The 57,671-nt window shown below is 51.4% G+C and carries 44 protein-coding genes and 2 pseudogenes (1 of these 46 only partly in view); 40 read left to right on the plus strand and 6 right to left on the minus strand.

Annotated elements, in window-relative coordinates; genetic code table 11:
* The first annotated feature begins 196 nt into the window (after positions 1-196).
* Positions 197-2,476, plus strand: a complete 2,280-nt coding sequence (ftsH, locus tag ABVS15_RS09575; protein WP_369283507.1) for an ATP-dependent zinc metalloprotease FtsH — start codon at positions 197-199, stop codon at positions 2,474-2,476.
* A 95-nt stretch (positions 2,477-2,571) separates the two neighbouring features.
* Here the strand turns inward: ftsH and ABVS15_RS09580 are convergent, their stop codons facing one another.
* From ABVS15_RS09580 to ABVS15_RS09595, 4 genes are all read right to left on the minus strand, one after another.
* Positions 2,572-4,359: a Na/Pi cotransporter family protein gene (locus ABVS15_RS09580; RefSeq protein ID WP_369283508.1), complete on the minus strand. Its 1,788-nt coding sequence runs from the start codon at positions 4,357-4,359 to the stop codon at positions 2,572-2,574.
* Between the two features lie 163 nt (positions 4,360-4,522).
* Positions 4,523-5,377: a patatin family protein gene (locus ABVS15_RS09585; RefSeq protein WP_369283509.1), complete on the minus strand. Its 855-nt coding sequence runs from the start codon at positions 5,375-5,377 to the stop codon at positions 4,523-4,525.
* A 259-nt stretch (positions 5,378-5,636) separates the two neighbouring features.
* The gene (locus ABVS15_RS09590) at positions 5,637-7,718 is read right to left on the minus strand and encodes a sodium-translocating pyrophosphatase (protein WP_369283510.1); all 2,082 of its coding nucleotides are present in this window, start codon (positions 7,716-7,718) and stop codon (positions 5,637-5,639) included.
* A 237-nt stretch (positions 7,719-7,955) separates the two neighbouring features.
* Positions 7,956-8,624 carry a hypothetical protein gene (locus ABVS15_RS09595; RefSeq protein WP_369283511.1) on the minus strand — a complete coding sequence of 223 codons (669 nt, stop codon included), beginning with the start codon at positions 8,622-8,624 and terminating at the stop codon, positions 7,956-7,958.
* 846 nt (positions 8,625-9,470) lie between these two features.
* Here ABVS15_RS09595 and ABVS15_RS09600 point away from each other — a divergent pair.
* The 37 genes and pseudogenes from ABVS15_RS09600 (at position 9,471) to ABVS15_RS09780 (ending at position 52,173) form a co-directional block, all read left to right on the plus strand.
* Complete coding sequence (locus tag ABVS15_RS09600) at positions 9,471-10,322, plus strand: metallophosphoesterase (protein ID WP_369283512.1); 852 nt, start codon at positions 9,471-9,473, stop codon at positions 10,320-10,322.
* A gap of 36 nt (positions 10,323-10,358) precedes the next feature.
* Positions 10,359-12,224, plus strand: coding sequence for a tRNA uridine-5-carboxymethylaminomethyl(34) synthesis enzyme MnmG (gene mnmG / locus ABVS15_RS09605; protein WP_369283513.1), 1,866 nt, complete (start codon positions 10,359-10,361; stop codon positions 12,222-12,224).
* A 92-nt stretch (positions 12,225-12,316) separates the two neighbouring features.
* Positions 12,317-12,991, plus strand: coding sequence for a cyclase family protein (locus ABVS15_RS09610; RefSeq protein ID WP_369283514.1), 675 nt, complete (start codon positions 12,317-12,319; stop codon positions 12,989-12,991).
* Positions 12,988-14,322 carry a MurT ligase domain-containing protein gene (locus tag ABVS15_RS09615; protein WP_369283515.1) on the plus strand — a complete coding sequence of 445 codons (1,335 nt, stop codon included), beginning with the start codon at positions 12,988-12,990 and terminating at the stop codon, positions 14,320-14,322. The genes ABVS15_RS09610 and ABVS15_RS09615 overlap by 4 nt, the downstream gene beginning before the upstream one ends.
* The gene (locus ABVS15_RS09620; protein ID WP_369283516.1) at positions 14,322-15,065 is read left to right on the plus strand and encodes a type 1 glutamine amidotransferase; all 744 of its coding nucleotides are present in this window, start codon (positions 14,322-14,324) and stop codon (positions 15,063-15,065) included. The genes ABVS15_RS09615 and ABVS15_RS09620 overlap by 1 nt, the downstream gene beginning before the upstream one ends.
* A gap of 169 nt (positions 15,066-15,234) precedes the next feature.
* The gene (locus ABVS15_RS09625; protein WP_369283517.1) at positions 15,235-17,226 is read left to right on the plus strand and encodes a 5'-nucleotidase C-terminal domain-containing protein; all 1,992 of its coding nucleotides are present in this window, start codon (positions 15,235-15,237) and stop codon (positions 17,224-17,226) included.
* Between the two features lie 437 nt (positions 17,227-17,663).
* A complete protein-coding gene (locus ABVS15_RS09630) occupies positions 17,664-18,914 on the plus strand; it encodes a sodium/glutamate symporter (RefSeq protein ID WP_369283518.1) in 1,251 nt (416 codons plus the stop codon).
* 338 nt (positions 18,915-19,252) lie between these two features.
* A complete protein-coding gene (locus ABVS15_RS09635) occupies positions 19,253-19,945 on the plus strand; it encodes an iron-sulfur cluster assembly scaffold protein (RefSeq protein ID WP_312158941.1) in 693 nt (230 codons plus the stop codon).
* 17 nt (positions 19,946-19,962) lie between these two features.
* Positions 19,963-20,961 carry a GGGtGRT protein gene (locus ABVS15_RS09640; RefSeq protein ID WP_369283519.1) on the plus strand — a complete coding sequence of 333 codons (999 nt, stop codon included), beginning with the start codon at positions 19,963-19,965 and terminating at the stop codon, positions 20,959-20,961.
* A 393-nt stretch (positions 20,962-21,354) separates the two neighbouring features.
* Positions 21,355-21,520: pseudogene (locus ABVS15_RS09645) on the plus strand (transposase); the annotation flags it as partial.
* Between the two features lie 176 nt (positions 21,521-21,696).
* Entirely contained in the window at positions 21,697-22,725 is a 1,029-nt protein-coding gene (locus tag ABVS15_RS09650; RefSeq protein WP_369283521.1) for a glycosyltransferase family 2 protein, read from the plus strand.
* A gap of 5 nt (positions 22,726-22,730) precedes the next feature.
* Positions 22,731-23,717 carry a GHMP kinase gene (locus tag ABVS15_RS09655; protein WP_369283522.1) on the plus strand — a complete coding sequence of 329 codons (987 nt, stop codon included), beginning with the start codon at positions 22,731-22,733 and terminating at the stop codon, positions 23,715-23,717.
* A 14-nt stretch (positions 23,718-23,731) separates the two neighbouring features.
* Positions 23,732-24,667 carry an NAD-dependent epimerase/dehydratase family protein gene (locus ABVS15_RS09660; RefSeq protein WP_369283523.1) on the plus strand — a complete coding sequence of 312 codons (936 nt, stop codon included), beginning with the start codon at positions 23,732-23,734 and terminating at the stop codon, positions 24,665-24,667.
* A gap of 14 nt (positions 24,668-24,681) precedes the next feature.
* Complete coding sequence (locus ABVS15_RS09665) at positions 24,682-25,974, plus strand: HAD-IIIA family hydrolase (protein WP_369283524.1); 1,293 nt, start codon at positions 24,682-24,684, stop codon at positions 25,972-25,974.
* A 2-nt stretch (positions 25,975-25,976) separates the two neighbouring features.
* Entirely contained in the window at positions 25,977-26,564 is a 588-nt protein-coding gene (locus tag ABVS15_RS09670; protein ID WP_369283525.1) for an SIS domain-containing protein, read from the plus strand.
* Positions 26,565-26,568: 4 nt separating this feature from the next.
* The gene (locus ABVS15_RS09675) at positions 26,569-27,576 is read left to right on the plus strand and encodes a glycosyltransferase family 2 protein (protein WP_369283527.1); all 1,008 of its coding nucleotides are present in this window, start codon (positions 26,569-26,571) and stop codon (positions 27,574-27,576) included.
* 39 nt (positions 27,577-27,615) lie between these two features.
* Positions 27,616-30,903, plus strand: coding sequence for a polysaccharide pyruvyl transferase family protein (locus ABVS15_RS09680; protein WP_369283528.1), 3,288 nt, complete (start codon positions 27,616-27,618; stop codon positions 30,901-30,903).
* A gap of 55 nt (positions 30,904-30,958) precedes the next feature.
* On the plus strand, positions 30,959-31,600 hold the full coding sequence (locus ABVS15_RS09685; protein WP_369283529.1) for a hypothetical protein: 642 nt from the start codon (positions 30,959-30,961) through the stop codon (positions 31,598-31,600).
* A 122-nt stretch (positions 31,601-31,722) separates the two neighbouring features.
* On the plus strand, positions 31,723-33,186 hold the full coding sequence (locus tag ABVS15_RS09690; RefSeq protein WP_369283530.1) for a radical SAM protein: 1,464 nt from the start codon (positions 31,723-31,725) through the stop codon (positions 33,184-33,186).
* Between the two features lie 28 nt (positions 33,187-33,214).
* On the plus strand, positions 33,215-33,988 hold the full coding sequence (locus ABVS15_RS09695) for an ABC transporter permease (RefSeq protein ID WP_369283531.1): 774 nt from the start codon (positions 33,215-33,217) through the stop codon (positions 33,986-33,988).
* Positions 33,989-34,006: 18 nt separating this feature from the next.
* Positions 34,007-34,729 (plus strand): annotated as a pseudogene (locus tag ABVS15_RS09700) (ABC transporter ATP-binding protein); the annotation flags it as partial.
* A 637-nt stretch (positions 34,730-35,366) separates the two neighbouring features.
* Entirely contained in the window at positions 35,367-36,401 is a 1,035-nt protein-coding gene (locus ABVS15_RS09705) for an acyltransferase family protein (protein WP_369283532.1), read from the plus strand.
* 19 nt (positions 36,402-36,420) lie between these two features.
* Positions 36,421-37,953 (plus strand): glucosyltransferase domain-containing protein, encoded by a 1,533-nt coding sequence (locus ABVS15_RS09710; protein ID WP_369283533.1) that lies wholly within the window; start codon positions 36,421-36,423, stop codon positions 37,951-37,953.
* Positions 37,954-38,148: 195 nt separating this feature from the next.
* Positions 38,149-40,296: a glycosyltransferase family 39 protein gene (locus tag ABVS15_RS09715; RefSeq protein WP_369283534.1), complete on the plus strand. Its 2,148-nt coding sequence runs from the start codon at positions 38,149-38,151 to the stop codon at positions 40,294-40,296.
* Between the two features lie 71 nt (positions 40,297-40,367).
* On the plus strand, positions 40,368-41,228 hold the full coding sequence (locus ABVS15_RS09720; protein WP_369283535.1) for a UbiA prenyltransferase family protein: 861 nt from the start codon (positions 40,368-40,370) through the stop codon (positions 41,226-41,228).
* 23 nt (positions 41,229-41,251) lie between these two features.
* A complete protein-coding gene (locus ABVS15_RS09725; RefSeq protein WP_369283536.1) occupies positions 41,252-41,839 on the plus strand; it encodes an HAD-IB family phosphatase in 588 nt (195 codons plus the stop codon).
* Positions 41,840-41,858: 19 nt separating this feature from the next.
* Complete coding sequence (locus ABVS15_RS09730; protein WP_369283537.1) at positions 41,859-43,490, plus strand: glucosyltransferase domain-containing protein; 1,632 nt, start codon at positions 41,859-41,861, stop codon at positions 43,488-43,490.
* Positions 43,491-43,524: 34 nt separating this feature from the next.
* The gene (locus tag ABVS15_RS09735; RefSeq protein ID WP_369283538.1) at positions 43,525-44,919 is read left to right on the plus strand and encodes an NDP-hexose 2,3-dehydratase family protein; all 1,395 of its coding nucleotides are present in this window, start codon (positions 43,525-43,527) and stop codon (positions 44,917-44,919) included.
* A 4-nt stretch (positions 44,920-44,923) separates the two neighbouring features.
* The gene (locus tag ABVS15_RS09740; RefSeq protein ID WP_369283539.1) at positions 44,924-45,892 is read left to right on the plus strand and encodes a Gfo/Idh/MocA family protein; all 969 of its coding nucleotides are present in this window, start codon (positions 44,924-44,926) and stop codon (positions 45,890-45,892) included.
* Positions 45,893-45,917: 25 nt separating this feature from the next.
* The gene (locus ABVS15_RS09745; RefSeq protein WP_369283540.1) at positions 45,918-46,859 is read left to right on the plus strand and encodes a glycosyltransferase family 2 protein; all 942 of its coding nucleotides are present in this window, start codon (positions 45,918-45,920) and stop codon (positions 46,857-46,859) included.
* Positions 46,860-46,912: 53 nt separating this feature from the next.
* A complete protein-coding gene (gene rfbC, locus ABVS15_RS09750) occupies positions 46,913-47,473 on the plus strand; it encodes a dTDP-4-dehydrorhamnose 3,5-epimerase (RefSeq protein WP_369283541.1) in 561 nt (186 codons plus the stop codon).
* Positions 47,473-48,402: an NAD-dependent epimerase/dehydratase family protein gene (locus ABVS15_RS09755; protein WP_369283542.1), complete on the plus strand. Its 930-nt coding sequence runs from the start codon at positions 47,473-47,475 to the stop codon at positions 48,400-48,402. The genes rfbC and ABVS15_RS09755 overlap by 1 nt, the downstream gene beginning before the upstream one ends.
* Before the next feature lie 4 nt (positions 48,403-48,406).
* Positions 48,407-49,588 (plus strand): UDP-galactopyranose mutase, encoded by a 1,182-nt coding sequence (gene glf / locus ABVS15_RS09760; protein WP_369283543.1) that lies wholly within the window; start codon positions 48,407-48,409, stop codon positions 49,586-49,588.
* Positions 49,589-49,599: 11 nt separating this feature from the next.
* Complete coding sequence (locus ABVS15_RS09765) at positions 49,600-49,986, plus strand: GtrA family protein (protein ID WP_369283544.1); 387 nt, start codon at positions 49,600-49,602, stop codon at positions 49,984-49,986.
* On the plus strand, positions 49,983-50,861 hold the full coding sequence (gene rfbA / locus ABVS15_RS09770) for a glucose-1-phosphate thymidylyltransferase RfbA (protein ID WP_369283545.1): 879 nt from the start codon (positions 49,983-49,985) through the stop codon (positions 50,859-50,861). Before ABVS15_RS09765 ends, rfbA begins: the two co-directional genes overlap by 4 nt.
* Positions 50,861-51,925, plus strand: coding sequence for a dTDP-glucose 4,6-dehydratase (gene rfbB, locus ABVS15_RS09775; protein WP_369283546.1), 1,065 nt, complete (start codon positions 50,861-50,863; stop codon positions 51,923-51,925). The genes rfbA and rfbB overlap by 1 nt, the downstream gene beginning before the upstream one ends.
* Positions 51,922-52,173 carry a hypothetical protein gene (locus tag ABVS15_RS09780; RefSeq protein WP_369283547.1) on the plus strand — a complete coding sequence of 84 codons (252 nt, stop codon included), beginning with the start codon at positions 51,922-51,924 and terminating at the stop codon, positions 52,171-52,173. The genes rfbB and ABVS15_RS09780 overlap by 4 nt, the downstream gene beginning before the upstream one ends.
* Before the next feature lie 1,113 nt (positions 52,174-53,286).
* Here the strand turns inward: ABVS15_RS09780 and ABVS15_RS09785 are convergent.
* Positions 53,287-53,616 (minus strand): helix-turn-helix domain-containing protein, encoded by a 330-nt coding sequence (locus tag ABVS15_RS09785; RefSeq protein ID WP_369283548.1) that lies wholly within the window; start codon positions 53,614-53,616, stop codon positions 53,287-53,289.
* 441 nt (positions 53,617-54,057) lie between these two features.
* On the opposite strand from ABVS15_RS09785, the gene ABVS15_RS09790 reads away from it, so the two are divergent.
* Both ABVS15_RS09790 and ABVS15_RS09795 read left to right on the plus strand, forming a co-directional pair.
* A complete protein-coding gene (locus ABVS15_RS09790; RefSeq protein ID WP_369283628.1) occupies positions 54,058-55,143 on the plus strand; it encodes a sodium:solute symporter in 1,086 nt (361 codons plus the stop codon).
* Positions 55,144-55,335: 192 nt separating this feature from the next.
* Positions 55,336-56,085 (plus strand): SIMPL domain-containing protein, encoded by a 750-nt coding sequence (locus ABVS15_RS09795; RefSeq protein WP_369283549.1) that lies wholly within the window; start codon positions 55,336-55,338, stop codon positions 56,083-56,085.
* Between the two features lie 156 nt (positions 56,086-56,241).
* Here ABVS15_RS09795 and ABVS15_RS09800 read toward each other — a convergent pair whose 3' ends face one another.
* On the minus strand, positions 56,242-57,671 hold the 3' portion of the coding sequence (locus ABVS15_RS09800) for a methyl-accepting chemotaxis protein (RefSeq protein WP_369283550.1). Its footprint extends 403 nt past the window's final position; 1,430 of the gene's 1,833 nt are visible here — the last part of the coding sequence; its start codon lies off the right edge, out of view; it ends in the stop codon at positions 56,242-56,244.

The raw sequence follows: 57,671 nt of genomic DNA on the forward strand, positions 1-57,671 counted from the left end.
TTCTTCCAGCTTTTGGGCGTTTTGCGCGGAATCAATAATTACCATGATTGTATCATAGTTTTCGCACACAATAAAGTGGAATTCACAGAAATTTCATGGAAAAGCCAACAAGCGTTCTTGTAGCGCCCTTCTTTTTATGGTATACTGCTTCATAATTTAACCCAGCGCTTTAACAGGCAAAGGAGTATTCGTTACGATGAGTCAGAATAACGACCGGAAAAACAGAAACGGGCCCAACCGAGGCGGGCAAAATGGAGGAAACAACTGGCGCGGCTTACTTTCTCTGGTGAGCTGGGCGCTGCTGCTCACAATTGTATTCAGCTATGCGGGCGCGTGGGTGTCCGGTTCCGATAACAAAAGCTCCGTGGAGATTACCTACAGCGAGTTTATCTCGCTGATTGAATCGGACAAAATCGCAAAGGTGGAATTTGAGGCCAATACGGGCCTTGCCCACATTACTCCCACAGAGGGCTTCACCTATACCGACGAGGACGGCAAGACATACGGGCCCATGCCAAAGGTCGAGAAAGCAGTAGCCCCCGCAGAAACCCAGACCCCCAGCACCACAAATCTGAACCAGCTTCTGAGACAGAAAGACAAGACGGACGACGGAAGCTTTCAGCTTTATACCAAGGCGCTGAACGACGACCAGTTGATTTCCCGGATGCTGGAGCACAACGTAGATTTCGGCTCTCCCTACACCGCGCCCATCAGTCCTATTCTGGAAATGCTGATTTCCTATATCCTGCCCTTCGCCATCATGATGCTGCTGCTGTCTCTGGTGTTCCGGATTATGGCCAAGCGGGGCGGCGGCATGGGCGGCATCGGGGGCGTCGGCTCCGTGGGAAAAGCCAATGCCAAGGTTTATATGGAAAAGTCCACCGGCGTTACCTTCCGTGACGTGGCTGGGCAGGACGAGGCCAAGGAATCCCTTACCGAGATTATCGACTTTTTGCACAACCCCCAGAAGTACACCGAAATCGGGGCAAAGCTTCCCAAGGGCGCGCTGCTGGTGGGCCCTCCGGGCACCGGTAAGACCCTGCTTGCCAAGGCCGTGGCCGGGGAGGCCAGCGTTCCTTTCTTCTCCATCTCCGGTTCTGACTTTGTGGAGATGTTCGTGGGCGTGGGCGCAAGCCGCGTGCGTGACCTCTTTAAGGAGGCCAGCAAGGTGGCCCCCTGCATCGTCTTTATCGATGAGATTGACACCATCGGCAAATCCCGAGACAACCGCATGGGCGGCAACGATGAGCGGGAGCAGACCCTAAACCAGCTTCTGGCGGAGATGGACGGCTTTGACCCCACCAAGGGCGTAATTCTTCTGGCGGCCACCAACCGCCCGGAGGTGCTGGATCAGGCGCTGCTGCGCCCCGGTCGGTTTGACCGGCGCATCATCATCGACCGGCCCAATCTGGCGGGCCGTCTGGCCACGCTGGAGGTTCACACCCGGAATATTCGTCTCAGCGAGGACGTGAATCTCAAAAAGGTGGCGCTGGCCACTGCGGGTACCGTGGGCGCAGACCTTGCGAATCTGGTGAACGAGGCGGCCCTGCGGGCCGTGCGTCTGGGCCGCAAGGCGGTAAATCAGGGCGATTTGCTGGCGGCCTTTGAGCTGGTCATTGCAGGCACCGAGAAAAAGGGCAGCGTGCTGACGGAATTTGAGAAAAAGCTGGTGGCGTACCACGAGGTGGGCCACGCTATGGTGGCCTTTAAGCAGAAAAACACCGAGCCGGTACAGAAAATTACCATTGTGCCTCACACGCAGGGTTCTCTGGGCTATACCCTGCTGATGCCCGAGGAGGACAAAACAGAGCTGCGCACCCGGGATGAGCTGCTGGCGAAAATCACCGTGTCCATGGGCGGCCGTGCCGCCGAGGAAGTGGTGATGGAGACAATGACCAACGGCGCGTCTCAGGACATTCAGGATGCCACGCAGGTGGCCCGGAACATGGTCGCCATGTACGGCATGAGCGACGAGTTCGGCATGATGGCACTGGCTTCCCGCCGCAGCCAGTATCTGGACGGGGGCTACGGCATGGACTGCGCCCAAGACACCGCCGCCGCCATGGATAAGGCCGTGCGGGAGATTCTCACTGAGTGCTACGGCAGTGCGGTATCCGTTATCCGGGAAAACCGGGAGGACATGGATAAGGTGGTGGCCTATCTTCTGGAGAAGGAGACAATCACCGGCGCGGAGATGGTTGCCATCATCGAGGGCCGGGACCCCGCTCTGGTGGAGGACGAATACGCCTCCACCCGGCAGGAGACGCCGGGTATCGAGGCACCCGCCAAGCGCATCAGCATGATTTCCGAGAAAATCGAGCCTCCCGCCCCCGCGGAGAGCACCGGCGAAGAAACTTCCGTTTCCTCAACGGAAAGCGCCGTGGAACCGCCCGCCGAGGAATCCGCTCCTCAGCAGCCAGAGGCAGAGACTTCCGCCCCTGCCCCGCAGGTAGACGACGAACATCGCTCCGTTTGATTATTTGATTCAAAAAAGCGCGCCGCCCAGATGGGCGGCGCGCTTTATCGCGCTTTCTATGCTGTTGCCGTCTCGCTCCGGCAAAGCCGGAAGGCTCAGATCATACACTCCTTATCCTGTCCGGTGGGGCCTCTCTCCACCGCAGGCAGCGTATAACGGCTCATATCCATCTGCAAATCCCGGACAAAATTGCTGTCGTGCTTGATATTGTGCAGATACGTGTGAGCATCCACATCCCGGCGGCTCATTTCAATGACAGAGACGGCGATATTGGAGCAGTGGTCGGAAATACGCTCGAAGTTGGTCAAAAGATCGTTGAGCACAAAGCCCAGCTGGATGGTGCATGCCCCGCATTGCAGCCGGTCAATGTGCCGCAGGCGGATTTCCTCAATCAGCCGGTCAATTGTCTCCTCCAGCGGCTCCACGCGGACGGCGGCCTCCGGGTCGTTGCTTGCAAAGCAGCTCATGGCCTGATCCATAATGTCCTCCAGCGCCGTCTTAAGAACCTTCAGTTCCTTTCGGGCGGCGTCGGAAAACTCAAGCTGCTTGTCGTGCAATTCCTGCGCCGACTCCTGTACGTTCAGCGCGTGGTCGCCCATACGCTCAAAATCCCCGATGGAGTGGAGAATCCGGCTTACCTGACGGCTGCTCTCCCCGGAAAGTCCATGGCGGGAAATCTGCACCAGATAATCGCCCAGACGGTCCTCGTAGATATCCAGCTTGTCCTCGTTTTCCAGGATCTTCGCTTCCCGGGCGGTGGAATAGCTCTCCAACTGCTCCACAGCCAGAAGAACGTTTTCCCGCGCCACCTTTGACATCTCTCCCACCATGGCCACAGACTCGTTAATGGCCGCGCCGGGGGTACGAAGCAGAAGTGGATCCAAAAACGCGAACTGGTCTTTCTTCGTATCCGTCTTAACCAGCACGCAGGCAAGCTTTTCAAGCTGCTTGGAAGCGGGAAGAAGAATAATCGTGGTAAAGACGTTAAAAATGGTATGGCAGAGGGCGATGCTGACCGCGTTCGCGGTCTTGCCCATAAACGGCAGGTCTACCAAGCTTCCTATGCCGTAAAGCAAAATCAGGCAGACGACGGTTCCGATGATGTTAAAGGAAATATGCACTGCCGCCACCCGTTTTGCGTTGCGGCTGACGCCAATGGAGCTGAGAATCGCGGTGACACAGGTGCCGATGTTCTGGCCCATGATGACGGGGATCGCCATGCCGTAGGTAATGGAACCGGTAATGGCCAGCGCCTGCAAAATTCCCACCGAGGCGGCGGAGGATTGAATGATCCCGGTAAACACCGCGCCCACCAGCACACCCAGCATCGGATTGTTGAACGCGGTGAGAATGCTGGCAAATTCCGGCATGTCCTTCAGCGGGCTGACGGACGCGGCCATCAGCTCCATGCCATACATCAAAATGGAAAAGCCCATAAAAATACGGCCGATGTCCCGCCGTTTCTGCTTTTTGGAAATCATGATGAGCAGAATGCCCACCAGCGCAATCAGCGGGGAAAAGCTCTCCGGCTTAATCAGGTTCACCCACACGTTTTCGCTCTCGATTCCACTGAGAGAGAGAATCCATGCAGTCAGCGTGGTTCCAATGTTGCTGCCCATGATCACGCCCACGGTTTGCCCGAGCTCCATCACCCCGGAGTTCACCAGTCCCACCAGCATCACTGTCATGGCGGAGGAGGATTGGATTGCAATGGTGATGCCTGCGCCCAGCATCAAGCTCTTCATCGGATTGGATGTCATGCGCTTGAGCGTTCGCTCCAGCTTGCCGCCCGCCATTTTCTCAAGGCTGCTGGACATGATGTTCATGCCGAAGAGGAAAAAGGCCAGGCCTCCGCAGAGGGTGAAGACGGAAAAAATGTCCATCAAACGGTTCTCCTTTGTCGTTCGCGGGACAGCCTCGCCTGTTTCCCCGCCGCATTTCGTATGTAAACGCGGCCCGTAAAAAGTCGCGTAAAGTTATTATATAAAAAATTTGTCGAGATAGGAAGACCCACGGTATAAATTCCTTATAAAAATTTCCGGGAGATCAAACTCCGCGCCAAAATTCCAAAAGACGCGGCGCAGCTGCGCGGCCCTGAAAATAGCCGTCCTGCCACAGGGCGCGAATTTTCCCCGTGTCTCTTTCCGTCCGGGAATAGCCCTCGGTGGACGCCGGGGCAATCACCACGGCCCGCCCCTCCCGCTCCAGTGCAAACAGGCGCTCCCGATTTTCGTTGTACGCGTCCGCCCGTCGCTCCATGGTTTCCAGGAAATTGGGATACTGCCGGTAGTGCCGCCGAATCAGACTGTCGGACTTTTCCGGCCTGCGGATATAAGACCGCTCCCGGGTCAGCACCACCAGAATACGGTCGCAGCCCTTGTCCAGCGCCCGCTGCCAGGGGATGGGGTCGGCGCAGCCGCCGTCCAGATAAGGCTGCCCTCCGATATGAAAAATGGGAAACAGCAGCGGCATGGCGCAGGTGGCCTTTAAAACGGCAGACTGTACGCTGTTTCTGGGAATGGGCAGATAGTCCGCCTTTCCCGTCTCAAGATTCGTCAAAACCGCCTCCGCCTCGCCGGGGTATGCCGCAAACGTCCCGTAATCAAAGGGCACATACTGATTTGGAATCTCCTCATAGGAAAATTTCAGTCCAAAATAGCACCGGTTGCCGGGATTCAGGAGGTTCTTTACCCCCATATACCGTTTATCATTGGCATAGTGACAGAGAATATTCAGATTTCTCCACTTCTGCCGGGAGAGGTAGCTCACGCCGTAGGCCGCCCCAGCGGACACGCCGATAAAATAGTCCGGCATCAGCCCCGCGTCCAGCAGCGCATCGCACACGCCGGTGGAAAAAATGGTACGCAGTGCGCCGCCCTCCATCACAATTCCTGATTTCATATGATCACCTCAAAACGCTTAAAGAGGCCCCATAAAGGAGCCATTCCTTATCATACGCTTTTTTTCCCGCCGGGGCAAGTCTGACAAGAAAAAAGGCAAAAAGACCCAACCGTAATGTCTTGTCCTCATCACATTTTACTTTATCCGCAGAATTCCTCCCCCTGCCGGAAACGAATGGGCAGGCAGTAAAAAAGGAAGCTCCGGCACGCAAAAAGGCCCCGCCGGGATACCTCGGCGGGGCTTTTGTAAATATAAACGCTTACAGCATCCCCATCAGGTTGAACCCGATGATCAAGCCGGAGAACACGATGGATACGGTGGAGCAGAGCTTGATGAGAATATTCAGGGACGGTCCGGAGGTATCCTTAAAGGGATCGCCCACGGTGTCGCCCACAACGGCGGCCTTATGGCAGTCGGAGCCCTTTCCGCCATGGTGTCCCGATTCGATGTACTTCTTGGCGTTGTCCCACGCACCGCCGGCGTTGGACATGAACACCGCCATGGCAAAGCCCGTAACAGATACGCCGCCAAGCAGTCCCACCACGCCCTCAGGCCCCAGAATCAGGCCGGTCAGAATGGGAACAATAATGGCAAGCAGGGCCGGGGCCACCATTTCCCGCAGGGCGCCCTTGGTGCAAAGGCTTACGCAGGAGGCGTAATCCGGGTCGCAGGTTCCTTCCATAATCCCGGCAATCTCCCGGAACTGGCGGCGAACCTCCATCACGATGGACTGTGCGGCGGTCTGTACAGCGCTCATGGTGAACGCGGAAAACACAAAGGTCAGCATCGCGCCGATAAACAGGCCCACCAGCACCGTGGGGCTGGTGATGGACAGGTCCATGGCAAAGCCCTTTTGCTCCACGATGTTCACATAGGACACCAGCAGAGCCAGCGCGGTGAGGGAGGCGGAGCCGATGGCAAAGCCCTTACCGGTGGCGGCGGTAGTGTTGCCCAGAGAATCCAGTGCGTCGGTCCGCTCCCGGACCTCTTCGGGCAGGCCCGCCATCTCCGCGATGCCGCCCGCGTTGTCGGCCACGGGGCCATAGGCGTCCGTTGCCAGCGTGATGCCCAGGGTAGACAGCATGCCCACCGCAGAGATGCCGATGCCGTACAGGCCCTTTGCAAAGTCGCCGCTGCCTGCGGCAAAGAAGCTGATAACCACCGCAGCGGCCACGATGAGAATGGAAGCCGCCGTAGACCGCATACCCAAGGACAGACCGCCTATAATGACGGTGGCGGAGCCAGTCTCGGAGGAAGCCGCCAGCTCCTGGGTGGGCTTATAGGTATCGGAGGTATAGTATTCTGTAAAATAACCGATGGCGCAGCCGCCCACCAGTCCGCAGAGAATGGACACATATACACCCCAGTTGCCTACGGTGTAAAGCGTCAGCGGCGCGGCCAGCACGGCGGAGAGCCCGGCGGCAAGATATGTACCGGTGCGCAGGGAGCGCAGAAGAGACATCTGCGTGGCATCCTCTTTTGTCTTGACGAAGAAGGACCCGATAATAGAACACACGATGCCGCACACCGCAATCAGCATGGGCAGCAACATGCCCGCGTAGCCATACCCGGCCACGGCGGACAGGGCAAAGGCCGCCAGAATGGAGCCAACATAGCTCTCGTACAGGTCTGCACCCATACCGGCCACGTCGCCCACGTTGTCACCCACGTTGTCGGCGATGGTAGCAGGGTTGCGGGGGTCGTCCTCAGGAATACCGGCCTCCACCTTACCCACCAGATCCGCGCCCACGTCGGCCGCCTTGGTGTAGATTCCGCCGCCCACGCGGGCAAACAGAGCCATAAAGGAAGCGCCCATGCCGTTCATCACCATGATGTTGGCAAGCTGGCCCGCATCAGTGACACCGAACAGGTCGTGCAGCAAAAAGTACCACACGGAGATATCCAGCATGCCAAGGCCCACCACGGTGAAGCCCATGACCGAGCCGGAGGAGAACGCCACCCGCAGGCCCTTATTCAGGCTCTCGGACGCGGCCTGCGCCGTACGGGCATTGGCATTGGTGGCAATCTTCATGCCGATCAAGCCAGCCAGCATGGACCAGATGCCGCCGGTGAGGAAGGCAAACGGCGTGAATTTTGAGAGCATTTCCCCGCCGGAAGCAAAGGCCATCACCAGCAAAACAGCAAACACCACAGCAAAGACCTTTGCCACGGTGGTATACTGGTGCTTCAAATAGGCGTTGGCGCCCTCCCGGATAGCGGCCGCAATTTTCTGCATTTTCTCCGTTCCCTCGGAGTAGCTCATGACCTTCTTCTTTTGCACCCAGGCAAAGCCAAGTGCAAGCGCGAAGCCGACAAAGCCGATCCAGAACATGTTTTCCATAGGTTTTCTCCACTCCTCTTCATGCCGTAATTTGTTAGCTATTTTTTACGTCGTAATTATTTTAACATACGGAAAATTTTTTACAAGATAGTATTACCTATGCATTTGCACGAAATCTTCCATGTTTTTTCATTAATATTCGGCTTTGCCTCCAAAAATGTAGAGAGACGGGCACCCTTGGCGCCCGTCTCTCATAGTTTTTTTAGAAGTCCCGCAGAAGCCGTGCCCCGGCGGGACTTAGTATACCAGCTCAAAATCCGCGAATACCCAGCGGCCGTTCAGCTCCCGGTAGGGGAAGGCATAAAATTCCGCCCCGGTGACCGTTGCCTGCTCACTGTCCAGCAAATCCACCGTCACATTAATAAGGTAAGACCCGTCTTTCTCCCGTTCTACGACGGCGGAGGCGGCGCCCTTTCCGGTGTCCGCCGGGCGGCCATCGGGGCGGGCATACAGCACGCCGTCAATATCCCGGTATCGGGGGGCGGGCGCTTCCGGGTCCAGCAGACGGGAAATCACATCCTCTGAAAACAAACTTTCCAGATAAGTCTCCAAGTCGTTCAGCGTATAAAGCCCGGCGTATTCCACCCGCTGATAGTTGACCCCATTCTCCTGCCGCATGGGGCCCACGCAGGGCAGGGGATTCAGCTCAAACCACTCGTATGCGGCCACGGCCCGGTCGTAGGCGGCAAGGATCTCCTCCTCCGTCAGCTCTCGGGCGCTGCCCGTGGTTTCCGCCGCATTCATCATTTCCGCAGACCCAGGGGCACCCTCCTGCGGCGAAGCAGCCACAGCCTCCGACGGTTTCCCGTCGGAAACGGCAGAGGAAACCGCCGCCTCCTCAAGCATACCGCAGCCGGTCAGGAGCGCGGCGGACAAAAACAGGGCGGCAAACTTTTTTACGTTCATGCGGGCGTTCCTCTCCCTTCTGCGGGTTTGGCGCGCAACTCGCCAAAATTTCCCTTTGTGGTTTAAATATATCACATCTGTGGTGGAAAATCCACTGATTTTTCCAACATTTTACCTGAAATCAATCAATTTTTTTATTTAAGTGGGGATGCGGCTCCATTTGTGCCGGCCGCGCCCGCTTTGCTCCTAAAGCGTCAAAAAACGCCGCCGAGGCTTTCCCTCGCGGCGTCAAATCCATCTTATTACGTTTTGCGTGTGGCGGCAGCGGCCTGCCGGGGCGCGTCCGCCGCCGGTTCAGGTCCAATTTCTTCCCAAAATAGAAAAAACCCACGCTTTTACAAGCGCGGCTCCGTTGCTGCCTTAGCGATCGCTGGGTACCTGTGTGGCAGTGCCATAAATCAGGTCGTCCAGATCAAACGCTGTGAACTTGTCGTTCTGCATCATTGTATGCGCCTCCTCTCTGTTCTTTTGTAATTTTCATTATAGCCGGTTTTTTCTAAAAGGCAAGTGCTTTTTGACACTTGTTACAAAAACTTAACATTTTTTATATGCATCTTACAATTCTTCACTTTTAATAATTTTTTCAAAACTCTATTTTACACCCAAAACGCTGTCGGACATCCCTTGGTTTTGTCATATCTCACGAGACGCCCCCCTGAAAAGGCAAATTATTTTTGGTTCTTTGTTGAATTTTCATCTCGTCAGAGGTCATAAATTTATGTTATAATCACCATACGCGAAGTGGCCGAGGCTGCTTGCATTCACCGTAAACCGCCGCCGTATTTTCCCGGCGGCCCGGACCGCGTCGCTTCAGCGGCGCGAAGAACGGTTTGAGGGACGCTGCTGATGAAAAAAGCTACGGTGCGCCGCCGCATTGCGGGGACGGCGCTGATTGTTATGGCACTGACCGGTTTTGTAATCTGGGATAACAACGCGCTGGAGGTAACCCGGGCTGAGTTTTCCTCTGTCCGCCTTCCCGCCGGGTTTGACGGGCTTGTAGTCGTTCAGCTTTCTGACCTTCACGGGAAGGAGTTTGGCGAGGGAAACAAGCGCCTGCTGGACGCGGTGGCGGCCCAGTCCCCGGATTTGATTGCCATCACCGGCGATCTGGTGGACGAATATACAAAAAAGCCTCTTCAATACGCCGCCGCTATCGGCGGCGCGCTGTCGGCCCTGGCCCCCACCTATTATGTAACAGGGAACCACGAGTGGGCCTTACGGCAGGCAGAGGATATCTGCGCCGCGCTGGAAAGCGCGGGCGTCATCTGCCTGCGGAACCAAACCGTTGCCATCGAGCGCGGCAATGAACGGATTCTTCTCTCCGGCGTGGATGATCCCAATGCCTACGCCGACCAGAAAACGCCCGAGGACGTGACGCAGGAGCTGCTGAAAGCCTATGGCGAAAACGATTTTCGCCTTTTGCTGGCCCACCGGAACAACCGTTTTGCCACAGAATATTACCGGCTGGGCTATGATTTGACGCTGGCGGGCCACGGTCACGGCGGCCTTGTCCGCCTTCCCTTTACCGACGGACTGGTAGACCCCCATCAGGGTCTTTTTCCGTCCTACACCGCTGGGTTTTACACGGTGGAAGGCGCAGAGCTTTTTGTCTCCCGGGGCCTTGGCAACATTTTTCCCTCTGCCCGGCTGTTCAACCGGCCGGAGGTGGCGGCTCTGACACTGCGGAAGACGCTGTGATTTCAGTCCCTGAACGGGACTTTTTGAGGATTGACCATGAGAGAATTTCATGCCGGACAATTTGATATCGCAGTGATCGGCGCGGGCCACGCGGGGATTGAGGCGGCGCTGGCCGCCGCCCGGCTGGGCCTGCGTACCGTGGTGTTCACCATCAATCTGGACGCGGTGGGCAACATGCCCTGCAACCCCGCCATCGGCGGCACCGGCAAGGGCCACCTTGTCCGGGAGCTGGACGCGCTGGGCGGCGAAATGGCAAGGGCCGCGGACGAATGCTGCATTCAATACCGCCTTTTGAACCGGGGAAAAGGCCCCGCGGTCTGGTCCCTACGGGCACAGGCGGACCGGCGGAAATATCAGGAGCGGATGAAGCACACACTGGAGCGGCAGGAGCACCTCACCGTCCGTCAGGGCGAAGCGGTGGAAATCCGAACCCGGGACGGCGCGGTGAGCGAGGTGGTGCTTTCCACCGGGGCGGTGTTTTCCGTCCGGGCCGTGATTGTTGCCAGCGGCACCTATTTAAATGGACGGACGCTCATCGGCGAGTGCGTGGAAGCCTCGGGCCCCGACGGGATGCACGCCGCAAACCGCCTGACGGACTCTCTTGTGGAGCTTGGTTTGCCCCTGCGCCGGTTCAAAACCGGCACGCCGCCCCGCGTCAACGCCCGCAGCGTGGACTTTGACGAGATGGAGTTACAGGTAGGAGACGATTTGGCTCCCCCCTTTTCCTTTACCACTGAAACGCCGCCGGTGAACCGGGCGGTCTGCTGGCTGACCTGGACCACGGAGGAGACAAAGCAGATTGCGCTGGATCATCTGGACCGCTCCCCCATTTACGCGGGGGTGATCGAGGGGGTAGGCCCCCGGTACTGCCCCTCCTTTGAGACGAAGGTGGTCCGCTTTCCCGACAAAAAGCGCCACCAGCTGTTTGTAGAGCCCATGGGGCTGAATACCGAGGAGCTGTATATACAGGGCTTTTCCTCCTCCATGCCGGAGGAGATTCAGCTTGAAATGCTTCACAGTGTTCCGGGCCTTGGACATGCGGAAATGACCCGCCCGGCCTATGCCATTGAGTATGACTGCGTGGACCCTCTGGCCCTGTACGCGACACTGGAATCCAAAAAAATTCTGGGGCTTTATGGCGCGGGGCAGTTTAACGGCTCCTCTGGCTATGAGGAAGCGGCGGTGCAGGGGTTTATGGCGGGGGTGAACGCCGCCATGAAGCTGCTGGGAAGGCCCCCTGTGGTCCTCTCCCGGTCGGAATCCTACATCGGCACGCTGATTGACGACCTTGTGACCAAGGGAACCGAAGAACCTTACCGCATGATGACCTCCCGGAGTGAATACCGCCTGCTTTTGCGGGAGGACAACGCCGACCGGCGGCTGACCCCCATCGGCCACCGCATCGGCCTGATTTCTGAAGACCGCTTGCAGGCGGTGGAGGAAAAATACGCCCGGGTGGACCGGGAAATTCACCGCCTGACCCATTCGGGCGTTGGCCCCTCGGCTGCTTTATCCGCGTTTCTCTCAGAAAAGGAGACGGCAGATGTGACCGACGGCTGCCGCCTGATTGACCTGCTTCGCCGCCCCGGCGTCCACTATGAGGAGCTGTCCCCCTATGACCCCGGCCGTCCCGACCTGACCCCTGCCGAGGCGGAGCAGGTGGAGCTGAATGTGAAGTACGAGGGGTACATCCGCCGGCAGGAAAAGCAGGTGGAGGATTTCCGCCGCATGGAGGGCAAGGCCCTTCCCCTGGATTTGGATTACGCCTCCATCGGGGGACTTCGCCTGGAGGCCCGGGAAAAGCTGGCCGACCTCCGCCCCGCCGACATGGGACAGGCCTCCCGGATTTCCGGCGTATCCCCGGCGGACATCGCCGTTTTGATGGTTTATCTCAGCCGCTGACTTCGCCCGACCACAGCCCGGCCAAGTCAACTGAAAAATGCGCGCTATGGAAAACGGCGCGCGGTTTACTTTCGGGAAAAGGAAGTTATACTATGATTCTCGACCTGACGCACACCATCTGCGAAGACATGCCGGTTTATCCCGGCACCTCTCAGCCCGTGTTCCAGTCCACCGGAAATCTGACCCGGAATGGCTATCGGGAGACGCTGCTTCAGTTTGCCTCCCATACCGGCACCCACATGGACGCGCCCTCCCACATCTTGTCCCACGGGTCCACGCTGGACGTGCTGCCCGTATCACAGTTCTGCGGACGGGCGGCGGTGGTGGACGTATCCGCTCTTGCCCCCGGCGAGGTCATCACGGCGGAATTTCTGCGCGGCCTCAACGGCGCGGTGCTATCCACCGACTTTGTCCTGTTTTACACCGGTTGGGAGAAAAAGTGGGGGACCGACGCCTATTTTGAAGACACCTTTCCCGTCCCGGACAAGGAGGCGGCCCAGTATCTCGTCTCCTGCGGATTAAAGGGCGTTGGAACCGACGCGCTGAGCGTGGACACGCTGGCCACCCCGTGCAGGCCGGTTCACAAGGTGCTGCTTGGCGGCGGACTGGTGATTGTGGAAAGCCTGTGCCTGAAAAAGGTGGTAGGCCGGAAGGACATGATGTTTTTTGCCCTGCCGATGAAATTTATGGATGCGGACGGCGCACCCGTCCGGGCCATCGCGGAGTTCCGCGATTTTTCGGAGAAGGAGGAGAGCTCTGAGCCATGAAAAAGTTTCTTGCCATCCTGATCTGCAAGGCGGGCCGCTTTGTGGGAAAGCTGGTGGGGCGCGGCAGCTCCCTGCCCGGCAAGTACGCGCTGCGGATCTGCCCGGACATTCTGCGTCAGGTGACGCTGCCCCCTTTGGTAATCGCCGTCACCGGCTCCAACGGCAAGACCTCCACCGTGGAGATGATTGCCGCCATTTTGCGGGCATCGGGAAAAACGGTGGTATACAATGAAGAAGGCTCCAACCAGATTGAGGGCGTGACCACCACGGTGCTGACCCACTGCACTTTTGGCGGCGTGATGCGCGCCGACGTATTGCTGATTGAGTCCGACGAGCGGTACGCCGTCCACAGCTTTCAATTTTTCCATCCCACCCATTTTGTAGTTACGAACCTGTACCGGGACCAGTTGACCCGGAACGGCCACCCCGAGTGGGTATTTGATGCGCTTTCGCCCGCCATGTTTCCGGAGACGCGGCTGATTCTCAACGCCGACGATCCTCTTTCCGCCTGCTTTGGTGTGAACCGGGACAACGTGAAATGGTTTGGGCTGGAGCGCTGTTCCATTTCCACGGAGGAACCCTCCGGCGTCTACCACGACGGGGCCTATTGCCCAATATGCAAGTCTCCCATGGAGTATCGCTACTACCATTTCAACCACATCGGCAGCTACTCCTGCCCCGAGTGTGAGTTTGCCCGCCCCTTTGAAATCGACTATGCCGCCACGGAGCTGGATTTGGATGAGGGAATTTTGCGCATCGGCGACGCGCTGACCGTCCACCTGGCCTTCCGCAGCATTTATAACGTCTATAATATTCTGGCGGCCTGCGCCGTGTGCCATGAGTGCGGCGTGCCGGGCACAGAAATCGCAAAGACCATTGACAATTATATTTTGAAAAACGGGCGGATGGTCCGCTTTCTGCTGGGCGCGCACCACGGAATGCTGCTCACCAGCAAGCATGAAAACTCCATTGCCTACGACACGAATCTGCGCTATGTAAAGGCCACGGAGGATCCCTGCACGGTGGTGGTGATTGTGGACGCGGTGAGCCGCAAGTACTACACCAGCGAGACAAGCTGGCTGTGGGACATTGACTTTGACCTTTTGAACTGTGAGCAGGTGGAGCGGGTGCTCTTATGCGGGCAGTATGCGTCCGACCTTGCGGTGCGCCTGTCCTTTACGGACGTGCCGGGAGAGAAAATTGAGCTGCATCCCGACATTGCCGAGGCCTGCGAAGCTTTGAAAAACAATGGGGCGGAGGACGTGTACGTCCTCACCTGCTTCTCCGACCGGGATAAGCTTCTGGCCCATGTGGAAAAGGAGGCTGTGTGATGGAGCTTCGGTTTTTGCACATCTATCCCGACCTGATGAACCTGTACGGGAGCTGGGGAAACCTTGCGATTCTGCGCCGCCATCTCGAGGACATGGGCAACACTGTGACAGTGGAAACGCTTCACCCCGGCGACGCCATGGATTTTTCAAACGCGGATTTCGTGTTTGTGGGTGCGGGGACGGAGCGCAGCCAAAAAGCCGCTATCGAGGATTTAGTCCGCTTTGGAAAGGAGCTTCGCGCCGCCGTGGACGACGGCGTGGCCATGCTTTTTTGCGGAACGGCCATGCAGATGCTGGGTCAGTCCGTGACCGATGCGGCGGGAACGTATTACATGGGCCTTCGGGTAGGCGCTTTCAGCAGCCAGCAGGGAAGAAAGCGATTCGTGGGGGACGTATACGGACACACGGATTTGTACGAGGAACCTGTGGTGGGCTTTATGAACTCCTGCACGCTGGTAAGCGGCATTGTCACCCCCCTTGTGTCAAAGCTGTCTCTGGGCTATGGCAACGAGAAAGAACAGGGGCCGGAGGGCTTTCGGAAAAACAACGTGTTTGCCTCCGAGTTGACGGGGCCCCTTCTGGTGAAAAATCCGCCCCTTCTGCGCCGCGTGATCTCCGCCATTTACGACCGGCGGGGCGAAGCGCTGCCGGAGGAACTTCCCATTTACCGGATGGAGGAGGAGGCCTATGCCACCGCCTGCCGGGAGCTTTTGGCCCGGCTTGAAGCTGATCAAGCACACTGAAAACCTTTTTGCAGGATCACGTTGCGCGCCCGCCGTCCCATGAGACGGCGGGCGCGCTGTCTTTTTAAAAAAAGCTTTTATCCTATTTTTGGAAAAGCTGTTGTAAAAAAATTACCTTGGCACTATAATGAAGCCATCCCCATTGAAAACATTTTGAGGAGGCTGAGGAATGAAACGGAAAAAGTTATCAGCGCTGCTTCTGGCTCTGGTGATGGCAGTGAGTTTGGCTGTCCCCGCTCTGGCGGCGGAGGATACCCGAACCCTTACCATTCTCCAGACCAGCGATCTGCACGGCATGGTCAATCCCTTCGACTACGCGTCCAATAAGGAAAACAAGACCAGCATGGCCCACGCGGCGGCCATTATCGCGGCGGAACGAAAGGTCGACCCCAAGCTGCTTCTCATTGACACCGGCGATTCCACCCAAGCTAACTACATTCAGGAATTCAGAAGCGATACGCCCCACCCCATGATCGACGCGCTGAACTATCTGGACTACGACGTGTGGACTTTGGGCAACCACGAGTTTAACTTTGAGTTCAAATACCTGACCAAGGAGATTCAGGACTTTCAGGGCGTCACCCTGGCGGGCAACATCTACCGCAAGGACGGCGCCCGCTGGCTGGACGCCTATCACATTTTCGACGTTGACGGCGTGAAGGTGGCCGTGTTTGGCATCGACGCGCCCCACATCCCTATCTGGGAAAAATCCGACTCTTCCCGCTATGACAACATGACCTTCACCACCCCCATGGAGGAAACGGGCAAAATCCTCACCGAGCTGGAGGGGAAGGCCGACGTGATCATCGGCTCCGTGCACTACGGACTGGACGGCGAATATGGCACCGAGGGCGTCCGGGAGGTTGCCGAAACTTACGGCGACAAGATCGACGCGCTGTTTATCGGCCATGCCCACGCCGTGGTGGACGAGACGATCAACGGCATCCCTGTGCTGGAGCCGGGTTCCAACGGGCAGTACGTCTCCAAGCTTACCCTTTCCCTGACGAAAAAGGATGGCGGCTGGGACGTGACCAAGGCCGACGGCGACCTGCTGGACTGCTCCGCCGCGACCCCCGACGCCGCGTTTTTGAAGCAGTTCAAGTCACTGGATGAAAAGAGCAAGGCCCTGGCCTCCAAGGCGGTGGGCGAAGTGGGCGAGACGTTCCTGGACCCCGTGGAGCTGCTCCCCGGCATTCCCAACGCCATTTTACAGGACAACCCCGTTGTGGATCTTATTAACAAGGTGCAGATGGAAAACGCCAAAGCGGATGTGTCCCTGGCGGCCCTGTTTGATGCGAGCTCCAATCTGGAAAAGGGCCCCTTCCTGAATCGGGACAGCGTGAAGATCTACAAGTATGACAACACGCTTTACGGCGTGAAGGTCACCGGCAAGCAGCTCAAGGCCATTATGGAGCGGCAGGCGGGCGACTTCTTTAATCAATACGTCTCCGGCGACGTGACCATCAGCTTTAACCCCAATATCCGGATGTACAACTATGACGAGTTTGCGGGCGTGAACTACGAGATCAACATCTCCAAGCCCGTCGGCTCCCGCATCCAAAACGTCACCTATCAGGGAAAGTCCCTGACAGACGACCAAACTCTGGTGCTGGCGCTGAACAACTACCGTTACGGCGGGCTGGTCACTGCGGGTCTTCTGAATGAGTCCGACGTGGTGTACGAGGGCGGCGCGGTTCGGGATATGATCACCGAATACGTAGCCGGCCTGAAAACTCCCCTGATGCCCCAGTGCGACAACAACTGGAAGATCACGGGCGCGGATCTGAGCGATTCCCAAAAGGAACTGATCTATGAGAAGGTGCGCTCCGGTGAGCTCACCGTTCCCACCTCCGAGGATGGGCGCACCCCCAACGTGGCCTCCTTGAACGGCCCCGCCCTGCGGGCGGCGGGCAAGTTACCCGCCATTTCCACCGAGAGCCCCGTTGTCCCCGCGCCGCTGCCTGAGCCTGTGAACCCCTCCGGCACGGTGGACTCCGACCAGAATTACACGGTAAAGGCCGGCGACTGCCTGTGGAACCTCGCTCAGAAGTTTTACGGCACGGGAACCAAGTGGGGCGTGATTTACGAGCGCAACATTGCCACCGTCAAAAACCCGGATGAACTTAAAATTGGCCAAATTCTGCTCATTCCCGCTGCTTAAAAATTTTATGCCCTTTGCAAGAAGAGGAGACGTCCGGCGCGGGCGAGGAACTGCCAGATCCGTTTCTCATTTATCGGATAGAGGAGGCCTATGCCACCGCCTGGCGGGAGCTTTTGCCCCGGCTTAACGCCGATCCAGCGCACTGAAAGCAGGCTGCGGATGTATCCCCCGGACACATCCGCAGCCTGCTTTATGTTTTTTACATCCACCAGCAGTGCAAAAACCTCTTGACGAAATTTTCCTCCTGCGTTATACTTCCTCCGTTCCATTAAAAAAGCGGTCAGAATGCACAAAGCAATCGTTTACAAGCTGTTAAATGCACTAAACAAACTCTTTGAGATACCAATTTTAAGCAATTCTGTATTCTTCCCCTCTTAGATACCCATACTTGTTTAGAACATTGCTTTGCCGGACCCGAACAGAAAGGAAGAAACCAAATGGAAACAATCCTGGAGTATTTCGGAACCTATACCCCCGCGGCGGACGGAGCGATTGCCGCCTTCAAATTTGAATACCTCACCTCGCTGGGCTTTGCCGCCATCGTTATCTTTTGGGGCCGCGCCATGGTGGGACATTCCAAGCTCCTCCGCAAGTACGCAATTCCGGCCCCCGTGGTTTCCGGTCTGCTTTTCTCGCTGATCATTGCCCTGATTAAAATTTCCGGTATCATGGCCTTTTCCTTTGACACGAAGGTGGTGCAGGACCTTTGCCAAAACCTGTTTTTCCTGTGCGTGGGCTTTGGCTTTAGCTGGAAGATGATCCGCCACGCAGGCGGAAAGCTATGCGCCATGATTGCCATTGCGGCCTGCCTGCTGATTACGCTGCAGGATTTGCTGGGCGTGGCCGTGGGCAACCTGATTGGCCTGCATCCCCTGCTGGCACTTCAGTGCTCCTCTGCCGCCATGGCCGGGGGTGTGGGCACCGCCTCCGCCTTCGGCCCCATTTTTGAGGGCATGGGCGCGCCTGATGCCACCACTGTGGGCGTTGCCGCCGGAACAATGGGGAACATCATGGGCTCCCTAATTGGCGGTCCCGTGGCCGCATTCCTCATCCGCCGCCACGATTTGAAGGCCGACCCAAACGACAGGCCCGAATCCGCAGCCTCCGGGCAGGAGCCCCGGCTGGACAACAGCCGTATGATTTCCATGTTTGCCATGTGCCTGCTGCTGGCCGCTCTGGGCATGCCCATCTATATGCTGCTGGACAGCATCCCCATGATTGAAATGCCCAAGTTCATCGGCTGCCTGATTGCCGGCGCCATTGCCCGCAATGTAATGGAGGGCTTCCACATCAAGTTCTACGTCCCCGAGGTGGAGGCTGTTGAGCATATGTTCCTGGAGCTGTATCTGGCGCTGGTACTGATGACCATTGACATTACCAAGCTTTCCACCGTGGCGGGGCAGATGGGCGTGATTCTGCTGGTGCAGGCGGTATTGATGGCACTGTTCGGCATTTTCATCTCCTTCAATATGTTTGGACGGGACTACGGCGCGGCAGTGATGACCGCGGGCAACTGCGGCTGGGGCTGCGGCTCCGGGCCCAACGCCGTGGCAAACGAAAAGGCGGTCATGGACCAGTATGGCTGGCACAATGTGGCATGGGTGCTTTACCCCTCCTTCGCCGTGCTGATTGACGACATCTACAATCCTATTTTTCTCTCCCTGTTTGGCAGCTTCCTCGTGCGCTGAGGAAAAATGCTTTCCGCTGCCTTCTTGGCGCAACGGAGAGAAACACCTTCATCTTCTGAACAGTCAAAGGGGAGACGCCCAATATGGGCGTCTCCCTTTTTTAGCAAGCATTTGCAGGATGCAAACGCCGCCAGGACACGGGATGGCGTTCCGTTCACCCCACGTTTCCGGCGCAAAAGGTTTCTCCTAAAAAACCTGCCGCTTTTCATTGAAAATTCCCGGATATAGCGGTTTTCCTTCCTTGACAGGTTAATCGTTTACCAGTATAATAACTGCGGAATTCAACAACAGAATCCTCGCTCGTCTGTTTTGAAAAACGCAGGAAAGGAAGCGTTCATATGATTTATTCCGCCGAAGTGCAGCATATGTGCCCTGTGGCCAAGGGCGCGTATCACGGCCCGGCGCCCATCCCTCAGGAGGGAAAGTGGGTGCAGGCCAAGGAAGTGAAGGACATCTCGGGCCTTACCCACGGCGTGGGCTGGTGCGCCCCCCAGCAGGGGGCCTGCAAGCTGACGCTGAACGTGAAGGAGGGCGTGATTGAGGAGGCGCTGGTGGAAACCATCGGCTGCTCCGGCATGACCCACTCCGCCGCCATGGCCTCTGAAATTCTGGTGGGCAAGACCATTTTGGAAGCGCTGAACACCGATCTGGTGTGCGACGCCATCAACACCGCCATGCGGGAGCTGTTTTTGCAGATTGTCTACGGCCGCAGCCAGACCGCCTTTTCCGAGGGGGGGCTCCCCGTCGGCGCATCTCTGGAGGACCTGGGCAAGGGCCTGCGGTCCCAGATCGGCACCATGTTCGCAACCCGAGAGAAGGGTCCCCGCTATATGGAAATGGCCGAGGGCTATGTCACCCGCGTGGCACTGAATCAGGACAGCGAAATCGTGGGCTATGAGTTTGTGAATCTCGGCAAGATGATGCAGTCCGTGAAAAAAGGCGTGGACGCAAACGAGGCGCTGGAAAAGGCCAAGTCTCATTACGGCCAGTTTGAAAACGCCGCCAAATATATCGACCCCCGCGAGGAATAAGAAAGGAGGACAGAAACATGGCTCTGTTTGAAAGCTACGAAAGAAGAATTGAAAAGATCAACGCTGTCCTCAAAGAGTACGGCATCGGCTCCGTAGAGGAGTGCCGCGAACTCTGTCAGGCCGCGGGATTTGACCCCTATGAGATCACCAGAAGCATCCAGCCCATCTGCTTTGACAACGCCTGCTGGGCGTACTGTGTGGGTGCGGCTATCGCGCTGAAAAAGGGCGTGGCTACCGCCGCTGAGGCCGCCGAAGCCATCGGCGTGGGCCTGCAGGCCTTCTGCATTCCCGGCTCCGTGGCAGAGGACCGCAAGGTGGGTCTTGGACACGGAAATCTGGGCGCTATGCTGCTGCGGGACGAGACCAAGTGCTTTGCATTTCTCGCTGGCCACGAGTCCTTTGCCGCCGCGGAGGGTGCCATCGGCATTGTGCGCAACGCCAATAAGGCCCGGAAGGAACCCCTGCGGGTCATCCTCAACGGCCTTGGTAAGGACGCGGCCCAGATCATCAGCCGCATCAACGGCTTCACCTACGTGCAGACCCAGTTTGACTACTACACCGGCGAGCTGAAGATTGTCCGTGAGATTCGATATTCCGAGGGAGAGCGGGCCAATGTTCGCTGCTTCGGCGCGGACGATGTGCGCGAGGGCGTGGCCGTCATGCACCATGAGGGCGTGGACGTGTCCATCACCGGCAACTCCACCAACCCCACCCGGTTCCAGCATCCGGTTGCAGGCACCTATAAGAAGGAATGCAACGAGCAGGGGAAGAAGTACTTCTCCGTGGCCTCCGGCGGCGGCACAGGCCGCACCCTCCACCCCGACAACATGGCCGCCGGTCCCGCCAGCTACGGCATGACCGACACCATGGGCCGGATGCACTCCGACGCGCAGTTCGCTGGGTCCAGCTCCGTCCCCGCCCATGTGGAGATGATGGGCTTCCTCGGCATGGGAAATAACCCCATGGTGGGTGCGACTGTTGCGGTTGCTGTTGCCGTGGCGGAGAGCAAGAAGTAAGAAAAAGAGCTATTTCTCGCAACTTTTGAGAGCAAATTAAAGCGCCCGATTCCATCTGGAATCGGGCGCTTTTGGCGCTTCCTATAAATTTTGTCCTCCGGGCCGTCTGCGCTGGATTTTTTATCTCAGAGGATAACCGGAAACGGGCCCACACATGGGGGTCAAACGGCATGGGGATGGGCGATTATAGGGAGCAAAGCCTATTTCCTTCAAAAGAATAAGCAAGAGATGTGCTTTCCCCCTTTGTTGCTGACTTGGCCGCCCTGAACTGCCCAAGGTCGGGCAGTTCAGGGTGAGCTCAGTACTCTTTGAAACCCTGAATGGAGGATATTTCGTAGTATCCGTAAGAAATTCTGTATGACAACATAAAGTAGGTCCTCATCAAGCAACTAAGGAGAGCGCAGGAATAAGCCTAATGATCCGGAACTGATGCTGCAGCTATATTTGCTACAAAATCTCTATAATTCGTCCAATGAGACGACCATTGCCAAAGCAATACAGTCGGCCCCTTTCGGACCTCTGCGGCGTGGAGTCCAACAATCAGGTGCCGGATGGCGATAACTTTCTAAAGTTTTGTTTATAACTACGAAAAATGTTTGGCGAGGTGACGAACTGACAATTATAAGATTGTCGATATATGAGTATAAAAGTTGCAAAAGGTGGAGAACGCTTGCATTTTTTGTAATATAGTGATAACATATCATAGGTTTATTATGAGTGATAGGGAGCGTTTCCGTGAAAGACCTTATGTTGAGTATCATTATCCCGGTATACAATATTGGGCCATGGATTGATCGATGCGTCGAGAGTGTTCTACCTGCAGTCCCCGAAAACGGGGAGGTACTGCTTGTTGTCGGCAATTCTTTCGATGACAGCAATACCAGATGCGAGACATGGGAAAAGAAGAACGCTCGAATCAAGGTCCTCCATCAATCTGGAAGAGGTCTTGCTGATGCCCGCAACTGTGGGGTCGTCAACAGTCGGGGAACTTTTTTACTGTATATTGATGGCGATGATTTCGTCGACACAGCGCAGTTAAAATGGCTACTGGGGCAACTGGAAAACATGGATAGCCGTGTGCAGGTTGTGATGACAGATTACCGCATGACAGATACCAGCGGAAGTCTGATTGAAGAGATCAATCAAATTGGGTCTCAGATCGCTTTTTCTGAAGACCAGTCACTTCTGCTACAGGCGCTGAAAAAAAAGAAATGTTTCTGGAATGTTTGGCGGTACCTCTATCGTTGGGACTTCTTAGCAGACAATAAAATTGTGTTTTTAGAGAACACCCTCAGTGAGGATATGGATTATACCACACAAGTCTTTGCGGCCCAGCCGGTGTTTGCATTTGCGCATTGTCCATTTTACCGCTATTGCATTGGGCGGGGGGATTCCCTCATGGACCGACCCTCCTTGAAACGGCTGGAGGACACCGTGACCCATTGTGTCAGCGGTGTCCTACGCATGAAAGAAACCGACGCCCCGTACGTATCGGCGTTTGTGGCGCAGTACCAATTTGAATATCTGCTGAATCTGGCACTATGCGTCGAACTCCCAGAGGAGGATCAGCAAGCCGCGTTTGCGCTGTATCGTGCCACCAGAAGTGTTTTGCGGGAGGGCTGCGATGGCACAGCGCGGCTGTTTTCCTATATCCTGCATATTTGTCCAATACCGATACTGGCTGAGACCTTTCACATCACGAAGATGCTGAAGCGGGTGTTTAAGGGAAGCCATCGAAGGACAATGATTGAGAAGGGATACTGAAAGATATGATTATCACAAAAACACCGTTCCGCGTCAGCTTTGCGGGAGGGGGCAGCGATATGGCCGCATTTTATGAAAAGCACGGCGGCTGCGTCCTAAGCACCTCCATCAACAAGTATATGTATATTTCTATCCACCCGTATTTCTCCCCAGAACAGACGCTGCTAAAGTACTCGGAAAACGAGCTGGTCTCCAGCCCAGAGAAGATCAGACACTCCATCTTCCATCAGGTTCTCGCCGACATGAACATTCACGGCGTGGAGATCAGCTCCACGGCGGACGTGCCGGGCGGCACGGGACTGGGTTCCTCCAGCACGTTTACGGTGGGCCTACTGCACAGCCTGTTTTGCTATCAAGGGAAATACGTTTCCAAGGGCAAGCTGGCGGAGCTGGCCTGCGAGGTGGAGATTGAGAAGCTGAAAAGCCCCATCGGAAAACAGGATCAATACGCCGCAGCTCACGGCGGACTCAATTTCATCCGCTTTAACAACGACGGCAGCGTCTCTGTGGAACCAGTGATGATGCGGCCGGAGACTTACAGACAGCTGGAGCGGAACCTTATGATGTTCTACACCGGCAACACCCGCTCGGCTAACGGCATTCTGGCGGAGCAGAAAAGAAACATCTCTTCCGCGGACAAGACGCAGAATTTGATTCGCATGTGCACCTTAGCAGAGGATATGCGCAAATCCTTGCAGGAGAACGATCTCTCTGCCTTCGGCGAGATTCTCAATGCAGGCTGGCAGATGAAAAAGGAGCTGGCTTCCGGCATCAGCAACCCCACCATCGACGAGGCTTATGCCCTGGCTCTGCAAAACGGCGCGGTGGGTGGAAAACTGCTGGGTGCAGGCGGCGGCGGATTTTTGCTATTTTACTGTCCACAGGAGCGGCAGGAGGACCTGCGGCGGGCGCTGCCGTTGAAGCAGTTCGATTTCCGCTTTGAGCGAGATGGTTCTTCCGTGGTCTATATCGGTGACAAATACTGGGATTGATAGGAGCGGGTTTTATGAAGGTGCTTGTAGCAGGCGGAGCCGGTTTTATCGGCAGCAATCTAATTGACATTCTTTTGACGGAAGGCCATCAGGTAGTCTGTGTGGACAATTATTTCATCGGTACGAGAGAAAACATCCGGCATCTGGCGGAAAATCCTCAATTTCGACTCTATGAGCAGGATTTGACTGATTTGGACGCGCTGAAGGCGGTTTTTGCGGAGGAGCATTTCGACTATGTATTCCACATGGCCGCCAACTCCGACATTCAGGCCAGCGCCCTGTCCCCAGAGGTGGAGTACCGTAACACCTATAGCACCACCTTCAACGTGCTGGAGTGCATGCGGCTGTACGGCGTGAAGAAGTTGTTCTTCTGCTCTACCAGCGCGGTGTACGGCGACGTGCAGGGCGCTGAGGTAACCGAGTTGTACGCGCCGCTGATGCCCATCTCCTATTACGGTGCGTGCAAGCTGGGCTGCGAGGGGCTCATCAGCGCGTTCTCCTATATGAATGGGTTTCACTCTCTGATATTCCGTTTCCCCAATGTGATTGGCCCCCGGCTGACCCATGGCGTGATCTTTGACTTTGTGAAGCGGCTGCGGGAAAATCCTACCGAATTGACCATTCTGGGCGACGGTCGCCAGTGCAAACCTTATCTCTATGTGAAGGATCTGGTGGACTGCATTCTTCGCTTTTACGAGTACGTGCCCGAGGGCGTCACCGTCTATAACGTGGGTGACGACACCCAGAGCACGGTCAGCGACATAGCGCAGATCGTCTGCCGGGAAATGGGGCTGAAGGACGTGGCCTTCCGGTATACCGGAGGCGTAGGCGGCTGGAAGGGAGACGTCCCCGTGTTCGCCTATAATCTTGAGAAAATCCACGCCACCGGCTGGAAGGCCAGCATGACCAGCGACGAAGCCGTGGCGCAGACTGTGAGGGCCGTGCTCTGATTCAGGCAGTCATTATGGCAGGAGGGAAGGGCACACGGCTGGCAGCCCTGACCCGGGATGAAATCCCAAAGCCCATGGTCCCTGTGGCGGGCAAGCCGATCCTGCAATGGCAGATCGAGCGCCTGCGAGAGCAGGGGATTGCCGAGATTGTGCTGGTCATTGGTCATCTGGGCGGCAAGATCCAGGAATTTTTCGGTGATGGTGAGGCGTTTGGCGTGCGCCTACAATATATCGAAGAGCCCCAGCCGCTGGGAACGGCAGGGTCTTTGTCCCTGCTGGCCCCGATGTTGACGGTCGGGCCCTTTTTCCTTGTGTTTGGCGATGTGCTGTTCGACATTGATTTGGAGCGCATGGCCCGCTATCACAAGGAGAAGCACGCGCTGGCGACCCTGTTTGTCCACCCCAACACCCACCCCTTTGACTCTGATTTGGTTTCGTACGGGGCAGACGGGCGGATCACGGCGTTTGACTCCAAGCACAACGTCCGGGATCACTGGTACAGCAACCGGGTAAACGCGGGACTATATCTGATGGAATCCGAGATCTGCGGCTGCGTACCCCAAAACAGGAAGTTTGATTTGGAAAAGGAGCTGCTCTCCGGCCTGATTGCAGAAGGCCGGGCAGTTTACGCATATCAGTCCCCGGAATATATCAAGGACGTGGGCACGTTGGAGCGCATCACTCAGGCTGAAAAGGAGTTGACCAGCGGCTTCATTGCAGGCAGAAGCCTGCGACGACCCCAAAAGGCTGTTTTTCTTGACCGGGACGGGACTATTAACCGAAAAAACGGCCTGATTTACCATGAGGATCAGTTTGAACTGGAGCCTAGTGCACTGGAGGCCATTCGTAAAATCAACACCTCCGGCTATCTGGCCATCGTCATCACCAATCAGCCAGTGGTAGCCCGGGGGCTTTGCTCCATGGAGGACGTGGAGCGGATTCATCAAAAGCTGGAGACGTTGCTGGGCCGGGAGGGCGTTTATCTGGACAGCATTCGGTTCTGCCCCCACCACCCGCACAAGGGCTACCCGGAGGAAAATCCGGCGTATAAAATCCCCTGTCATTGCAGAAAGCCGGAGATCGGCATGCTGGAGGACTGCGTCCGGGATTACCACATCGACCTTGCGTCCTCCTGGTTCGTGGGGGACTCCACGGTGGATATCCGGACCGGAAAAAACGCCGGAACCCGCACCGCGCTGGTGTTGACCGGAGACGCGGGCAAGGACGGAAAATACGAGGTAACACCCGATGTGACCTGCCGGGACTTGGGGCAGGCCGTCGATTTCATTTTGAAGGGAAGCGTGTGAGCATGGATTTCACAAAAGAGATTCACGAGTATTTGCAGCTTGAGATCAAAACGCTGGAAGAGCTGGACCAGCAGGCTGTCAATCAGGCGCTGAACCTGCTGCTGCAAGCGTTTGAAGAGGAAAAGACCATCTATATTTTCGGCAACGGCGGCAGTTCCGCCACCGCGTCCCACTATCAAAACGATTTCAATAAGGGCGTTTCGGAGCACACCGAAAAGAAGTTCAACTTTCTCTGCCTGAATGATAATGTCGCCACACTGATGGCCGTAGCCAACGACATCGGGTTCGACGAGATCTTTCGCTTCCAGTTGCAAGGACATTTGAAGCCCGGCGATCTGGTTTTTGCCATCTCCGGCAGCGGCAATTCCAAAAATGTCATCAATGCGGTGGAATATGCCAAGGAGCGGGGCAACAAGGTCATTGGCGCTACCGGCTACCACGGCGGAAAGCTCCGGGAACTGGCGGACGTGTCGCTGCACGTCCCCGTGCAAAGCATGCAGGTGACGGAGGATGTCCATATGATTTTTGACCACCTGATGATGAGCATTTTTTATCGCTTTCTGGGCGGTATCGAGCATCTGAAGGCGTAAAGTAATGCCGCAAATCTCCGTAATTCTGCCGGTCTGCAACGGCGTAAAATTTCTCTCCCGAGCGGTGGACAGCCTGTTGGCACAAACCTGCCGAGACTGGGAGTTGTTGATTATCAACGAGTACGGCTCGGACGACGGCTCTGCGGAGTTAGCTGCCCAATACGCCCGGCGGGACGGCAGGATTCGCGTTTTGCAAAACCGGCAGCGGCTGGGTCTGGCGGAGTCGCTGAACCTTGGCTTTCGGGCGGCGGCGGGAGACTTTCTCGCCCGAATGGACGCGGACGACATCTCCTATCCGGAGCGATTTGAAAAGCAGCTGGCGTTTTTGCGGGCGCACCCGGAGGTGGGAATCTGCGGCGGCTGGCAAAGGCATGTCCGGGGCAAGCGCTGCTGGGTGCACCGGCCGCCGTCGGACCCGGCGCGTTTGGCGGCCAGTCTGCTGTTTACCTGCGAGCTGTGCCATTCCACGGTGATGTTGCGGCGGGAAACGGTGGAACGGTTTCATTTGTATTATGATCCCCGCTTTCAGGCAGAGGACTACGAACTGTGGACCCGTGCAATTTCTGTGACGAAGCTGGTTAATCTGCCTGAGATATTGGGTGATTACCATGTGGGCGATACGATTACTTTGCGGAAGATGGGGGCACTGGAAAAGGAGCACGGGGAAATCTGTGCTGCTGCTCTGGAGCGAAACCTTGGTCTTACGGTAAGTAGGGGGGGAACGGCGCTGCTCAACGCATGGAGAAATATCTTCCGGCATGAGCAGAACAGGAAACGGCGCGAGCAGATGTTATCAGAGTACCGTTATCTGCTTCAGCGCGTTTATTCTGCGAATTGTACAACGGGATTTCTGCCGGAGCAGGCGCTGTTGGATGTGCTGCGCCGCCGCTGGCTCTGGGCAAAATGGGATATCCGCAATGAAAAAGCAACGGCTGCAAGCATTGAGGGCGTATTTCGGCCGATGCCTCTGGCACAGTGCCGCTGGATCGTGCAAAAACTACAAAAATGCTGATATTTTTGAAATTTCAAACAGAAGAAAGAGATCAATATCATGAAGAGAAATGCTGTTATGTTGGCGGACACCCGTCCTGCTCTGGTAGGCACGATTTTATGTCAGCTGCAAAAGACAAATCCCGGGCTGTTTGATGAAGCAATTATTTACTATACGGATCCGATTTCTGAGCAGGATCGTAAGGTGATGATCAGTCTTATGCTCTGCCGGTTTGTCCGTTATACGCCGCCGCTTCCGGCAGAATTGTTTCAGAAGCCCCGCTTCTCGCTTTTTTCTGTGTTGATGTTTGCACGGTATGAGATGTTCTCCTATCTGGAGGAATTTGAAACAATCACTTGGTTGGATACGGATATCCTGATTCAAGGGGATTTAAGCGGGATGATTGAAGCAGCCTCTAAAACAGGAGCGGCGTTTATTCGTGAGGATCCCCAGAACAAGACCGCGGAAAACCCTGATCGGATGCAGACTTGTTTCACGGCCAATTTACCGGGTTATGATACGGCACAGTATCTATATTGCTCCGGAACGATTGTCTTATCGCAGCGGATGCGTTCTTATCAAACCTGTACATCATGGTGCTATGATAAAACGGCGGAGTGGGCTGATATTCTGAGCCTACCAGATCAGGGCGTGCTGAACGCAGCCATCCAAAAATTTGGAATCCATGTCACGCCTTTGCGGGGAGCAGATTATTGCTGCTATCCCTACATGGGGCGAGACTGTTCTTCCGCTGCCATCATCCATACTTGGGGCAGAAACAAGTTCTGGAACGACTGGTACGTCTATCAGCATTATTCCGAATGGCGAAATTACTATGCACAGTGGCGCGCTGCCGGAGGCAGTTCTCTTCCGTTTGAGATTCACCCCCGTATATCTGTAGTCATTCCTTCCTACAAACCAAAGGAGCAGTTGATTCGCCAGTGTCTAGACAGCCTGATGGCGCAGAAGCGTTCTGATTGGGAACGATTTTCTGACTTTGAGATCATCATTGTTGCAGAACCGTTTGAGCAAGAGAGTCTGCGTCAGGTCGTGGAATCCTATCACGATCTTCGGATTCGTCTGGTGTTCAATGAGGAGCGATTGGGGATTGCCGCCAGTCTGAACCGTGGGCTTCGTATGGCACAGGGTCGCTATATTGCCCGGATTGATGATGATGATTTGGCCTCGGATCAAAGACTATTTGTGCAGGCAGAATATTTGGATGCCCACCCTGACATTCATCTCTGTACCAGCGATTTTGAGTATTTCGGAGATATGAATGAGCGTAGGACCTCTTTTGAAGGAGAGCTGGCACGGGCATGGTCTATTTTCACCTGTCCCTTTGATCATCCGACCATTATGTTTCGACGGGATTTCTTTGCGCAAAACGATCTGTATTACGACGAGCAACGAGGCTATGTAGAGGACTGGGAACTGTGGCATCGCGCCTTTGATCAGGGTATGATCGTGGGCTGCATTCATCAGGTACTGTTTTATCACCGCTGGATGAATACCGGAAGCGCCGGGCAAGCGGACAAGACCATTGAAATGATGCGCGCGATGATCCAAAAGAACTTTTTGGAGCTTGGTGTTTCCATCCCCACAGACGATCTTGGGCTGATAGGTCCGTGGAACGGGCGGTTGGTTAACGAAACGGATATTCAGAAGCTGGAGAGCTATTTCAATGCGGCTTTGGAATCGAACCGAAAAATAAATCGGTATGATCAGAAAAGTCTCATGCAAGTATTTGAATTGCGGCTGGCAGAGGCTCGCACCGGCGTGCTGCCCGGCTTAGTGGAAAAGCGCGAGGTCTTGAAAGCGGACGCAATGCAGGAAATTCCTCCTCTGCCGGAAAGCTATGCCCAAGCACAGCCAAAGAAACCCAGCCGAATCAAGCGATTTTTTCGCAGTCTGATCAAACCCTTCTATAGTCCTTTCCGCCATCGCTACGAGGACCGCATCATCAACATTCAGGAGGTTGCATGGAGCGCGGAAGGTGCGGCCAGAAGAACAGAGGACGCGTTGCTTACTCATATTGCGGCACAGACTTCTAAAATGGAGCAGATTGCCGTTGCCGTGGAGACACTCCAGCATGATTATCAAAATCTTCTGGATATGGTACTGAAGCAGGCCGAGGACACCCGTCAGGTTTTGTCTTCCAGGGTGTCTGAACAGGCTGAGGACACTCGTCAGATTCTGTCTTCCAAGGTACTTGAACAGGCCGAGGACACTCGTCAGGTTCTGTCTTCCAAGGTATTTGAACAGGCCGAGGATACCCAACAGAGGCTGACTCTGGTGGGAGACCATCTCTACGATCTGGGCCGTAACGCCCATTTTTATCAGCGCACACTTTTTACCGCGCAGACGCAGAAAAAAAAGATCATCCTAATGGGGTCCCCGGAACATAGCAACATCGGCGACGCTGCTATCACACTGGGGGAGCTGGAATTCTTTAAAAAGTATTTCGCGGACTACCAGCTTGTGGAGCTGTCCGCTTACGACTTCAGCGATTGGTATCCCACCGTCCAGTCCATTGTCCGTCGGGATGACATTCTCTTTTTGCAGGGTGGCGGAAACCTGGGCAGTCAGTATCCCAATGAGGAGGAGCTGCGCAGACGGGTAATTTCTGATTTCCCAGAAAATCAGATCGTGATTTTTCCCCAGACCATTTATTTCGACGGCACACTAGCGGGACAGGCAGAATTGGAAGTCTCCACGCGAGTTTACGGACAGCACCGCAATCTGACACTTTTTACCCGGGGACAGGAGAGTCTGCACGTTGCCATGGAGCACTTTGGGCAGGCCCAAAACGCCTTTGCTCCGGACATGGCACTGTTACTGCAGTACAATTTCAACCTCCCCCGTAGCGGAGTGCTACTGTGCCTGCGCGGTTTGTTGGACGCGGAGTCCGGGCTGTCGGCGGCGGAAGCCGACGGGATTGAAGCGACCGTTCGCGGCTTTGACCCACATTTCCGCAGGGTCAATAACCTGAACCAGGGCAACCCGCAGGCTAATATCCTCCGAGAGTCCCGGCGAAGCGTCGTGTCCGGAGAACTAAGGGCGTATGCGTCCAGCAGCATCGTGGTCACGGACCGGCTTCACGGATTGATTTTTTCCATCATCACAGGAACACCCTGTGTGGCGCTGCGCACCTACAACGACAAAATCACGGAATTCTGTGCAATGTTCGCTGATTCCAATGCCGTGTTTTATATTGGTCGGGATATTGAAAAGCTTCCCGCCGCAATGGAACGCGCACAGAAGGTACGCCAGCCCTTCTATCCGCTGCTGGAACAGGGGCTTTTTGACGGGATGGCGGAGAAAATTCGAAAAGCGGGAACGCTGTAAGGTGCGTCAGGTGCCGTCCCGACATAAGCGGAAGCGCACTTATAATGGAGGGCATATGCACTGGTTGACAGATCGATTTCCGGCGATGAAGACAAGACGAAGCGTGCATTTTTCTGTGGATGACACGATTTGGCTGTTTGAGAATTTAGAGCATTTTCAATATGAAAGTGCATTTCAGCAGCCCACTTTAAGATTCTTTCGAGAGCTTCATGAATTGTATGGAGCCGTTGTCAGCTTCTACTGCTTCGGGGAATTTCAAGGCCTGTCGCTCTGCGCGATGACAGATGCGTATCGGCAGGAGTTTGAAGAAAACAACTGCTGGCTTCGTTTCGGATTCCACGGGGGAGATGACGTTGTCCGGTACGACGACTGCGGCGGCAGGCGGGCAGGCGGCGACTATCGCGCCGTTGTCTCGCAGCTTCAGCGAATTGTGGGAGAGCGGTCGATCGACCACAACGTGCGCATTCATTGCTATGCCGGCGGTAAAGAGGAATTGTCGGCTATGCGGGCATGCGGGCTGCGGGGCGTCTTATGCGGCGAAGGCGGGCAGGAGAATTACTGTCTGATGGAAGGTGAGAGCAGAACCGTTGCCAAGGCAGGGATTTACGTTCATCCAGAGACGGGACTGCTGTTTAGCGCGACAGATCTGCGGATCGAAAAGACCAGAGATGTGCGCGCGCAGTCAAACCACTGCTGAAACGATCTCATATAGAGGCCTTTACCCATGAATGGGCGCTGAATGATGAAACCAAACATAAAATTCAGCAGTTGTATAATGAACTGTCTGGGTTTGAACATCAATTCGCAGGAGAGTGACGTATGACGCAGAGCAAGCGACTCATTAATTTTGTCCTTCCGGTGACAGCATGTAACTTCCAATGTCACTATTGCTACATTGGACAGGAGCACGGGAACACTGGGGAACTGGGCACGCTGGACTATTCTCCCGCCCACATCCAAAAGGCACTGACAAGGGAGCGCCTGGGCGGCGTGTGCCACATCAATATGTGCGGACTAGGAGAGACGCTCCTCGCTCCTTATGCGGTGGAGCTGGCGGAGCGGATGCTGGAAAACGGGCATATTGTCTCCATTGTGACCAACGGGACGGTGCGTAAACGGATCGAGGAGCTTTGTCTGCTGCCCGCCTTACTGCGAGAGCGGCTGTTTTTCAAATTTTCTTTTCACTTTCTTGAACTGCGTAAAAGAGCTCTGCTGGATGCCTTTTTTGACAATGTGCAGTACGTGAAGGGAAGCGGCTGCGCGCTGACGGTGGAGCTGACGGTGAATGACCAAACCGTTCCGTTTATTCCGGAAGTTCAGGAAATCTGTTTTCAAAAAATGGGTGTGCCCTGCCATGTCATTGAGTCGCGGAACAATCTGGACGGCTTCTCCCGGCTGACGGCCCTACCTGTCGCAGAACACCAGCGCCAGTGGGGAACGTTCCACTCCCCGCTGTTTGACTTTCAGCAGACACAGTGGATGGCCCAGCGCCGGGAATTTTGCTACGCAGGCGAGTGGGTGGTTAGCCTAAACGCGGGATCGGGCTGGATCATGCCCTGCTTTGCCGGCGGCTCCGCGCTCCAAAATATTTATGAGAACGTGGACGAACCCATCCGTTTTGCCGCGATTGGGACCAACTGCCCTTGGAAGCATTGCTACGCCGCGTATATTCTTCTATCCTCTGGCATAGTGCCGGAGTTGGAAGCGCCGTGTTACGCGGACCTACGGGACCGAACCTGCGCGGATGGGTCCACATGGTTAACGCCCACGGTGCGCGATGCGTTTGGCGGCAAATTTTCGGAGGTAAATCAGCCGTATTCTCAGGAAAAGCGGTGTTATCTAGACGCACTCATGGCATTGGAGTACGCGCCGAACGAACCGGAAACGCAGAAAAAGGCAGCGCGAGCCTCCAAAGCGGTGGAGATCCGCCTGCTGGACAGGGGAGTGAAAACCGTTGCCGTCTGCGCAAACAGGGCGGACCCTCCGTGCGCGTGGCTTCTCTCCCTGCTGGCGCCCACAAAAATACGTGTGCGATACATTTTGGACAGCGAATACGTAGAGAATGAAGATGCCGGATCTTTGAAAAATCATCTCAAGCGTCGCTGCAAGTATTTTCTCAAGCTCCTGATGGGACAAACGCCTCCCGTGGTCAACCGATATGACCGTGTCCCGAAGGTGGATGCCGTCGTCGTGGCGGAATATCCCCAGCTTTGCTCTGTGAAGCGGCGCATCGCGTCCTGTGGGTTTGCGCGGGTGCTGGCGCTAACAGAGCTGGCAGACTGACTGTAATCTTTCGAAAAGAGGTTTTCCTTTGAACGCCATACAAAAGATGAAGAAGTACCAGTTTTTGTTCCAGCAGCTGGTTCATAGGGACTTCACGAAGAAATACAAACAGACCGTGCTGGGAATCGCGTGGAGTGTGCTGTCTCCACTGCTAAGCCTGTTTGTCATGAATCTGGTATTTTCCAATCTACTGGGCTCGGAGATTGAACACTACACGATCTACCTGTTTTCCGGTCAGCTGATCTTCTCCTTTTTCAATGACTCCACCAATGAGGGCATGACCTCACTTTTGAACAACGCGGACATTTTCACCAAGGTCAACGTACCAAAATATATGTTCCTGTTCTCCAAGAACATCTCGTCCCTCATCAATTTCGGAATTACGCTGATCGTCTACTTTGTGTTCGTTCTGGCGGACGGCATCCCTATCACGTGGAAATTTATCTTGCTGCTTTATCCCATCGTGTGTCTGGTGGTTTTCAATCTGGGCATGGGACTCATCTTGTCAGCTATGTACGTGTTTTTCCGGGACATTCAGTATCTCTACAGCATTTTTACCCTGCTGCTGATGTATATGTCCGCCATCTTTTACAGCATTGAGACCTTTCCGCAGATCGGGAAAAATCTGTTTCTATTGAACCCGGTCTATGTGTATATCCGCTATTTCAGGAAAATTGTGATCGAGGGAGCCGTACCCTCTCTGTGGTTTCATATGATTGCCGCGGGTTATGCGCTGCTTGCCTTTGGCGTGGGCTTTTGGATCTACAAAAAGAAAAATCACAGCTTTTTGTACTACGTGTAAGGAGATTGCAAGATGGGCATTGCATTAAAGGCGGAGGACGTTTGCATCCGTTATATCACCGGCGACTTCAAGGACATCGGCATCAAGGAATACGCCACCCGCAAACTGACCCACAACTACCATGTAAAAGAGTTCATGGCGGTAGACGGGGTCTCTTTCGAGTTGGAATCAGGCGATATGCTGGGGATTATCGGCTCCAACGGTGCGGGAAAATCCACCCTGCTGAAAGCCATTTCCGGTATCATGGAGCCCACCCGCGGAAAGATTACCGCAAATGGGGAAATCGCCGCTCTTTTGGAGCTGGGCAGTGGCTTTGACGGAGACCTGACGGTGAAGGAAAATGCGTATCTTCGAGGAGCCATGCTTGGATATACCAAGGCTTTTATGGACGAAACCTATGACCAAATTATTGAATTTGCAGAGCTTCGGGAGTTTGAGGAACGTCCCTTTAAGCAGCTCTCCTCAGGCATGAAAGCCCGTCTTGCATTTTCCATCGCATCCTTGGTAAACCCTGATATTCTCATTTTAGATGAGGTCTTATCCGTGGGTGATGGCGCTTTTCAAGAAAAGAGTTCCAAGAAAATGCAGGAAATTATTCATAGCGGGGCTACCACTATTTTGGTCTCCCACTCTTTGGAGCAAATTCAAAGCCTTTGCAATAAAATCCTTTGGCTGGATCACGGCAGACAGGTGGCCTTTGGGGAGACCAAGGAGATTTGCGAACGCTACGACCATTTTCTCCATGGGCTTTGTCCTGCCTCCATGGTGGATACGGAGGTGGAGGGCAGCCAAGAGGATTCTTGTTATACGTGTATGCAGGAACAGCCCGTAAAATCTGGATTTTACTTTAGTTTCAAAACAATCTTGACAGGATTATTTTTAGCAACAGTATTTACCGGAATGTCCTTCCTGGCTACAATGCAGGTGCTGGGGAAGCATGTGCCTCAAGATGACGTTTGTCTCTACGCGCAGTCAATGAGTGAGAATGTGACCTATCGTGGGGCCAGTGTGGATGGTCAATGGTATGGTCCTGGATATACAGTGATTTCTAGCGACGGCTGGCTTTACGATGAGGTACAGGATGTTTTTGTTGTAGAGGATTCTCAAAAACCTCTGCACGTTCGTTTGCCGAGTAAAATGAATCGCAGCTTGACATTCAATGTGGGACCCGATGAAGGAAGTGTAAAGATTATAATTGGCAAAAATACCACAATTTTTAATTTGTCTGCGGAAGAAGACGCTCCACTTGGAGTTGCCTACGAACTTCCCGTATTTTCGCAGTATAAGAACCTGACAAAAAGTGCGACCTATGTTGCAGCTGTTGTATTTGTTTTGATTTTTATGGTTGTACTTCATTTGTCAAGGAGAACAAAAGCACATGAGAACTGAAATAAAATATGGCGCAATTGATATGGCCAAACTTTTTTTTGCATTTGGGGTCGTTGGTCTGCACACAGGACTATTTTTGGAAAAAGGCTGGGGCTTTTACTTGCATGACATAGTGTTTCGCTTAGGTGTCCCTTTCTTCTTTTTAAGTAGTGGCTATTTTCTGGGAAGGAAAACAACCGTTGAAAACAAGGTGCAGGTACTTAAAAAGTATATTTATAAGCTCGTTCCCCTATATCTTCTCTGGAATGCATTCTATGTGCCCTACGGACTGATTCACTACAAATGTTACAGCCACTATGCACTGTTAGATGGTATTTGGAGAACTTTAATCGGAAAAAGTGCAACTGTTATGTGGTTTGTAGGCTGCCTTATCTGGTGTGTGGTTATTCTCTTGCATATTAAAAATGAGAAAAAACTTCCGCTGATTACAGGCATTTTTGCGGGACTTTATGTGATTGGACTCTTTTTCAATACCTATAACTGGTTATTTACAGGGAGCGATATCGAATTTTTCAGGCAGTGGCTTGCCAACACGTTTCAGTCTAATAGCAATTTCCTATTCTGTGGATTTTACTTTGTAGGTTGCGGATATACTATAGCAAAATATCCAGAGCCGATATGGTTGCGCTTGCAGCGAGATCGTATTCTTGTCCTAATCTGTTGTGGTTTCTTTTTGCTGTGTGAAACCATTCTGGTGAAGGGAAATCTCCCAACAACGGTCAATCACGAGTACTATTTCGCACATCTCTTATTGATTCCAGTGCTATTTCTTTTTTTGAGAGATTTGAAACTTCCTAGCATCAATACAGCTGCAATGAGAACGCTGTCAAGCGATGTTTACTACGTACATTTTCTTTCGATTTACGCCATTAGCCTTTTTTCGAAAAATTATCCATGGAGTATTTTCCAAACATCGCTGGGAAGCTATTGTGTTATTCTCGGTCTTACCATTGTAATTTGTGTGGTGTATATCAAGATAAAACATGGGATAAAAGCGGTAAAATATGGGACGAAGGTCAGCTAATTACAAAAGGAGCATCATCATGCAAAAGAAAGAACAATTAACCGCCTATATCTCTGCGTGTACCTCCACGTTTTTCTGTGGACTATTTGCCCATGGCTATATCCTGACAAACACAATTATTAACCATGACAGTATGCCGGTAATCCGCGGAAGTGGGGATGGAGTCGCTCTCGGTCGCTGGATGTGGACACTTTGGTTGAAGGCAGACCTGATTAACACACCATGGTTTAATGGAATGACGAATATTATTCTCATGGCCTTAACTGCTACATTGTTGATATATATTTTTCAGGTAAAAAGCCCAATACGAGCTGCGCTGATTGGTGGTGCATGGGTTACTTGTGTTGCAAATACAACATTGTTTTTATATTGCCAGCTCATCCCAGTTTACTCCCTGGGCATTCTCCTTTCTGTATTAGCCGTGTATCTGTTGAAAAAGCTTCCCGGAATAGGAGGTATCATTGGTTTTCTTCTCTGCGGAATTTTAGCCATGGGTGCATACCAAGCCTATTTTGAGTTGACAGCAACGTGTCTCCTTTTGAATTTGGCAATATATATTTATACGGAACTTCCCAGTTTCCGAAATATTGCAAAAAAAGGATTTTATTATTTAAGCTTACTGCTGACTGCCATGCTTGGATATCTGGGAGTCACGAATCTCATTTGTAGTATTACCCATATCCCTATGGCGACCTATCAAGGCCTAGATGGTATGGGTATCATGAATATTGAAACCATTTTCAATGGAATTTCCAAGTCATACCTGTCATTTTTTACTGCAAATAGCGCCATTTGGAATGCGGCTATTTGTAAATTATTGGATGTCTCCTTTGGAGTTGTCTGGGCTGCAGGTGCTATTTACCTTGTCATTGACCTGATTCAAAAGAAAAAGAAAATTTGCGCATTATGCTGTGGGCTCATTGCCCTTCTTTTTCCTATTTCCAGCAATTTGGTTTACTTTTACGGGGCGGAGTTTGTGCACAGTTTAATGCTGTATGGCAATATATTTTTAATTCTCTCTCTGCTGATTTTCGTGCCGGTGAAAGAGCGTGAATCGGTTTCCCGTTCTCTCATTCGTGCGTTATGTGGGGCAAGTGTTGTTGTACTGTCACTTCTATTATTGTTATCGAATACACTTCTTGCTAATCAAGCCTATACTTCTCAGGAAAAACGGCAAAATGCAGCGATTGAGTATTGGAAAGATGTAGTAACTGAAATTAAACATGTAGAAGAATATTCTGCAGAAATGCCCATTGCGTTGGTTGGATATAATGAGGATTCGTCTATACGGCAGCTTGATATAGTTTATTTTAATTCAACTTTGGCCGGAATGACAAGCGCAGAGCAGTTTTTGAATTTTCCTATTTATCACGACTGGCTTCGCCCAGGCTTTTTTATGAATCAAGTGGGTTTTTCCGGTACTTTTGCAACATTTGAAGAGAGCATGCAATTGAAAGAAAAAGCCGAAATACAGGCAATGCCTATCTATCCGCAGGAAGGTTCTATTGCTGTGGTTGACGGTGTTCTGGTGGTGCATTTTTCAAATCTCTAAGGAACCTCTGATTAAATTAACATTTACAGATTTGGCAGGCGGAATTTTTGCCTGGCAAGGCAAAAATCCGCAGGAATACTGACGTATTTCAAGGGTTTTTAACGCAGTCTGGACGGAAAATCAGCCGTCAAGATGTGCATGGGGATTTCATCAGAGGTTCCCTAATTTCTAATGCAGTGAAAAGGATGTGAATTGATGATAATTCTCATGGGTGTCACCGGGCGTGTTGTCTTGGTCCTGTTCTCTCTTATCGTTCTCTATGGAGCCTATAGAAGAAATCGGTTTATTGCTAAGCGTTGGGTTGTGATTGCCCTCTTGGGAACTACTTTTTGCGCACAACTTGCTTATCTGGCTGTCCCCCCACTATCCGACGAAATCAAACTGACTGCACTGGGGCGACACTCTGCATCTTCCCAAGGGCAAGAAGTGATTTTGCAAGGCTATACCATTGATGAAGAGAATGTGGAGATAAGTGCGCCCACAGAGGGGAAATGGTTCTGGGTGGGAAGTCAATATATGTGGCGTCCGGCCAGTGATCCACGTCAGCCTGGTGGCAGCACAGCTTCCATTACATTAGAAGTTCCTGTGGGCTGGTCCCGTAGCATCCAGCTTTTAAGCGATAGCTACTGCGGAAAGGTGCTACTTTCTGCTGGTGAAAATCAATGGGAAATTGATACCTATGGAGAAGGCCCCACCATTATGTCGGTTGAAATTGGACGTAGTGAAACTTCTGCATTGCTTCGAAATGAAATACTGCATCTTGTGGCATTTGTCTTGGTTCAGTTTTTGGGAATAATACTTTCTATCGTAATTTCCAGCCATTTTTCTAAAATGTCTGAAGTAAATAGATTAAACTATCTTTGTCAGCATGGGGGCAAATTACTCTATGGCGGTATTTGTCTGCTCATCTTTATTTTGATGGTTTATTTTGCGGACAAGCAATCGTTTTGGTCTGACGAAGTCGGAATGATTTCTTTTTACAGTGGAAGTTTTGGAACTATGGTGGATAACTTTTTGAATATGGTAATAATCTCACCACCATTATACGATTTTTTTGCGTGGGCATGGTATCACATTGCGCCCTATGGCCAAAGATGGCTGCTTTTGGTTTCCATTCTCCCCTCTGTTTTGTCAATCTATGTTGTAGGATTAATTGGAGAACGGCTGCGTGGACGGTTTTGCGGCACAATAGCGGTTATTTTAATTGGATTCTCCTCTACGGTATGGATGAATCAAGCCAATGAACTACGTTCGTATTGCTTTGTAGTTCTCTTTACGGCACTATCTTTCTACTTGTATCTTTGCCGAAATAACAATCCCAATCCATGGAAATTTCACATTTTGTTAGGGATTTCCATGACCTGTCTTGCAATGAGCCACTATTTTGGTATGCTTGCTGTCGTAGGCTTTTTCTTTCCGGATGTATTCTTATATATCAAACGGAAGTTGCCTTTGAAGGCAATAGTGGCATATTTGATTTCCGGTGGAGTCAGCCTTTCTTGGCTTATTCTTATTTATGTAAAAACCCTCTCTCATACATCAACACAGTCCATTGCGGGCTGGTATCCGGTTCCGGGTATTGAACATATAAAGGGGTTGCTTGGCTTTCTCATCGGAGATTCTCCGATTGCGTGGGCATTTTTGATTCTGTCTTTTGCCATTGCCCCCATCGCTTTCACTGTGAAAGGCGGAGAGGAGACAGTGTACAAACCCTTTGATTACGGTTTCTTAGGTACTGTGATACTATTTCCAATCACTGTTATTTTTCTGTATGGCCGATATATCAATCAAAGCTCTACTATGTGGGAGAATCGCTATTTTATATTCCTTGTAGTATTTATTGTTATACTAATGGCTCTGGCACTCAATGATTTTCTCAAAATCATTCTTGCACAGAATCCGGAAAGACGAAGGGTAGAAGGAACCGCAGGGGTTCTATTGTTTCTCTATATGGCGACAACTTGCATACAATTGCAGTCCAGCCTCTGGTCCTACTACCCCTACCGCGAGGGCGGAGAGTATCTAAATACACAGGCAAATGATATATATAATAAGGATACAGTGGTTATTTGTACCTTGTCTCAACCATTTACGGAAGCTTGGGAAGAATATTTTATTACTCAGCAAGGAAAGCGTGATCGAGTCAATGAGATATTCTCTCAATATACAATCACAGAGGAACAGCTGCAAAACTATCATCGGGTTTATGTGAATACAAGCCTTGTGGGTGTGGCTCCTTGGCTCAATGAAGTCCTAGAGCGAGATTATATTCTGGTGGAAGATCGACCAGATCTTCATTTGCGTATTTATAATAAAAATACGACATCAGTCAGAGCGGAGTAAATATATTGCATATTTTGCTGTTCTAGTCAATGTGGCAGTAAAAAGTGCCATAGCTAGGAAGGAACGATACCTTGAAATACATAAAAGAAATGCGGATAAAACATTACATAAAAAACGGATTGATTTTTGTCCCTGCATTTTTTGCGGGAAGCATATTTGAAATGCAGACTTTAACGACCGCGTGTTTAGCGTTTTTATCCTTCTGTCTGATGTCGTCGGCTATTTACGTCTTGAATGATTTGAATGATGCTGAAAAAGACCGATTACATCCGAAAAAGAAACATCGCCCCATTGCATCAGGAGCGATTGGCAATAATGAGGCAGTGTTCTTTTCCTTTTTTCTGATGGTGGTTAGCATTGCCCTTGTGGTGTTGACTTGCAGAGACGGAAAGTTGCCTGTGGGCATCTTGTTGCTCTATTTGTTTATCAATCTAATTTACAGCGTTTTCGGCGGCAAGAATGTGGCGCTTTTGGATGTGGCGCTTTTGGTTTCCGGATTTTATTTGAGACTGTTGATGGGGTCAGTTACCTGTAAGGTTGAGATTTCTAACTGGCTCTCACTTGTTGTGATTGCAGGTTCCTTTTTCTTGGCGTTTGGCAAACGACGCAATGAAAGTCGACAAACAGGGGCGAAGACCCGAGCTGCTTTGGAAGCCTATAGTGTAGATTTTTTAGACAGAGCAATGTATAGCAGTATGACCTTATCCTTGGCCTTTTTCGCCCTCTGGTGTGAGGAGAAAGGCAGTGGTTATATGGTGCTCTTTCCATTGGTAATGTTGATTATGCTACGGTATTGCATGAATGTGGAAAAAGCCGCTGAGGGCGATCCCACGACTATTATCTTAAAAGATTATGTTCTGCTTGGACTGGTTTTTCTTTTGGGTGCAATTGCCTTCGCGCTGATCTATGTAAGTGAAAGCCTTCCTTTTTAAAGGTCTTACAGGGAGAAAACTAAATGAATGTCTATGATTTTGATAAAACCATTTATGATGGAGATTCTACACTGGACTGGTTTTTCTATTGTATGAAGCGCCAGCCTGCGATTGTGAAAGCATTTCCAAGGCAGATATTTGGAGCAGGGCTGTATTTCCTTGGCAAGATTGAAAAGACAGCATATAAAGCGTATTTTTTTTCATTCTTACAATACTTAAGGGGTGTAGATTCACTGCTGGAAGCTTTCTGTCAGAAAAATCAGAGGAAAATCAAGCACTGGTATTGCTTGCAAAAAAGGGAAGACGATGTAGTGATTTCTGCATCACCTTTGTTTCTCATTGAAAGGTTTTGTAGGGTGGAGGGCGTTTCCCGTGTGATTGCTTCAGATGTGGATTTGTACACAGGAAAGTTTCAAGGAGTAAATTGTCGTGGAGAAGAAAAGGTACGTCGCTTTCGAGAACAATTTGGAACTACTGAGATAGATGCATTTTATTCTGACTCCAAATCGGATTTGCCCTTAGCGCAGCTGGCAAGGAAAGCATTTTTGATCAAAGGCAATCAGATTGAAAAATGGGATATTTCATCTGAAACAGGTAAGAGTCCGGTTTAATATGGAGGTTGGATAATAAATGATGAATCAAAAACTTACAATCGGTAATGCCGAAGATTTATTTGCGAGGGGCATCAAAAAGATATCAGTAACCAGCTGGACTGCCTTTATTTCTACAATTCTCATGGCGGCTATTGTTAACTTTCCGGTGTATAGTCAACGGCTTCAAGGCCCCGATGGTATGATTTCTGATGTAATATCTACATGGCAATGGGATTTTCAGCTTGGTCGCTGGATGTTGCCTGTGGATGTGTTTATGAGAAATTCACTCACATTATCCTATTATATTTTTGCACTTGCATTTATACTGCTGGGCATAATCAGCGTTCTGCTCTGCAAGATGTTTTCCATTCGGAAACCCTTGGGCGGTCTGTTGATTGGATTATTGATTGCCACCTTTCCCTCCACGGCGAGCGGCATGAATCTTTATAACTATATCATTTCTTATACAATGGCATCGTTACTTGGTATTGTTTCGGTGTATATTTTGATGCAGCATAAAGGAAAAATCCCCATATTCATTAGTGCGATTGCCCTTTGTATTGGAATGGGGTATTATCAAATGTCAATTGTGGTTGCAATGTCGTTATGCGTATTACAGCTCATTCGCTTGCTTTTATCTGACAACGGTTCTGTTCGCATTGCATTGACCATGGCCGGACGAATGCTGATTATGGGCATTTCGGGATTTAGTATGTATTTTGCTATTTTACTGTCTCTCAGTAAATATCTTGGCATTGCGTTGGCATTAACAGAATATTCAGGAGCAGATCAATTCTCCCTGTTTACCCATATTCCCAAAACTTATCGAACAACTTTGCGCTTTTATGCTTCCCCAACTTTTTTTGATAATGGTGATTGGGGAATTCAGTATGCATATTGCGCGATACTGATTCTGGGCTTTATTGCCTTGGTTGCCTTAATCTATCATCAAGCAAAAAAGAAAAAATCCGTTGGGATCATAATTTGTTCTTTGCTATTGTGCATGGTTCTTCCAATTTATTTGGATTTTATGGAAGTGATGATGGCTGATGGCAATTTGTCTGTAGTTACTGCATTTCCCTTTTTGCTACCGATCATTGGAAGTATAGGAATTATGTCTCTTTGGGTTGAAAGAGCCGAGCCTGCAAGGATTAGCAAAGAAGTAGTGTGTCAATATCTTGCAATTTTTGCAGCATTTTTCTTGTTTAACGCATTCTGGAAGTATGATACAGCAATTTTTTTAGGCATGGAAATGGCTCAAAATAAAGCGCAATCTTTGGCAATTAGAATTGTGGATGATATTGAAGAGACCGAAGGATATGTCCCTGGAATGAAAATTCTATTTTGCGGAACAGAAAGGCCGGATCTTTATCCAGAAAATTTTGCAAGTTTGTATGAAACAGTCGATCAATCCATCGGAGCAATGGGTTTAATGTGGTCCAACTTAGGAACTGCTCAAACAGGGTGGAAGGGCATCATCGAACGAACCATAGGACTACAAGTTGATTGTGTTTATGATCCGGTAATTTATGAAAATATTTTGGGCTCCGAAAGATATCAAACTATGCCGTTATTTCCAATGAAAGATTCTATTGCAATTATTGATGATATCGTTGTTGTGAAATTAAATGCCGCATATGACGATATCTACAAATCGGCGGTGAACTAACAGATTGTAATCCTAAAAAGGCAGGTGAGAAAGAGTGCAGTTACAGTGCTATGAGTTGATCAAATCGTGGGCCACCAAAGAGGGTGTTGCGGTAACGGAAGACCTTCTCTCCTGGGTGCAGGAGTGCAACCAACATACCCATGTGCAAATTGAAAAAAACAAGCTCTCCGAGAGCAAACAGTGGTTTTATGATGCGAAAAGCGGAACCATTCGCAATCAAGATAACAGTTTTTTTCAAATTTCGGGTATGCAAGTTTTTGAAAAGGGAGAAATAATTGCAGAACAGCCCATTTTGCTGCAAAAAGAGATTGGCTATTTGGGCATTCTCTGTCAAATCAGAGGGGGAATCCTGCACTTTTTGATGCAGGCGAAGATCGAGCCAGGTAATGTAAATTGTGTGCAGATTTCTCCCACCATTCAGGCTACCAAAAGCAACTTTACCCAAAAGCACGGCGGCAGAAAGCCAGCATACTTAGACTATTTCCTCCATGCCGAACAATATGATGTCGTGGTAGACCAAATCCAGTCTGAGCAGTCCTCGCGGTTTCTGGGCAAGCGGAACCGGAATATCATAGTCTTTCTGCCCGAAACCGAGCAGGTGGATCTGCTGACGAACTTTCGTTGGATGACCTTGGGGCAGCTTAAGAAGCTGATGAAGCAGGAAAATCTTGTGAATATGGACACCCGGACAGTGCTCTCCTGCATTCCCTTTACCACGGAGGAAATTAGCAGGGACGAACTAGCTAAAATAGAAGACTGCTTCCATGACCATACCCTCTATCGCTCTATTTTTGAAAAGACAAAAAAGAGCGCACTGCCCAAGCTATATCGCTTTATAAACAACGTAAAAATGTTTTCCGATACCGAGAAAAGGCTGGTCCCGCTACACAGCTTAAGCGGTTGGGATATGAAGGATGAGGGGATTTTCTGCAAAACCCGCTATTCCTTCCAAGTGATTTACTGCAATATCGCCATTGCGGGGCGAGAGGTCACAGAGTGGACGCAGCCGCTGTTTGAGGCGTGTGGAATGGCACAGTTTGGGCTGTTTACCACGGTGCAAAAGGGCGTGAGAACGTTCTTGGTGCGAGGGCTTGCGGAAATTGGCTGCTTTGATGAGATAGAATTGGCTCCAACTGTGCAGCTGGAAGCCGGATATGAGGAAACGGCACTGAATGATATCGACAAAATCTTCCTGAGACAATATAATGAGAGAAAGAAAGTTTTATATAATACCATTTTGTCGGAAGAGGGCGGTCGCTTTTACCACGAGCAAAATTACAATCGTATTTTGGAAATTGATTCAGAGGAATTGGGTGACTTGCCGGATGGTTATTTCTGGGTGGACTACTACACGCTCAACACCCTCAATCAGGTGAATAACTGCCTAAATATACAGCTTCGAAATTTGCTCTCCCTTTTGGAGGTTTAAGACTATGAAACAGATAAAATTAGGTATTTTGGGAACTTCTGAGATAGCTTTTCGTCGCTTTCTACCTGCACTATCGAAATGCGATGAATTTGAATATGTGGGAGTGGCTTCTCGTAACATAGAGCGAACCCAGCCCTTTGTGGAGTGCTTTGGCGGCAAGGGCTATGGCTCATACGAGGAATTGCTGACGGACGAGAGCATTGACGCAGTCTATATCCCACTGCCTCCAGCTTTACATGATGAGTGGGGAAAGAAAGCACTCAAAAATTGGAGGCATATCTTCATAGAAAAGCCGTTCACAACCTCCTTGGCAGACACAAAGGCGCTTTTGAGTCTTGCAGAGGAGAAACGTTTGGCTGTACACGAAAACTATATGTTCGTGTATCACTCCCAGCTTCCCGCCATTGAAAAGCTGTTGGCGGACGGTAAAATCGGGGAGCTTCGGCTCATTCGGGCGGCGTTCGGCTTTCCCAAGCGGCGAGAGACGGATTTCCGCTACAACAAGGCCCTTGGCGGCGGCGCACTGCTGGACTGCGGCGGCTACCCGGTGCGGCTTGCGGCACATCTGTTGGGGGATACTGCCCGTGTGACCACCGCACGGCTCAACCAGCCCGCCGGGTATGGCGTGGATCTCTACGGTAGCGCCACCTTGGAGAATGAGGCGGGGCAAGTGGCGCAGATTTCCTTTGGCATGGACAACAGCTATAAGTGCGAGCTGGAGCTGTGGGGGAGTACCGGCTGCCTGACGGCAAACCGTATTTTTACCGCACCGGCGGGCTTCGCACCGGTAGTGACCCTACGCACGACGCAGGGTACGGAAGAGATTGTCCTTCCGGCAGACGACAGCTTCTTGAACTCCATCCGGGGCTTTGCGCGCACAATTAACTCACCGGCTCTCCGGGCGGAGCAAATGGCCACAATTCAGAGAGAAGCGATTCTGACGCAGAATCTTGTGGCGCTTGGCCGGGGATAAGAGAGACGAGAAGAAACGAATGGGAATGAAAAAAATTAGTGTGACAATCCCGTGCTGGGCGGAGGAAAAGAGCGTCCGGCAAATGTATGACCGGCTGACGGCAGTCTTTCGGGAGCAGCTGACTCAATACGACTATGAGATTATTTTTGTGGACGATTGCTCGCCGGATCACACCCAGGACGAGATTCGCAAGCTCTGCGGGGAGGACAAGCGGGTGAAAGGCGTGTTCAACGCCCGGAACTTCGGGTTTACCCGGAATGTGTTCGAGACGCTAACCTACGGCGATGGGGACGCCACCTTCATGCTCTTTGGAGATCTGCAGGACCCCCCGGAGATGCTGCCGAAGTTTGTGGTGGAGTGGGAGTCCGGCCACAAGGTGGTGGTAGGACAGAAGACCACGAGCAAAGAAAGCGCGATCATGTATTTCTGTCGGTCTGTGTATTACAAGATTATTGAAAAGCTGTCTGATTCCAGGCAGATCCAGCACTTTAACGGCTTTGGCCTGTATGACCGGAAGTTCATTGATGTAATGCGTCAAATTGATGATCCCATTCCGTATTTAAAAGGGATTGTATCCGAATTTGGAATGAATATGAGCGTCATTCAATACGAACAGGCCGCCAGTCTGCGGGGAAAATCCGGGTCAAACTTCTTCAAAAATTATGACTTGGCGATGCTAGGCATTACCTCCTATACAAAAATTCTTATGCGGATTGCCACATTTATCGGCGCGATTTTGGGTGTATTCAGCGTTTGCCTGGCGATATTTGTGTTCATTACCAAGCTGTTGAACTGGAATGCCTATCCGTACGGCACGGCGTCCATTTTAATTGGCGTGTTCTTCATCGGCGCGGTTCAGCTATTCTTTATTGGAATTTTGGGTGAGTATATTTTAAGTATCAACACTCGCAGTATGCAGCGGCCGCGCGTCGTGGTGGGAGAGAAGCTCAATTTTGAAAGCGAATAAGGACCTCTGTGTCACACAAGGTATTATGAATATAGAAATAGGGAGGAATACCCATGCAGGTAACAGATTTAGAGCTGCTCGGTGTAAAACTAATCGTGCCGACTTATTTTGAGGACAACCGGGGTTATAGCGCGGAGGCGTATAACCACAAAACTTTACGTGAATATGGAATCAATGAACACTTTGTGGTTGACTACATCTGCAACAATGAAAAAGAAAACACCGTTCGCGGCATTCACTTTCAAAACAATCCCCATCCGCAGGCAAAACTGGTCCGCGTTCTCCAAGGAGAGGTGCTGGATTTTATCGTTGATTTGCGCAAGGATTCACCTACCTATAAGCAGTGGATCAGTCAGGTGATTTCCTATGAAAACCGCAAACAGCTCTATCTTCCGAGTGGATATGGTCATGCCTATGTGACCAGACAGCCCAATACCGTGGTACTCTATAAATTTGATGATTACTATGACCGGAATCTGGTTCGCGCCATTCGTTGGAACGATCCCGAGATCGGCATTTCCTGGGGTATAGAAACCCCCGTTCTGTCCCCTAATGACGAGCACGCGCCCTTCCTGTGTGACAGCGATATGAATCTTTCCGTGGGAGAAAATTAATGATGGAAATTAAGACTGCTGTTGTTACTGGCGTCAGCGGCTTTATAGGAAAAAATCTTGCAAAGAAGCTGTTAAGTCAAGGAACTAAGGTATACGGGGTCTGCACAAAAATTGAGAAAGTATCAGATTTGTTAGAAAACCCGAAATTTATATGTATTCTGACTACTTTTGAACAGTATTCGGTGCTACTCGAAAGGATTCATGAACCCGTTGATGTGTGGTTCCACTTCGCGTTCCAAGGTGGATTCGGTGGTGAAAATCTACGAAACTACTGTTTACAGTTAGATAATGCGAAATATACTTGTAGTTCTGTTGAACTTGCTTCGACTCTCAAGGTAAAGAAATTTATTTTTGCCAGCACAGTAAATGAACTGGAGTCACTCGGTTATTTAAATAATGGATTTACAGCCCCACGCTTTACTTGCATATATTCTGCTGGGAAAATTGCCACAGAAATTATTGGAAAGACGATAGCCGTTCACTCTGGAATAGACTTTATTTCAGGACTGATTGCAATGCCTTATGGTACCCCAAATTATGCTAACAGTTTGCCAAATGTTGTTATGAAGCAGTTGAATTCCGGTTTAATACCGCAATTAATCAGTGGAAACAATCTATATGATTTAATCTATATTGACGATCTTGTGGACGCCTTTATTGCAATGGGCAGTGAAGGGCATAATTTAAAATCGTACTATGTCGGCCACAGAACTCTGAAAACATTTCGGGAGCTTATAACAGCTATGCGAGATGCAGTTGCACCAAAAAGTCATTTGAATTTCGGGGCGTATCCAGATGCCCCTGAATTGGACTACTCCATGATTGACCTCGACGCGCTCTACCGCGATACCGGCTTTGAATGCCACGCGGATTTCAAGGAGAGCATTCTCAAAACCGCCGCATGGCTCAAAGAAGCAGAAGATAGGTGATACAATGCATGAGATTGTTGTAATCGGAAGTGGTTTTTCCGGCAGCATTCTGGCCCGCCGCATTGCGGAGGAGCTCAAGCGCAAGGTTCTGGTAGTGGAAAGCCGTTCCCACATCGGCGGCAATGCCTATGACGAGGTGGACGAGCACCGCATTTTGCTACAAAAATACGGCCCGCACTTCCTGAACACCAACCACTTCAGCACGATTCAGTACATCATGCAATACCCCCGGCTGTTTTCTCACTGCACAAAGCTGCTGAGCTTTATTGATGGAAACTATGTTCAGTTGCCCTTCAACTTTCAAACCATGCAGGATCTGGTGGCCCCGGAAAAGGCGGAGTCCCTTCTTGCCAAAATGAGGGCGAGCTTTGCGGGGCGGGACCGTGTGCCGATTTTAGAGCTGGTAGACCACCCGGACCCGCAGGTGTGGGAATACGGTAGTCTGCTGTTTGAAAAGGCCTATCGTACCTATACCTCCAAAATGTGGGGCTTGCAGCCGGAGAAGATTGACAAATACGTCTTGGACCGCGTGCCCATGGCCATGAACTATGACGAGCGATATTTAAACAAAGATTTTCAGTATCTTCCCGTTAACGGCTTTCACCAAATTTTCGACCATATGCTAGACCACCCCAACATCGAGCTACGGCTCAACACAGACGCCATGGCCCACATTACGCTGGACGAGGCCACCAAGGCCGTGCTCTACGATGGAGCGCCGGTTTCGTGCTTGATTTTTACAGGCGCTATCGACGAGCTACTCGGCTATCGCTTCGGCGCATTGCCCTACCGCTCTCTGGACATCCGGTACGACTATCACCCCGGTAAAACGCGGGTGCAGCCCTGCGAAATTATCTCTTATCCCCAGGCAAAAGGCTACACTAGAAGCACAGAATACCGTCAGATTATGTTTGATGATGCAGAGGCCGAGGGCACAGTGGTTGCTACCGAGTACCCACTAGAATTTGATAAGGACGCAGACATTGGTAATATCCGGTATTACCCGGTGAACACAGCGGAGAGCGATGCCCTGTATCGCAAATACCTTGCAGAAAAGGAGAAATACCACAATGTATTTCTCTGCGGTCGCTTGGCAGAGTTCAAGTATTACAATATGGACATCTGCATTGAGCACGCTATCGACTACTTCGACCAAGTTAAAGCGCATTTAGTAAAGCAAGGATGATAAAATCACTGTTGAAAAAATACGAAGAATTGCTTCGCTATGTCTTCTGGGGCGTGATGACGGTCCTTGTCAACACGGCGCTGTATCTTGGCTTTTCCTCTGTGATGGGAGATTTATCCGCCAACACCCTTGCCTTTTTCCTGGCGGTGCAGTTTGCCTATATGAGCAACACGAAATTTGTCTTTCGGGACAAATTTACAAAAAAAAATTTCCTCCAGTTCTGGGGCATGAGAATTGGGACCATATTTATTGACAATGGTGGAATGTGGTTGCTGCTATCAATGGACTGCAATAGATTGCTAGCAAAATGTCTGATCAATGCTATTGTCATTGTTCTCAACTATATTTTCAGCAAGTTTTTTATCTATAACAATAGAAATTCGAGGGAAGAGAAATGAAGGGGATTATCTTAGCAGGTGGGAGCGGAACAAGGCTTTATCCCATTACCAAGGCAGTTTCTAAGCAAATCTTGCCAATTTACGACAAGCCTATGATTTATTATCCACTGTCCACTCTGATGTTGGCAGGCATTCAGGAGATTTTGATCATTTCAACCCCTCGGGATTTACCTTTCTACCAAGAGCTTCTGGGAGACGGCTCGGACTACGGTTTGCAGTTTAGCTATGCCCTTCAAGAACACCCCAACGGCCTTGCCGAAGCATTCCTCATCGGTGAAGAATTTATCGGACAAGATCATGTGGCACTAGTGCTGGGTGACAATATCTTTTACGCACGGGGCTTTTCCGAAATGCTCCACCAAGCACGTGCCCAAATACATAACAGCAACGGCGCAGTCATTTTCGGCTATCAGGTTGCAAACCCCAAGTCCTTCGGCGTGGTGGAGTTTGATAAGGACTGGAATGTCCTGTCTTTAGAGGAAAAGCCGGAGCACCCCAAGTCGGACTTTGCTGTTCCCGGGCTTTATTTCTACGACAACTCCGTGGTGGAGATTGCCAAGCAGATCACGCCCTCTGCCCGTGGGGAACTGGAGATCACCGCCGTCAACAATGAATACCTTCGCAGAAATCAGCTGAAAGTGCAACTGTTTGGGCGTGGTATGGCGTGGTTGGATACCGGAACCCACGAAAACCTACTGGAGGCTGCCGACTTCGTGTCTATTGTCCAAAAACGTACAGGCATGTATGTTTCTTGTATTGAAGAGATCGCTTTTCGCAAGGGCTTCATCACGAAGGAGCATTTACAAAAACTGGCAGAGCCTATGCTGAAAACTGACTACGGTCAATATATGCTGCGAATCTCGGAGGAAAAATAATGAAAACTATTTTAGTGACGGGTGGCGCTGGTTTTATCGGAAGCAACTTTATTCACTATATGCTCACTCACCACGACTACAAGCTGGTCAATCTGGATGCCCTTACTTACGCCGGAAATATGGAAAACCTTAGCGGCTTGGAGGGCAACCCCAACCACATTTTCGTAAAGGGCGACATCTGCGATGAAGCCTTGGTGTCCAAGCTGTTTGCCGAGCATAATTTTGACACGGTGGTAAACTTTGCCGCCGAGAGCCATGTGGATCGCAGCATTACCCATCCAGAGATGTTCCTAAACACCAACGTCCGCGGCACGCAGGTACTATTAGAGGCGGCAAAGCGGCATTGGAGTAAGGAGCCAGATAACAAGCATTGTCGAGACTATTGTGAGGGTATCAGATACTTGCAGGTCTCTACCGACGAGGTGTACGGCGCACTTGGCAAGACAGGAATGTTTACTGAAAAAACACCTCTTTCACCAAACAGCCCCTATTCCGCTTCTAAAACCAGTGCGGATTTGTTTGTCCGCGCCTACCACGAGACCTTTGGACTGCCAGTGAATATTACCCGCTGCTCCAATAACTACGGCCCCTATCAGTTTCCTGAAAAGCTGATTCCGCTAATGATCAACAACTGCAACTGCGACAAGGCGCTGCCTGTTTACGGCGACGGCATGCAGATTCGGGACTGGCTACATGTTGCAGACCATTGCAGCGCCATTGATACGGTGTTACATAAAGGGAAAATTGGTGAGGTCTACAACGTGGGCGGCAACAATGAAAAGGCAAACATCGAAATTGTGAAGCTGATTATTCAGACCTTGGAGAAATCCGAGGACTTGATTTCCTATGTGCAAGATCGCCCCGGCCATGACCGCAGGTACGCCATAGACAACACAAAAATTACCAGCGAGCTGGGCTGGCAGCCTGCCTATACCTTCGAAAAGGGCATTGCCAAGACCATCCAGTGGTATTTGGAGCATAATGACTGGATGGAGCACATTACGACTGGGAACTACCAGAATTACTACTGTGAAATGTACGAAAGAGCGAAAACCACTCTATGATTTTAAGTTTTGCATCCACAGCGGCAGGAAAATTTCTATGTACCTTTCTCATCTCCATTACTCCCATTATCGAACTGCACGGCGGACTACCCTATGGAATTGCGCAGGGGCTGGATTATCCGCTGGCACTGATGGCAACGATCTTGGATATGCGGCTAAAAAACGCCATTCCATCTATTTTATTGGGAGTCTATATTGCAGCGGCAATTATGACTGCTGTGACAACTGGTATTATTCACATTTTATAATTTGAGTCACTTAGCGTTGGGATGCGTCAAGCAGTGTTCCAATTCTCCTAAACCTGCTTCCATATCGATGTATTGCTTTAAAGCTGCCTCATCGTTGGCTTTCAATGCCTGATAATCTTCATCCTTATAAATTTTTGGTGCGCAGTTGACGCATATGGCATAGGCTTTATTCCGCCGTTGGATACTTTAATCTTTTTGTTTCCATTTTGTTTACCAGCGCAGAGAAATTTTCTGAAACGACTGAAATTATTTACGCGAAATTTGTGCGATAACGGCCCAAAAACGAGAACAATAAGAAACATTTAGAACCCATAAAACAATAAAAGTATTGGCCGGGCATGGGCAACAATTTTATGACCAGCGCAACTATAGTTGTAACCACAAAATAGAGAGAGCGGACATCGCTCAATAGACTACCGGTTTATAAACAATGTCTACTGAATAAACCAGAATGTGTTGCAACGCAAGGAATTTTGTTGAATTTTGGTATAATGGGTGCAAGTCTTTTGATCCGTTTTAATTCTTTTCCTTACACTTGTTATACCAAAAATTTGTGCGCGTCCAGCTTGAAGAAGTGATCTGTTTTCGGCGACGAGTTTTTCCTCCGCTCTATGCATTTTTGGGCGGTGTTCTTGGATATTCCGAGTTCCTTGCCGATGGCGTAGACGCTTTTCCAGCCCTGTACTCCTGTATCATGAGAATTGTTTCACTCCTTAGTATCCAGCCTACCTCCATGGTGTTTTTTTACGCCAATGGTAGCCGTTATTTTTGAGTAAGTAAATTTTACCGGCGTTTTCGGTTAATTATACTCCGGCGATAAGATTTGCAACTGACTCTGCTAATAGTTATCGGAGCAGTTAGTGAACATGCCCATCACCTATGACGAAACTGACCGTGTACAGAACGACAAGTTTTTACTGAAGAGAGGACAAGTCCACCTCCTTCTTAGATCACAGACACAACACGGTCCACACGTCCAGCAGGAATGGTGGAGAAGGCTAGATATCCCAAAACCTAAAACCGGGCAGCGATAGAGAAGGCCAAGCTTACAGCGTTCCATGATGGGAAAGAGGGCGAGGAAATCTCCTCACCCTCTTTGTAATAAAGTTTTGATTATCCCGGTTGATTTTGGGCTTCATTACAAACCGTGTTATAAATCGTGGTCTTGGATACCCCATACTTTTCGGCAAGCTGATTCATTGAAACGTGCCCCCTCCTGTATTCGTGAAATATGTCATTTCTCTGTGTTGCTGTCAGCTTCGGCTTTCGCCCGTTTTTATTTCGGTTACTCTCCGACAGGTAAACAGGCTCAAGGTCTAACACCCTTTTGACCAGATCCACCTTCAAAACTTCTCGACAAGCGGCACATATTATCTTATCGGCACTATAGTTATCAGTGCGCTTCTTGCAGGAAAAGCATCTCACAATTTTTCCTCCGTTCATTTTAATTGAATATGAACATTATATCAAATTTAAATTAAGTATGATTTACTTACTTTCATAAGTGGCGATTACTTGAGGGCAAAATTTTGAATGTAAATTTCCGGTATAGATATCAGGAAGATTTCACAATCAGGCACAGATACATGTGCAACGTAGAAGCCACATAGGATTGGGCAAACATCATGACTGGCGTCTAGGGCCTTTTTTGATGGCGGGCACCCTGGCTGCGACGGAGATCGGCCCCGGAAGTTCCCTTGTGTTGTGCAAAATGGAATGTCAGGCTATGGTATGAGCGCCGCGTGGTACATCATTGCCATGAGTCCGGCGTTTGCCATTCTAAGCTTTGTGGCACCGAAGTTCCGGGCCGCAACCGTAAAAAACCGTGCCTGAATCTTCCGCAGGAGATATGGAAAGTCCTGCGGTATTATCACATCCGTGATTATGCTTTTGCCGCTGATCGGACTAACCGCCGGACAGTTTATTGCCTCGGCAGTCATTCTCTCCACCATGCTGAGCATTAACTATCAGGTTGCGGTCATCATCGTGGCCGTGGTCGTGACAATTTACTCCATCATGGGCGGTCTTTGGAGTGTTACACTGACAGACTTTGTGCAGGTGTTTCTAATCGTACTTGGTATGATTATTGCCATTCCGTTTGCGCTGAAGGATGCAGGCGGCTGGGCAAATGTGATCGCCAACATCCCGGCAGGCACATTGGATCTTTTTCAGGGCTATGATTTGTTTGGCATCATTTCGCTGGTAGTCATGTATACCGCAACCTTTTCCGTGGGGCAGGAAGCGGTTTCCCGCTTCTACGCGGCCAAGAACGAAAGGACAGCCAAAGCAGGCGCCTGGCTGGCTGCGCTTATTAACTTTATCTACGCGTTTATCCCCACCATTTTGGGGATTATCACTCTTGCTTTGATTAACATGGGCAAATTTGACGCTGCCCAGTTTGAGTCGGTCGGCGCCAGATACACCCTGCCCGTGCTGGCCATGCGGACAATGCCCGCGCTGATCTGCGGATTGCTTTTTTCCGGCATTATCTCGGCAACCATGTCCAGCTCCGACTCCGACTTGCTGGGCGCAGGCTCAATCTTCGCAAACGACATCTATAAAGCGGTTTTGAAGCCTGACGCAACCAGTACGCAGGTGATGCGGGTCACCAAAATTGTGATGTGCCTTGTGGGTGTGGCCTCCATGTTCATTGCGCTGTTCAATACCAGCAGCATCGTGTCCATTCTTATGTTCTGCTTCGCCCTGCGGGCCGCCGGATCGTTCTTCCCCTACGTGATGGGGCATTACTGGAAAAAGGCGTCCACCCGCGGCACCATTGCCTCTTTGGTGGCCGGTACGCTGGTGGTGGTCTATCTGGAGCACATCTCCAAGGGCGTTTTGTTTGGAATTAAGTTCAGCCAGCCCATGATTCCGGGTCTGGTGGCTGCGTTTATCTGCTTTATCATCTTCTCTATCCTGATGCCGCCAAAGGTGGAAAGCGCTGAACTTACGCCGGAAAAAGACGACTAACTCAAATTCAATAACTTAAACATCCAATGAAATAAATTTGGGAAGCACATTCTGTTCAGGAGAAATCCTGCGGATGTGCTTCCCGAATTTTTTGCTTGTTTAAAACTCTCCCGGAAAATACCGCAGGCCCATCTTGCCATGCGTCCCTCTTCGTGCTATGATGAAGCAAATAAAAAAAGGCAGGGTGATTTTATGATGTGGATGCGCAGCCGCGTTCTTGCCGTATTAATTGCGGGCGTCAGCCTGATTATCGCGGTGAGTCTGGCCGTCGGCAGCCTTGTGGATTACAAACAAAACGCCTCCGGCGGCATCAGCGCCACCGGATCGGCCACGAGAGATTTTACATCCGATTTAATTGTGTGGCGCGGTAGCTTTTCCGCCTACGGGCAGTCCACCACGGAGGCGTATGCGTCCATCCAGCACGATGCGGGCGTGGTTCGGGACTATCTGCTGTCCCACAACGTTCCGGAGGAGAGCATTGTATTTTCGTCTGTCACCATCGAACCCGACTACCGGGAGATTTACAATGATTATGGCAATTATGTCGGCTCGGAGCTGAAAGGCTATTCCCTCAGCCAGCGGCTCACCATTCAGTCCGCGGATGTGGAGGGCATTGAGGTGATTTCCCGGGACATTACGGAGCTGATTGGCTCCGGCGTGAACTTCTATTCGGAGTCCCCGGAGTATTACTATACCAAGCTGGGCGAGCTGAAGCTGGAGCTGATCGATGCCGCCACCGCGGACGCCAAAGCCCGCGTGGACATCATGGCGGAACAATCCGGCGGCAAAGTAGGCAAGTTGCTCAGCGCCGACCTTGGAACCTTCCAGATTACCGCGCAGAATTCGGCGGAGGATTCCTACGTTGCGGGCGGCGCGTTTAACACCTGGTCCCGGGAAAAAACCATGTTTATCTCCGTCCGGCTCCATTACGCGCTGCGATAAATAGGGAAACCAGCTTCTGCGCCCCGTGAAAAAGCATCCTTTGTTCAATTGACCTTGCATAAAATGAGAATCCGAACCTGTCTCTGTTGAGGCGGGTTCGGATTCTTATAATTTATTCCATTGATTCAGAAGGGATGCACTGGCGTTTCCGTTTAATCAGTATTTTCCAGTGCCACTGGCCGCCATGGAAACTGCCCGCCCGGATACGACCCGCACTTTTTTAAAGTCTCCCTGCTGCTCGTCTAAAGAAAATTCTTCCGGTGTTTCGGAAACCGTCTCGCTCTTGGGTAGACGGCTCCCGGAGCTCAGCTTGAATACGCTGACATAGTTCTTCAGGTTGTCAGCCTGTGCAGAAAGCTCCTCGCTTGCGGCGGCGCCTTCTTCGGCGGATGCCGCGTTATTCTGAACAACCTGGGAAATCTCCGTGATCCCCTGATTGATCTGTTCAAGTGCCGCCGCCTGCTCATGGGAGGCCGTGGCAATGGCATCCACAAGCTCGCCCGCTTGCGAGACTCCTACCACGATCTTGCTCAGCGCATCGGCAGTTTCATTTGCGATGATGGTTCCGGCTGCGACCTTATTTATGGAATTTTCAATCAATTCGGTGGTTTCCTTGGCCGCCTTGGAGGACTGTGCAGCCAGACTTCTGACCTCCTCGGCAACAACCGCGAACCCCTTTCCGTACTGGCCGGCCCTTGCTGCTTCCACAGCGGCGTTGAGTGCAAGAATATTTGTTTGGAAGGCAATATTTTCAATCACCTTGATAATCTTACTGATGTTTTCAGAGGATGCGTTAATTTCATTCATGGCACGGAGCATCTCCGCCATCTGGGCATTGCCGGCATCCGCGTCTTTTTGGATATTTCCTGCCAATTCATTTGTTTTTTGCGCGTTCTGTGCTGTTTGAGTTGTCTGCGAAGTAATTTCTTCCATGGACGCCGACAATTCCTCAACAGAGCTTGCCTGTTCGGTTGCCCCCTGAGAGAGCGATGTGCTGGAGTCTGCCACGAGCCCTGCGCCGGAATCCACTTGGTCTGCGGATGTAACGATGGAAGCTGCAAGGCTGTGGAATTTTTCCACAAGCTCCGAAAGCGCTTTTCCCATGATGTCTTTTTCAGAACGAACCGTTACTGCCAAAGATAAGTCTCCCGTCGCCACGATTTCCAGTTCACGGCTGAGTTTTACCGTTCCTTCAATGAGCTTATTAAAGGCGAGCGCGACCTTACCGATCTCGTCTTTGCGCTTTTTCACTTGTGTGTCTTCCTCTGTTATTAAACCGTATATATCTACATCCCCAACAGCGATATACTCAGAAACCATTCCAATCATTTGAAGCGGCTTGCTGATAATAGCGGATGTGTAAGTGCCCAGAAGCAGGGAAATGACAAAGGATACGACAATTACAGCAATCATAATTACCATTGCGATTGACGCCGCAGCTTTATTACTCGCAAGATTCTCTTGCGCGTTGGCTTCTTTCCTTTGCGTAAGTAATTCAAAGCTTTCAGCCGCATTTTGCGCCTCAGGTACCGCTTCATTGATCAGAGACAGTATATCTTCTTTTGCTTTTCCCGCTTTGGCATCTT

The sequence above is a fragment of the Oscillibacter sp. GMB15532 genome (assembly GCF_041020825.1).
Classification (GTDB): Bacteria; Bacillota; Clostridia; order Oscillospirales; family Oscillospiraceae; genus Oscillibacter.

Excerpts from the sequence above, each read along its gene's own strand:
- ftsH (WP_369283507.1), top strand. The coding sequence starts at position 197 with ATGAGTCAGAATAACGACCGGAAAAACAGAAACGGGCCCAACCGAGGC.
- ABVS15_RS09580 (WP_369283508.1), bottom strand. The coding sequence starts at position 4,359 with ATGGACATTTTTTCCGTCTTCACCCTCTGCGGAGGCCTGGCCTTTTTC.
- ABVS15_RS09585 (WP_369283509.1), bottom strand. The coding sequence starts at position 5,377 with ATGAAATCAGGAATTGTGATGGAGGGCGGCGCACTGCGTACCATTTTT.
- ABVS15_RS09590 (WP_369283510.1), bottom strand. The coding sequence starts at position 7,718 with ATGGAAAACATGTTCTGGATCGGCTTTGTCGGCTTCGCGCTTGCACTT.
- ABVS15_RS09595 (WP_369283511.1), bottom strand. The coding sequence starts at position 8,624 with ATGAACGTAAAAAAGTTTGCCGCCCTGTTTTTGTCCGCCGCGCTCCTG.
- ABVS15_RS09600 (WP_369283512.1), top strand. The coding sequence starts at position 9,471 with ATGAAAAAAGCTACGGTGCGCCGCCGCATTGCGGGGACGGCGCTGATT.
- mnmG (WP_369283513.1), top strand. The coding sequence starts at position 10,359 with ATGAGAGAATTTCATGCCGGACAATTTGATATCGCAGTGATCGGCGCG.
- ABVS15_RS09610 (WP_369283514.1), top strand. The coding sequence starts at position 12,317 with ATGATTCTCGACCTGACGCACACCATCTGCGAAGACATGCCGGTTTAT.
- ABVS15_RS09615 (WP_369283515.1), top strand. The coding sequence starts at position 12,988 with ATGAAAAAGTTTCTTGCCATCCTGATCTGCAAGGCGGGCCGCTTTGTG.
- ABVS15_RS09620 (WP_369283516.1), top strand. The coding sequence starts at position 14,322 with ATGGAGCTTCGGTTTTTGCACATCTATCCCGACCTGATGAACCTGTAC.
- ABVS15_RS09625 (WP_369283517.1), top strand. The coding sequence starts at position 15,235 with ATGAAACGGAAAAAGTTATCAGCGCTGCTTCTGGCTCTGGTGATGGCA.
- ABVS15_RS09630 (WP_369283518.1), top strand. The coding sequence starts at position 17,664 with ATGGAAACAATCCTGGAGTATTTCGGAACCTATACCCCCGCGGCGGAC.
- ABVS15_RS09635 (WP_312158941.1), top strand. The coding sequence starts at position 19,253 with ATGATTTATTCCGCCGAAGTGCAGCATATGTGCCCTGTGGCCAAGGGC.
- ABVS15_RS09640 (WP_369283519.1), top strand. The coding sequence starts at position 19,963 with ATGGCTCTGTTTGAAAGCTACGAAAGAAGAATTGAAAAGATCAACGCT.
- ABVS15_RS09655 (WP_369283522.1), top strand. The coding sequence starts at position 22,731 with ATGATTATCACAAAAACACCGTTCCGCGTCAGCTTTGCGGGAGGGGGC.
- ABVS15_RS09660 (WP_369283523.1), top strand. The coding sequence starts at position 23,732 with ATGAAGGTGCTTGTAGCAGGCGGAGCCGGTTTTATCGGCAGCAATCTA.
- ABVS15_RS09665 (WP_369283524.1), top strand. The coding sequence starts at position 24,682 with ATGGCAGGAGGGAAGGGCACACGGCTGGCAGCCCTGACCCGGGATGAA.
- ABVS15_RS09670 (WP_369283525.1), top strand. The coding sequence starts at position 25,977 with ATGGATTTCACAAAAGAGATTCACGAGTATTTGCAGCTTGAGATCAAA.
- ABVS15_RS09675 (WP_369283527.1), top strand. The coding sequence starts at position 26,569 with ATGCCGCAAATCTCCGTAATTCTGCCGGTCTGCAACGGCGTAAAATTT.
- ABVS15_RS09680 (WP_369283528.1), top strand. The coding sequence starts at position 27,616 with ATGAAGAGAAATGCTGTTATGTTGGCGGACACCCGTCCTGCTCTGGTA.
- ABVS15_RS09685 (WP_369283529.1), top strand. The coding sequence starts at position 30,959 with ATGCACTGGTTGACAGATCGATTTCCGGCGATGAAGACAAGACGAAGC.
- ABVS15_RS09690 (WP_369283530.1), top strand. The coding sequence starts at position 31,723 with ATGACGCAGAGCAAGCGACTCATTAATTTTGTCCTTCCGGTGACAGCA.
- ABVS15_RS09705 (WP_369283532.1), top strand. The coding sequence starts at position 35,367 with ATGAGAACTGAAATAAAATATGGCGCAATTGATATGGCCAAACTTTTT.
- ABVS15_RS09710 (WP_369283533.1), top strand. The coding sequence starts at position 36,421 with ATGCAAAAGAAAGAACAATTAACCGCCTATATCTCTGCGTGTACCTCC.
- ABVS15_RS09715 (WP_369283534.1), top strand. The coding sequence starts at position 38,149 with ATGATAATTCTCATGGGTGTCACCGGGCGTGTTGTCTTGGTCCTGTTC.
- ABVS15_RS09725 (WP_369283536.1), top strand. The coding sequence starts at position 41,252 with ATGAATGTCTATGATTTTGATAAAACCATTTATGATGGAGATTCTACA.
- ABVS15_RS09730 (WP_369283537.1), top strand. The coding sequence starts at position 41,859 with ATGATGAATCAAAAACTTACAATCGGTAATGCCGAAGATTTATTTGCG.
- ABVS15_RS09740 (WP_369283539.1), top strand. The coding sequence starts at position 44,924 with ATGAAACAGATAAAATTAGGTATTTTGGGAACTTCTGAGATAGCTTTT.
- ABVS15_RS09745 (WP_369283540.1), top strand. The coding sequence starts at position 45,918 with ATGAAAAAAATTAGTGTGACAATCCCGTGCTGGGCGGAGGAAAAGAGC.
- rfbC (WP_369283541.1), top strand. The coding sequence starts at position 46,913 with ATGCAGGTAACAGATTTAGAGCTGCTCGGTGTAAAACTAATCGTGCCG.
- ABVS15_RS09755 (WP_369283542.1), top strand. The coding sequence starts at position 47,473 with ATGATGGAAATTAAGACTGCTGTTGTTACTGGCGTCAGCGGCTTTATA.
- glf (WP_369283543.1), top strand. The coding sequence starts at position 48,407 with ATGCATGAGATTGTTGTAATCGGAAGTGGTTTTTCCGGCAGCATTCTG.
- rfbA (WP_369283545.1), top strand. The coding sequence starts at position 49,983 with ATGAAGGGGATTATCTTAGCAGGTGGGAGCGGAACAAGGCTTTATCCC.
- rfbB (WP_369283546.1), top strand. The coding sequence starts at position 50,861 with ATGAAAACTATTTTAGTGACGGGTGGCGCTGGTTTTATCGGAAGCAAC.
- ABVS15_RS09780 (WP_369283547.1), top strand. The coding sequence starts at position 51,922 with ATGATTTTAAGTTTTGCATCCACAGCGGCAGGAAAATTTCTATGTACC.
- ABVS15_RS09785 (WP_369283548.1), bottom strand. The coding sequence starts at position 53,616 with ATGAACGGAGGAAAAATTGTGAGATGCTTTTCCTGCAAGAAGCGCACT.
- ABVS15_RS09790 (WP_369283628.1), top strand. The coding sequence starts at position 54,058 with ATGCTTTTGCCGCTGATCGGACTAACCGCCGGACAGTTTATTGCCTCG.
- ABVS15_RS09795 (WP_369283549.1), top strand. The coding sequence starts at position 55,336 with ATGATGTGGATGCGCAGCCGCGTTCTTGCCGTATTAATTGCGGGCGTC.